Below are 40,788 nucleotides of genomic sequence, written 5' to 3' on the forward strand. Positions count from 1 at the left end.
GATTACATCGCCTACTACAACCAAGACCGCATAAGCCTCAGACTGAATGGCTTGAGTCCAGTACAATTTCGGACCCAGGCACTAAATCAATAGCGTCCCCTGTCCAACTTTCGGGGGGCAGTTCAACAGCGGGTCACTTTTGGAAAAGAGCCCCAAAAGTAACCAAAAGGGCTCTTGCCCCACCACTCGGCACCTCGCTTGGGCTCGGTGTGCCCGTAATCCGCCAGTGATTTGGGGGGCCGCCGCCACGCGCCATCCATGGCGCGGGGCGGCTAAACCGGCATCCCTGCCGGTTTACCCCCCAAATCACTGTCGAATTCCGGCCAGCGTGGTTTAACGGGGCGCCTAAGATCAAAAGCAGATCAAGATCACGAGCGGCTCGCTTCGCATCGTGGTTAGCCATGGTCAGGAGCCGACACTTGTAGCGGGACAGGGCGACTAAAAAGCGGAAACGACTTCCGCATTAAATAAGTGTCAGCCGTTTCCTTAAAGTTTAGTTACACAGAGACAAGCTGTAGTCAGAATTTTCTCCATGCTGTCAGAAGATTTTTTGGCTGTATATATTCTGTAAAAAGACACTTCCATCTTCGCTGTACGAAACTTCTGTTTTATTCAAAAAGGACCGAAAAGTGCCTGGGGTCGCTAAGCTTAGGCGTGTTCAGGTGCTTTTTTTCGCAATCCGAATGGGTATTAGAGCGAGAGAGAGTCGTTCAAGAGAAAGTTGATGGCGGGTAACAAAGGATGGTTAACGGGTTTGTTTCGTCGCGTTTCAAATTAGTCCTTTCAAGCATAAATACAGAATTTCAGGTAGTGGCGTTCAAAGGCAGCGAAGCCCTCGATCAGCCTTACTTTATACAGGTGCAGTTAGTCAGCGAAGATCCTTCCCTTGACCTGGAGGCGTTGCTCCATCAACCCGCCTATCTGGACTTCGATGAAGCGGATCAGGGCCTGCACGGGCAAATCTACGCCATCGGTCGGGATGATCCCGGTACGCGGCTCACCCTTTATCACCTGACGCTCGCACCACGCCTGGCATCCCTTGCCCATCGTTGCGACCAGCGGGTTTTTCAGCAGCGCAGCGTACCGCAGATCATTGCCGCGGTCCTCGAACACCACGGTATCTTTGCCGACGCCTACGCGTTTGAGTTGGGGCCGGTGGTGTATCCGCCGCGCACGTTTTGCGTGCAGTACAGGGAGTCCGACCTGCATTTCATCCAGCGGCTGTGTGAAGAGGAGGGTATTCACTACCATTTTCGCCACAGCGCGGAGAGTCATCTGCTGGTGTTTGGCGATGACCAGACGGTATTTCGCCGGTTGCCGGTGCAGCGTTATTGTTCCTCGGCTGATCCATCGCTTGGGGCCCCGGTTGTCCAGCGTTTCGACCGGCGCCTAATAACGCGCAGCCGGCGCACAGTACGTCGTGATTATGACTTTGAGCACCCTTCGTTTCGCCTGCATGCCCAGGCCGGTAGCGGGCCGGCGGATCCTTTGGAGGACTATGGCTATCCTGCCGGTTTTAATGGCCATGCACGCGGTGCACAACTGGCGCGACGTAGCCTGGAACGTCACCAGCGTGATCGCCATCGGGTACTGGGCAAGAGCGATCAACCGGCGTTGTGCAGTGGTCACTTTCTTGAGCTGTGTGATCACCCGGACCCAGCCTGCAACGACTTATGGCTGCTGACTTCGGTGCGTCATGAGGGTTACCAGCCGCAGGTGTTGGAGGAGTCGATCGTTGATGCCAATGGGTTCCAAGGCTATCGCAACCGGTTCACCGCAACTCCCTGGCGCGCAGTGCATCGACCTGCCCTCAAGCACCCCAAGCCAACGATCAGTGGCAGCCAGACCGCGACGGTAACCGGGCCTGCCGGCGAGGACGTGCACTGCGATGCCTATGGTCGTGTAAAGGTGTGCTTTCACTGGGATCGCGCGGAAAAGGGCGGTGAGACCAGCAGTTGTTGGCTGCGCGTGGCGTCCGGTTGGGCGGGTGATGGGTTTGGCGCCATGGTCATTCCACGGGTCGGCATGGAAGTGCTGGTGAGCTTTCTGGAGGGCGACCCGGACCAACCCCTTGTCACCGGTTGCCTGCCCAATGCATCGCACCTGCCGGCGTACCCTTTGCCGCAGCACAAGACACGCTGCGTTCTGCGCAGCCGCAGTTCGCCGGGCGGCGGGGGCGCCAATGAGTTGTACCTTGAAGACCGATGCGGCGAAGAGCTCATTTACCTGCGCGCCCAGCGTGACCTGGAGCAACGGGTGGGGCATGACAGTCGCCTGGAGGTAGAGGGTGATAGCCTGACTCGCGTAGGCCAAAGCCTGGTGATCGAAGCCGGGCAGCAGGTTCATCTCAAGGCCGGTGGCAGCCTGGTGATAGAGGCTGGTGCACAATTGAGCTTGAAGGCGGGCGGCGAACACCTGGTGATGCAAGCCGGCAGTATTTCCAGCAGCCGGCCCATCACCTTGGGCGGTTCGCCGTCTGCAGGCCGTTCGGTGAGCCCACCATCGGTTGCAGGCGCGCAAATCTCTGCAGCGCAAGGCGTCATCATGGATTTGGCCAAGCAACTGGGCGCGGACTTTTGTCCCCTGTGCGAACGTTGCCGCGAAGGCCTGTGCAATATCGCGGGGAGGGCGGCCTGATGGACAGCTTGCCCCATTGCTGGATGGCCCAACAGCAGCAGAGTGGACGCCAACTGTGCCTGATGCTGGAGGGTAATCACGAGGCTCGCCAATCCCTGCTGGCAGATCGTGCCCCGTCGCAGTATTGCAGCCTCTACAGCGAGACCGCTGCGGCGCAGTTGGCGAATTCAGGCCCGGTCGTACTGCTACTGGAGCAACAGAATGAGCCTGCATTGGCCGACTTGCTGCTACACCCCGAGTCGAACTGGGGTTGGCTCGCCAGCCTGGCTGCTAGCGACCTGGCGGGTATGGCGCGTCATTGGCGTGAGCGATTACTCCTGGGGCCAGAAGGCCAGCAGGCGCTTTATCGCTTTCACGACAACCGCACCCTGGCCCGTGCCTTGGCCCATCTGGCCGAGGAACACTGGCCGGTCTACCTCGGGCCACTGATCAGCGTGTGCTATTGGCATGAAGGCCGTTGGTGCCATCACGAAAACCCTGCACCGGGCGACTACCCGGCGCCTGAACACCCGCCGTGGCTCGACACACCCAACCCACAGGCCGACGCCATCCTGCACGCCAATATCCTGCGCTACCTGCTGGCGGAGTACAGCGAAGACCTGGCGGCATTGGTCGAATTCCAAGACCCGAGGATTTGGCTGGCTCAGGTACTGGAACAAGCGCGCACCTGGCAATGGCGTGAGCCGGAGCAGCTCGAATTTCTGGTGGTACGTCGTTTGGCAGAGGCGACCGGTAGCAGTGTTACTCACTGGCAACCGAGGGCAGGCGAGGCGCCTGGGGAGCATTTTTTTCGAGTGGTGGCACAGTGGCACAGGGAGGTAGGGAGTGGTGAATAGATGGATGGGGTGGGTGTTGCTGGTTGTGGCGGGTGCGGGGCTTTCGGGATGTACGGGAAGGGCGGTGGAGCGTTTTACGTTGGAGGTGGATTTGCCGGCGCATTTCGGCCTTGTGGGCGATGCTTCCTACACCCCCGCGCCGGGTGAAACGTGCAAGTTGCCTCGAAGACATGGCAAGCGACCGGATCTCAAAATATTCAAGGCTGCCAGCAAGCCCGTAGCGAATAGAGTGAGTTTCGAGGTGCCACTGACAGAGCGGGTGGAAGGCTGCTCGCTGATGTTACGTAAACTTGTGTTTGCGATTAACGCAAAGTGGGGGGAGCGTTGGTCGGACGTCGGACGGGATTACGCCGCTGTTTATATCCGAGATAGTTGGGAGACGGAAATGTCTTTGATGTCAGAAAGTTATGTCCGAGAGCTCCCAGGGCAATGTCAATGGTTGTTTCGTACTGTTGGCCCCCAGCATGCCCTTATTAAGGGGCTTAAATGCAATTCGCTGAACACCAGCGGACAGCTTACGAAAGCTCGTGCTGGCGGTTATGTGTCCCGTGCTGGGTTGCGTGGGAAGACGCTGAGAATGGTGCTGGCGTTAACGGAAGAAGAACAACCAGCAGTGCGAGACAACTGGGTAAAGGTTGTCGGTGGCTGGAAGCGTTGCAGGGGAGAAAGCCAGGAAGACCTATTTGCGTTTTGTCGCGGCAATGTCTCTGACTTCAAGGCTTTCAAAATGCCAGATGGGCGTCTATGCAATATTTATCCGACCTGTGATTAATCAGGAGAAACCTCATGGAAGAAGCTGCATGGAAGCAACAGTTTTTCAACGACAGGATGCCTGCTTGCTCATTGAATGGGGGTTGGTTGACCTTCTGCTTAGTCGATGAAACGGGAAATGGAAAAAGTTATGGGGGACTGCCTTACACCCTGCGTGACGTTGCTGGTCAGCAATACAACGGTCGGTTGAACGGGGAGGGTTTTGCCCGAGTGGAGGGCTTTTTCTGTGGACCCGTAATTCTGATGATGGAGGAGCGCTATTCAGGTCGGGAAACGCTCTATCAGTCGCTCATGACACGTTCATTCTATGCATTGCCCATCACTGAGTTGCAAGTGCGTGCCGAGCAAACCCATTTTTTTGATAACCACGATCAGATTGTCGAAAAAAATCCCGCACGCCCAAATGCAGATCATTTTTATCAGGTTGAAGTGAGTGACCTGGTTCGACATAGCGCTCACTTGCCGCCCCTGTCGTCACAGGCTCACCGTCCAATGCGGCATGCACTCAAGATGATGGCAGACCTTGGTTTTGGACCTCCCGAGTCTTCCTTCAAGGGGCTGGTGCTCTTTCCGAAAAAATTCACGATGTTGCAGGTGCGACCTCTAAGAGCATTACGGCCAATTCTTTCTACACAGGATCAATTTTGCGCATTGAACCTGTACCAACTTGCGTTAATGGCAACATTAAGCTATTGCGAGTTTGGCCAAGATCCTTCAGCAGAACCTAAGGATAAAGTCAGCTTTCCTTGGCATCCAAGTATCGGGAATTTGTTTGCCGAACGCTTGTCATGTTACCGGGAGGCGTGGAGGTTTGACTCAGAGCAAGTGCAAAGATTTTATCCATTGTATGAAGATGTAGCTTATTCCCGTCGTTTCGAGATTTTGCCTTTTGATCCAGAGTTGTACGGGCAGAATGCCACTTCGAATGATCTCGAGTATCCGGAGCGGATACACTTTTTTAACGATGTGGAGTTTGGAACAGATACTCAAGCATTCATTTGTCATCACGATGAAGTGGTGCTTATTGCTGTACGCGGCACCGCTAGTGGTGCCGATGTTCTACGCGATGCAAACGCCCATCAAGTCCCATTCATCGAGGGCGTTGGAAAAGCCCATCAAGGTTTTTATCAGGCATTTCAGGCCATGCATAATTTTGTATCAGGTTACCTTTTTCGATATCACAGCGGCCAACGAATTATCATTTGTGGCCATAGTCTTGGGGGGGCTATAGCACTCTTATTGGCAGAGGCCCTACGCCGCACCCCAGATCGAGATTACGACCCACTCCTCTACACCTACGGCGCCCCCCGCGCCGCCGACGCCGAATTCACCGCCGGTGCCTCAACCCTGGTCCACCACCGCATCGTCAACCACAACGACCCCGTCCCCAGTGTCCCGGCGCCCTGGATGAACACCACTGCTAAACTCTGGATTCCCGGAGCCATCACGCTATTCAGCAACCCCGCACCTGGTGGCCTGCTGTTCGCCGCTGGGTTGGTGCGCGTGGGTGGCAACCCCTATCGACATCATGGTGAGCAATATCACTTCATGCCGATCACACTCGCCGATGGCAGCCATTCCTCGGTGTTATGGAAGCCGGGCTGTGAATCGCTCCAAGAGGCGGGTTGCAATCGCGCATTGCAACTGCAGGGCGATATGCCCGACCGCGATAATCTGCTGAGGCAGCTGTTCCAAGCCGACCAGCACTTCATGACCACCAGCTATATCCCCGCGGCCTGGGCGACGTTGCGCCGCTGGCAACACACCCTGGAGAGTGAGGGCCCGCTGGTGACCCAGCGAGAGTTCGAGCTGCTCGACCGGGCCTTTGAAGACATGCGCGAGCAACTGCGGGCCAAGCGGCGTGAACTGGCTCTGCGGCGCCCGGCCAATGATCGTAGCCATGAACCCACCGATGCCTTGAACGCAGAGATCGACCGTTTGCACACCAGCCGCGAGCGCTTGGCAAGCCTGCGCTGGCGTCGCCTGCAAGCCCACGATGTCTACGGCAGCCATGCCCCTTCTGCACATCTGCAATCGAGCCTCAAACGTTGGTTCAGCCACCGCGAGAATCGTGAGCCAGCCCAATTCGCCAGCATACCGCCGCCGTCCCACGACGAACGGGCACGGGTTCAAACGCTGGACATCGACTCAGTCGTCTAAAAACTCCACCTGGGCCGGTTGCCGTTTCATCAGTACCTTGCCGTTGCGGATCGAGTACAACGGCAGGCCCTGGCTACGTATGACTTCATAGTCGCTGTCGGCCGACAGGATCAACAGGTTGGCCGGGCGGCCTGCTTGCAGCCCATAGCGGTTGCCTAGGGCCATGGCCGTGGCGCTGTTGTCGGTGACCAGGTCCAGGGCGTTTTGCAAATTGCGATAACCGAGCATATGGCAGATGTGCAGGCCAGCCTCCAGCACTCGCAAAATGTTGCCGTTACCCAGCGGGTACCAAGGATCGACGATGGAGTCCTGGCCGAAACACACGTTCATCCCGGCCTCAAGCAGTTCGTTGACGCGGGTGACGCCGCGGCGTTTCGGGAAGTTGTCGAAGCGGCCTTGCAGGTGGATGCTTTCGGTGGGGCACGAGACAAAGCTGATACCGGAATGCCCCAGCAGGCGAAACAGCTTGGCGCAGTAAGCATTGTCGTAGGAGCCCATGGCGGTCGTATGGCTGGCGGTCACGCGGGCACCCATGTCGCGGCTGCGGGCTTCTTCGGCGAGGACTTCTAGAAAGCGTGAGTGGGGGTCGTCGGTTTCGTCACAGTGCACGTCCACCAGGCAGCCGGTGCGTTCGGCCAGGTCCATGAGGAACTTCACCGAACTCACGCCTTGGTCGCGGGTGTATTCGAAGTGGGGGATGCCACCGATCACATCGGCACCCAGGCGAATGGCTTCTTCCATCAACTCGCGCCCGTTGCGGAATGACTCGATGCCCTCCTGGGGGAAGGCGACGATTTGCAGGTCGATCAGGTGGGTACTCTCTTCACGTACCTCCAGCATGGCCTTGAGTGCGGTGAGGTCTGGGTCGGTGACGTCGACATGGGTGCGCACATGCTGGATGCCATGGGCGGCGAGGGCCTGTATGGTTTTTTTGGCCCGGGCCTTGGTGTCTTCCTGGGTAATGGTGGCCTTGCGTTCGCCCCAGCATTCGATGCCTTCAAACAGCGTACCGCTCATGTTCCAGCGCGGTTCGCCGGCGGTGAGCGTGGCGTCAAGATGGATGTGGGGTTCGACGAAGGGCGGTATCACCAGGTTGCCGGCGGCGTCCAAGTCGCCGGCCATCAGCGCCGGCACCCCGGTTTGCGCAGTGATGCTGGCGATCCGGCCGTGTTCCAGGTGCAGATCATGCAGGCCTTCACAGTTGCGCAGGCGGGCATTAATGATGTGCATGCTCAAGTTCCTCTTGGCTAAAAACAATCAGGCAGACAGCCGCCAGATCCTCAGGGCGATACCGATGTCCAGGCGGTCATGGCGCGTAGTATGGCGCTGAGCAGCACATAGGTCAGCGACGCGGCAAAAATTCCCACCAACGGCGCGACCCACGGCGAGTTGAACGCCAGCACGGTGCCGACTCCATACGCAATCAGGCCGGGCCAATTGAACGCCGGTAGGCGAGCCTGCGCCAAGCGTGGGTATTGGCCGCGATAACGATAGAAGAAGTCCGCCATGATCACGCCCCCAATCGGCGGGATGACCGTGCCCAGCAGGATCAGGTACGGCACCAGCAGGTCGTACATGCCGAACAAGGCGAGCAGGGTACCGATCACCGCGCCGGCCAGGGTCACGCTTTTGCGCCGTTGGGTGCGCAGCAGGTTGCAACCGGCGACGGCGAAGTTGTAGATGGTGTTGTCCTGGGTGCTCCAGATATTGAGCAGCAACATCGCCATCGCTGCCGTGGCGAAACCTTGCAGCAGCAAGACCTCCACCACATCCGGTTGCTGATAGACGATTGCGCCATAGGCCCCGATCAACACCATCAAGCCGTTGCCGACAAAAAAGCCGATCAGGCTGGCCAGCACCGCAACCTTGGCCGAGCGCGAAAACCGTGTCCAATTGGTGGCCTGGGTTGCACCGCTGACAAAGGTCCCGAACACCAGGGTGATGGCGGTGGACAAGTCCAGTTCAGCGCTGGGCACCACTGCCAGCAGCCCCTCCAGCCCGCCGACTTTCACGGTGGCGACCCACATCGACAGCAGCAACAGGATGCCCATGGCCGGCACGGCGATGTAGGACAAAATTTCCAACCCGCGATACCCCACGTAGGCGGTGGCGCAGAACAATAAGCCAAACACCAGCATCAGCCCCAGCACACTGCCCGGGCTCAACTGGAAATACTTGCCCAATACTACGGCCGCAGTGGCCGTGCCCCAGGCATACCAGCCGATCTGGGTAAAACCGAGGATCAAGTCACTGAGCTTGCTACCCACTTCGCCAAAGCAGAAACGCCCCATCAGCACCGAGTTCAAGCCGCTCTTGAACGCGATGTAACCCAAACCTGCGGCGTAGATACCCAACAACAGGTTACCCAGGGCCACGACGCCAAGCATGTCGATGAAGCTGAACGCCACCCCCAGCTTGCCGCCGGCAAACATGGTCGCGGTAAAAAAGGTGAACCCCAGCAACACCATGGCCGTAGAGGCCAGACCCTTGCGCGCATGCAAGGGGACTTCGCTGAGAGGGTAGTCGTTGCCGGGGTCTTGCTGCGTCATGGGGGCTGCTCCCTGAGTGGTGACCCAGGTCGCGTGCATCCCGCGTGCCAACGCAGGTGTAGGCAGGTATGCGCTGAAGGAGTAAGCCCTTTATAAGGCCGCCCCCTCCCAATCAGCGCAAAAGCAGTGCAGCGGTGAGCCAAACTGGCTCAGTCGAACAGCGTCTGTGTGGGTTTCCCAAATGGATCAGCCCGCCGGCGCTTCGAAAAAAACCACCCGCAGGTGGTTCTTACTCACCGCGATAAATGCAGCCACTGGTGCACGTCTCGTGGATACGGATCGCACTGAGTTCCGGCAGCAGAGGTTTCAACTCCGTCCAGATCCACTTGGCCAGCACTTCGCTGGTAGGGTTTTCCAGGCCGGGAATGTCGTTGAGGTAGTTGTGGTCGAGGCGTTCATACAGTGGCTTGAAAATCGCTTTGATCTCCGAGAAGTCGCGAATCCAGCCAGTATGGGGATCCAGGTCGCCGCTCAGGTGGATGGCCACCTTGAATGAATGCCCATGCAGGCGCCCACATTTGTGGCCTTCCGGTACGTGGGGCAGGCGGTGGGCGGATTCGAAGGTAAACTCTTTGAAGATTTCCACAGTGTTTTCAGCTCGGTCAGGTGTCTGGCAGGCGGCGAGTTTAACAGTTTGATCAACCTCTGCGCATACCGCCCATGCGGTCAAAGGGCCAGCAAACGGTCGCCGAGCTTGCCGTTGTCCGCCAATGCCAAAAACTCATCCCCCAGCCGCTGGCTCTCGCTCATGGCGGTTTGCCAATATTTGTTGCGGCCTGGATCATCGCCCATAAAGCGCTTGAAGTCGCTGCGGTCTGGCAGTTTGCCGTGGGGCAGACGGGCCAGGTAGTCCCTGGACGGCGCCAGCAGTAACACATCCTGCAAGCCTTGCTGGTTGCTGCGTCGCCATGGCAGGCCCTTGTCGAACCAGCCGGGGATGACCCGGTCGGTAAAGTGCGGGTACAGCACGATGTCATCGCCGTGGTAAGGCAAGTCGAGGTGGTAATCCAGCAGGCCGCCGTCGCGGTAGGTGCCGGCTCCGGCCCCGGGCAGGTCGCGCACGCCTTGCATCACCATGGGGATCGAGCCGGACGCGAGCAACGCCTGGCGCAGGTTACCCACGTCCAGGGTGAGGAAGCGCGAGGGGAAATCCTTCAGGGGGTGTACCGGGGGCGCCTGGCGCGGGTCGTGGATGATCAGCCGCTCAAAATGCCGCGACAGCCGTGCGCGGCCCCGCAGGTTATCGGCAATCACCGACGACAGGCCTAGCCCCAGCCGCCCACGGTGGTCATCGGCGAGCAAGCCGTGGCTCTTGACCACCATGATGTTCAACCGATAGTCGGGGTTGTCCAGCACCCGCGCATCACGCCCGGCCAGCAGGTCGTCGAGCATGCGCTGGCAGCTCTGGCTGACTTGCGCCATGGTCACGCCTTTGGCAAAGCGCTGCTCGTTGTACAGGCGGCCCAGGTCGAGCAAGCCTTGCGCCGGGTCGGGCAGGCAGGCGCTGGCGAACCGCCAGGAGCCGATGGACGCGCCGATCAGCGCACGCTCGCGCGGCGCACGGCGTAACCAGTCACCGAACAGCGCCAGGTCGAGCCCTTGGATACCCAGAGCCTTGGGGCCGCCCGCTGCACCGGGAAGGATGCCGACGTCGGCAGGCGCAAGGCCCTGCTCGCGGATGCGGGTGAAGGCGCGTTTGCCGGCCTTGAGGGTCAAGGCCGGGAACTTGATATGGATGGCGGTCATACCGGTCTCTGTTGAGGCGAGCGGGGCAGTATAGGAAATCTCGCAGGCCGTGGGAAAATGGCTTAACCGGAATTGCCATGGTGGCAATTCAGTTTCAGTTAAGTTGCAGCGTGTACCGTGGCCGGCGTAGGAAAACATCATGTAACGGAGACTTATCATGAAGCGCCTCACTGCCCTGGGCGCCGCCGCTATCATCCTCGTTACGGCGACCTCGGCCGCCGCCGTGGACCCCGACAAGCCACTGATCGTGCCGGCCACTGTTACTATTGTCGCTTTCGATCAATTGGACGCCACGGCCCTGGCCCTTCACCCTGGTTCGACGCTGCTGGACACCGACCTGGATGAGGAATACGGCAAGTACGTCTATGAAGTCGAGCTACGAGATACCAACGGCATTGAATGGGATGTTGAATTGAACGCGCTCACCGGGCAGGTTCTCAAGAATCATCAGGATACGTAATGAAGGTAAATTTACGCGTCGGCAGTCGCGTGGCGCTGGTGCTCATGGTGTTTTGTTCCAGCCTGGCGGCCCGCGACCTCAACCAGGACGAAGCCCTGGCCCTGCGCCAGCAAGGCGTGATCCTGCCATTGGAACAGCTGTTGCAGCAGGCCATGGCGCGATACCCCGGCTCGCGGCTGCTGGAAGCCGAACTGGAAAAGAAACACGGGCAATATGCCTATGAAGTGGAACTGGTGACCACCGAGGGCGTGGTGCGCGAGATCAAGCTGGACGCCACCAACGGTAACCTGATCAAAGATGAGGAAGATTGATGCGCCTGCTCCTGGTGGAAGACAACGTCCCCCTGGCCGACGAACTGATGGCCGGCCTGCAGCGCCAGGGTTATGCGGTCGACTGGCTGGCCGATGGCCGCGACGCCGTGTATCAAGGGCGCAGCGAACCCTATGACCTGATCATCCTCGACCTTGGCCTGCCCGGTTTGCCCGGGCTTGAAGTGCTGGCCCAATGGCGCGCCGCCGCGTTGGCCATCCCGGTGCTGATTCTCACCGCCCGCGATTCCTGGGCCGAGCGTATCGAAGGGCTCAAGGCCGGCGCCGATGATTACCTGAGTAAACCCTTTCACCCCGAAGAGCTGTACCTGCGCATCCAGTCGCTGCTGCGCCGCTCCCACGGCCAGACGAACCAGCCCACCCTCCAAGCCGCCGGCCTGCATTTGGATGAAGGGCGCCAGTGCGTGCTACGCGACGGCGCCGAGATCCAACTGACGGCTGCCGAGTTTCGCTTGTTGCGCTATTTCATGCTGCATCCCGAACAAATCCTGTCCAAAAGCCACCTGGCCGAACACTTGTATGACGGTGAGACCGAGCGCGACTCCAATGTACTTGAGGTACACGTCAACCACCTGCGGCGCAAATTGGGCCGCAGCGTGATCGAGACCCGGCGCGGCCAGGGCTACCGTTTCGGCGCCACCCCGGCATGAGGTCAATCCAGCGACGCCTGAGCCTGGGGTTGATCAGCGTGATGGTGATTGTCGGCGTGGTGCTGGCGCAAACCAGCCTGTGGTTGTTCGAGGCGGGTTTGCAGCGCTACCTTGAAGCGGGCTTGCGCAACGACAGCGAAAATCTGCTGGTGGCGCTGGTGCGTGGGCCCAACGGCGTGCAGTTGGATGAGCAACGCCTGTCGCCGGCGTACCAACGGCCATTTTCCGGGCATTACTTTCGTATCGACTTTGCCGATGTGCATTGGCGCTCCCGTTCATTGTGGGACCAGGAACTGCCCCGGCTCCCCACGGCGGGGCTGAAAGGGAACCTGCAACTGGGGCCCGAAGGCCAGCAACTGTTGGTGCTGCGCTCGGACTACAAGCGCTTTGGCCAGTCGATTTCCATCAGCGTGGCTCAGGACTACACGCCCGTGCGCGAGAGCTTTCGCCTGATGCGTCAGGTCGGCCTAGTGATGGGGCTGGCGGCGCTGCTGCTGGTGCTGATCCTGCAACGGGTCACCGTGCGCCGTGCCTTGCGCCCGCTGGAGACCGCACGTAACCAGATCGCCCAATTGCAACAAGGCCAGCGTTCGCAACTCGACACCCAGGTGCCGCTTGAACTGGAGCCCCTGGTGGCGCAGATCAACCACCTGCTGGCGCACACCGAAGACAGCCTCAAGCGCTCCCGCAACGCCCTCGGCAACCTGGGCCATGCGCTTAAAACCCCGCTGGCGGTGTTGTTGAGCGCCGCTTCCAGTGAAGCCCTCAAGGATCATCCGCAGTTGAGCCAGTTGCTGCGCGAACAACTGGAGCAAGTGCAGCAACGCCTCAACCGTGAACTCAACCGTGCACGCCTGGCCGGCGATGCCTTGCCGGGCGCGTTGTTTGACTGTGAACAAGAGCTGCCCGGTTTACTGGCCACCCTGCGCATGATCCACGGCGAACACCTGGACCTCAGCTACCAGGTGGCGCCGGGCCTGCAACTGCCCTGGGACCGTGAAGACCTGCTGGAACTGCTGGGCAATCTGTTGGACAACGCCTGTAAATGGGCAGACGCCGAGGTACGCCTGAGCGTCAGCGAGACGCCCCACGGTTACCAACTGGCGGTGGAAGATGACGGCCCCGGCATTCCCGAGGCCCAGCGCGACCAAGTGTTCAGCCGTGGCGCACGCCTGGATGAACAGAGGGTTGGCCATGGCCTGGGTTTGGGGATCGTGCGCGACATCGTTGAGGTGTGGGGCGGGGTGTTGCAACTGCAGGAGAGTGAGCTGGGTGGGCTCAAGGTATTGATCGAGTTGCCACGCCGCTGACATTCACACCCCAAAGTTCAAAATGTGGGAGCTGGCTTGCCTGCGATAGCATCGACTCGGTTTGCCTGACATACCGAGGTGTCTGCATCGCGGGCAAGCCCGGCTCCCACAGAAAAGCCTTGCTACATTCAGACCCTGAACTGATCCATCAACCCCTGCTGCTGATTCGCCAGGCTGTTCAACGCCTGGCTGACCCGCGCCGATTCATTGGCCTGCTCCGACAACGACTCGGTCACATCGCGAATGGTCGCCACGTTGCTGTTGATCTCTTCGGCCACGGCGCTTTGCTCTTCGGCGGCGCTGGCGATTTGCAGGTTCATGTCGCTGATCACCGTGACCGCATCGCCAATCTGGCGCAAGGCGGTGACGGCCTGGCCGACCTGCTCGACGCTGCCCTGGGCCTGGCGATAGCTGTTGCCCATGGAACCGACCACGTCGCTGGTACCGGTTTGCAATTGTTCGATCACCAGGCGGGTTTCTTCCACCGATTCCTGGGTGCGCCGTGCCAGGTTGCGCACTTCGTCGGCGACCACGGCAAAACCGCGGCCGGCCTCACCGGCGCGAGCGGCTTCGATGGCGGCGTTGAGCGCCAACAGGTTGGTCTGCTCGGCGATGCCGCGAATCACTTCAAGCACCGAGCCGATCTGTTCGCTGTTGGCGGCCAAGCCTTCTACCTGGGCCATGGCAGTGCTCATGTCGGCGGCGAGCTCGCCAATGTTGACGGTGGTGCGGTCGATAACGGTCAAGCCTTGGCGAGTCGCCTGGTCGGCATCCCGTGCGGCTTGGGCCGCTTGGGCGGCGCTGCGGGCCACGTCCTGGGCGGTGGCGCTCATTTCGTGGGACGCGGTGGCCACCTGATCCACCTGGCGGTACTGCTGCTCCATGCCGGCGCTGGTTTGCGTGGCAATGGCTGCGGACTGGTCGGCGGTGCCGCGGGCATCCTGCACCGAGCGTTTGACCTCGGCAATGATCGGCTGCAGCTTGTCGAGAAAACGGTTGAACCAGCCGGCCAATTGGCCCAGTTCATCCTGTTTGGCATAGGCCAGGCGCCGGGTCAGGTCGCCTTCGCCGCTGGCGATATCTTCAAGCATGTGCGCCACGCCAAGGATTGGTCGGGTCACGCTGCGCGCCATCAGCCACACCAGGATCAAGCCGACCACGGCGGCTAGCAGGCCCAGGCCCAGTTCCAGCAAGGTGCCTTTGGCGTTGTCGGCGTCCAGCTGGTTTTTCAGCGCTTCGGCGGGGGCGACCAGGACTTGTTCCGGTACATCCAGCAATACGCCCCAGGCCTTACCGCCGGGAATCGGTGCAAAAGGCGCCAGTACCTTGAGTTGATGGTCGGTGCGCAGGCTGCGGGTCTGGGTACTGCTCGCCAGGGCGCTGATCAACTGCGCGCCGTTGGCCGGGTCGACCTGCTCCAGGCGTTGGCTGAGTTTGCTGGCGTCGGGGCTGTAGCCGGCCAATAAGCCAGTGGCGCTGAGGATGCTGACCTGGGTCTGGCCGTCGTACAGTTTCCCGCTGGCCTGCTGGCTGACCGCCTGCAAGCTGTTGAGGTTGATGTCCACCGACAGCGAGGCGATGACTTTGCCGTTGACCATCAGCGGGAACACGATGCTGGTCATCAGCACGTTCTGGCCGTCGATCACATAAAAGTAAGGTTCGATCACGCAGGGTTTGAGGGTCGTGCGTGGGCAAGTGAACCAGGCGTTGGCCTTTTCGCCGCTGGGGCCGATGGAGGTGTCGGCCATGTCGCTCTCGGGCAGCGCCATCGAGGTGATTTTCCCCGGCGTCGGTTGCGACCAGTACAGGGCGAAACGGCCTTTGTCATTGCTGCCCAGTTCCGCCTGGTTGGCGAACAGTTCGTCCTTGCCGTCCAGCGCATTGGCTTCGAACACCAGGGACAGGCCGAGCAGGTCAGGGTTGGCCTGCAGGGCGGCCTTGACCTGGCGGGTCAGGTCTTCACGGGTGTCGAAGGCATCGAGAAAGCGCTTTTCGGCCTGCTCGCGCAAAAACAGCACCTGGCGGGAAAAACCGTGGCCGTATTGGTAGGCATCCATGAACTGCTGGCGAATGCCCAGCGCCTGCACTTCGCCTTGGGCTTCGATGCGCGACTGGGCGGCTTCGTCGAGCATCTGCATGCTAGACGCCTTGACCTGCTGCGAGCTCTGCGCCATGCGATACAGCGACAGACCCACCAGCAGGGTCACGACCCCCAGCAGGCACAGGCCCGCCAGCAGGGTGATTTTCCATTGAATGGAGAGCTGCCTGAGCGACATCGGGACATCCTTACCTGAAAGCACGTTAGAGACAGCTTATCGGCGGGCGCCTGCAATTCTTTATCTGTTGAGAGAGCGTTCACTCACCACAGTTTTTGACATGGCAGCCCAGCTCCTGCAAAGTGCGCGCCCTCTAATAAGACCTCTTTCAAGCCTGCACGCCGGCAGCTGTTCCCATGGGCCGCGCGCGGGCATGCCTGTCTTTTTTGTTTCTGCTTGAGGTAACCATGATTAACGCAGTCATCGCCGCGGTCGGCACCATGCTGGTACTCAGCCTGTCCCGCGTGCATGTGGTCATCGCCATTATCGTCGGCGCCCTGGTGGGCGGTTTGACCGGTGGCCTGGGTATCGAGGCCACGCTCAAGGCCTTCAACGGCGGGCTGGGCGGCGGCGCAACCGTGGCGTTGTCCTACGCATTGCTCGGGGCTTTCGCCGTGGCGATTGCCAAGTCCGGGCTGGCCCATGCCCTGGCGGACAAAGCCTTGCTGCTGGTGGACCGCCAGGACGCCAGCGGTGGCAACCACGTCAAATGGCTGCTGATCGGCCTGTTGTGGGTGGTGGCGATTGCCTCGCAGAACATCTTGCCGATCCACATTGCGTTTATTCCGCTGCTGGTACCGCCGCTGCTGTACGTACTGACCAAGCTGCAACTGGACCGTCGCCTGATCGCCTGCGTGATGACCTTCGGCCTGATCACCCCGTACATGTTTCTACCGGTAGGCTTTGGCAATATATTCCTCAATCAAATCCTGCTGGCCAACGTCGCCAAGAGCGGGGTGGATATCAGTGGGGTCAACGTCACCCACGCCATGGGCCTGCCGGCGCTGGGCATGGTGGTCGGCCTGCTGGTGGCGGTGCTGATCAGCTACCGCAAAAAGCGTGTGTATGACCTGAAGAAAATCGAACGTGTCGAGCAAGTGGCGGTGCAGTACAACCCGCTGACCCTGCTGGTGGCCGGCCTGGCAATTGCCTCGGCGTTCATCATCCAGCTGTGGTTGGACTCGATGATCATCGGCGCCCTGGCCGGGTTCCTGATCTTCTCGGTGTCGGGCATCGTGCGCTGGCGCGACACCGATGACCTGTTCACCGAAGGCATGAAGATGATGGCGATGATCGGCTTCATCATGATCGCGTCCTCAGGCTTTGCCGAAGTGCTCAAGGCCACCGGTGACGTGAACTCGCTGGTGCAAGCCTCGGCAGCGTTCATCGGCCATAGCCGGGGCGTCGGGGCGTTGTTGATGCTGCTGGTGGGGTTGTTGGTGACCATGGGCATCGGCTCGTCGTTTTCCACGGTGCCGATCCTCGCGGCGATTTTCGTGCCGCTGTGTGTGCAGTTGGGCTTCAGCCCGTTGGCCATCGTGTGCATCGTCGGTACCGCCGGTGCCTTGGGCGACGCCGGTTCGCCCGCCTCGGACTCTACCCTTGGGCCCACCTCCGGCCTGAATATCGACGGCCAGCACCACCACATCTGGGACACCGTGGTGCCGACCTTCCTGCACTACAACCTGCCGCTGCTGGCGTTCGGCTGGCTGGCCGCGATGACGCTCTGACGAGGTTCCTGTAGGAGCGAGCTTGCTCGCGAAAAGCGTCAACGATAACGCGGGCAACCTGGCACCCCGCAGTGCTCTCAGGTTCTTCGCGAGCAAGCTCGCTCCTACAGAAATCGCTCACATGGCCGTTAACCTCTCAAGTCGCCACTAACAAGAGAGAAAAGCCATGCGTCTGAGTTTGAAGGCCAAAGTCCTGGCCCTTGCTGTCGTGCCGGTGTTGGTGTTTGCCGTGGTCATCAGCCTGACCACCGTGTGGATTCTGCAGGGCCAGGCCCGCAACGAAGTGGATGAAACCCGCCAGCGCCTGCTCAACGACGCCAAGGCCACCCTGCAAGGTTATGTCGAGGTGGCCATGACCACCATCAAGCCGCTCTACGACGCAGCAGCCCCCGGCGACAGCGCGGCGCGGGCGCAGGTGGTCAAATTGTTGTCCAATACCAGCTACGGCAAAGACGGCTATTTCTTCGGCTACGACTCCGAGACCATCCGCCTGTTCAAGGGCAACAGCCCGGACGGCGTAGGCAAAAGCTTCAAGGACAACCGCGACCCTAACGGCGTCTACGTCAACCGCGACCTGGTCAAGGTCGGCAAGGACGGCACCCACTACCTGCAATACAGCTCGACCCAGCCCGGCCAGACCGAGCTGGTGCCCAAGCTCGGCTATACCGAGTACCTGCCCAAGTGGGACATGGTGATCGGCACCTCGGTGAACCTCGATGGCATCGACGCCCAAGTGGCAGTGGTGCAGGCTAAAGTCGAGACACGCATGCAAGGCGTGCTGCTGAGCATCCTCGGTGTGGCCGTGGTGGTGTTGCTGGTGATCGCCGCCGTGGGCATGTTGCTAGCCAATACCATCTTGCGTCCGCTGCACCTGATGAAAGCCAACCTCGATGACATCGCGGCGGGTGAAGGCGACCTGACCCGCCGCCTGGCCATCACCAGCCAGGATGAACTCGGCGACCTGGCCGGTGCGTTCAACCGCTTTGTCGATAAAATCCACGGCCTGGTGCGCCAGATCACTGACATGACCGCTCAGCTCACCGGGTTGGTGAGCCAGGTGTCCGACCAGGCCCAGCGCTCCGAGCAGGCCATGGAACGCCAGCGCCACGAGACCGACCAGGTGGCCACCGCGATCAACCAGATGTCCTCGGCCGCCCACGAAGTGGCGCGCAGTGCCCAGGGCGCCGCCGTTGCTGCGCAGCAGACCGACGCCGAAGGCCAGGTAGCCAAGCGTGTAGTGGACGGCAGCATCGCGCAGATCCATGCGCTGGTGAACGACATCCGCAGCAGCGGCGTGTCCCTGGACAGCCTGCAGCAGGATGTGTCGTCTATCGTCAGCGTGCTCGGCGTGATCCGCTCCATCGCCGAACAAACCAACCTGTTGGCGCTCAACGCTGCCATCGAAGCCGCACGGGCCGGGGAGGCCGGGCGTGGCTTTGCCGTGGTCGCCGACGAAGTGCGTGCCCTGGCCAGTCGCACCCAAACCAGCACCCAGGAAATCCAGGGCATGATCGACCGCCTGCAAAAGGGCACCGAGGCGGCCGTGGACGCAATGCGCCGCTCCAGCGATGCCGGCGACGGCACCTCGGCCCAGGCCAACCAAGCCGGCGCGTCCTTGGACACCATGGCGCAGCTGATTGGCACCATCAACTCAATGAACGCCCAGATCGCCAGCGCCGCCGAAGAGCAGACCGCCGTGGCAGAAGAGATCAACCGCAGCGTGCATCAGATTGCCGTGGCGGTGGACAGCGTGGCGGACGAAACCCAGTTGGGCGCTCAGACGTCTCGCAGCCTGGCCGACCTGGGCCAGCGCCTGGGGCAGTTGGTGGGCCAGTTCAGGATCTGATCCTTTCAATTCATGGCAGCATAGGTATCTACACAATTTTGGTGCGACGCTGAACCTGTGGCGAGGGAGCTTGCTCCCGTGACGGCCTGACAGCCGACGCCTATCTCCCTGAGGCACCGCAATCCAAATGTGGGAGCTGGCTTGCCTGCGAAGACGGCCTGACAGTCAACACAGTTGGACAGGGTACATATCCGTTATTTAGGTAACGGCCACTTAGGGTTCCGCCTGACGGCGGCTCACTTTTGAAAAGCGCAAAAGTAAGCAAAACGCTCATGCCCCACCACTCGGCACCTCGCTTGGGCTCGGTGTGCCCGTAATCCGCCAGTGATTTGGGGGGCCGCCGCCACGCGCCATCCATGGCGCGGGGCGGCTAAACCGGCATCCCTGCCGGTTTACCCCCCAAATCCCTGTCGAATTCCGGCCAGCGTGGTTTAACGGGGCGCTTGAGATCAAGATCAAAAGCAGATCAAGAGCGACTCGCTTCGCATCGTGGTTACCGTCCGCTGCTATAGCCCACAAAGTTGTGTAGATACCGATGCCCATGGCAGGGATTAAACGTCGCGCATCAGCAGGCCAAAGCGCAGGTCCATCTGCGCCGGAATCGGTACATACACCGTATGCCCGTCCCCCGGCGCCACCTCAATGCTTTCGCCCTTGGTGTTATGCAGGCTCGCCAAGTCGAAGTGAAAATTGCCAGCGGGCGTCATCAACTCCAGATGATCGCCCAGCGCAAAGCGATTCTTCACCTTCACCTCGGCCAACGCGCCACGCCGCTCGCCGGTCAGTTCTCCGACAAACTGCTGGCGTTCGGAAACCGAGCTGCCGTTCTGGTAGTTCTGGTATTCGTCGTGCACATGGCGGCGCAGAAAACCTTCGGTATAGCCACGCTGGGCCAGGGACTCGAGGTTGGTCATCAAGCCGCGGTCAAACGCCCGGCCAGCCACCGCGTCGTCGATGGCCTGGCGGTACACCTGGGTGGTGCGCGCGCAGTAAAAGTGGGACTTGGTGCGGCCTTCGATCTTCAACGAATGCACGCCCATCTGTGCCAGGCGCTCCACATGCTGCACGGCCCGCAGGTCCTTGGCGTTCATGATGTAGGTGCCGTGTTCGTCTTCGAAGGCGGGCATGGGTTCATCGGGGCGATTGGCTTCCTGTAGCAGGAACACCTGATCGGTGGGCGTGCCGATGCCCAATGTGGGTTGATATTCATGGACGATATCGCCAGTGGCATTCTCCACTGCCGGCGTGGCCTGGTATTTCCAGCGGCAGGCATTGGTGCAACTGCCCTGGTTGGCATCGCGCTTGTTCATATAGCCCGACAGCAGGCACCGCCCGGAATAGGCCATGCACAAGGCGCCATGCACAAACACCTCCAACTCCATCGTCGGCACCTGCTGGCGGATTTCGCCGATCTCTTCCAGAGACAGCTCCCGCGACAGAATCACCCTGCAAATGCCTTGTTGCTGCCAGAACGCCACGCTGGCCCAGTTCACCGTATTGGCCTGTACCGACAGGTGGATCGGCATCTTTGGGAAGTGCTCGCGCACCAGCATGATCAACCCCGGATCAGACATGATCAGCGCATCCGGGCCCATGGCGATCACGGGCGCCAGGTCCTTGAGGAAGGTCTTGAGCTTGGCGTTGTGGGGCGCAATGTTCACCACCACGTAGAAACGCTTGCCCTGGTCATGGGCTTCCTGGATGCCGAGGGCCAGGTTGGCGTGGTCGAACTCGTTGTTGCGCACCCGCAGGCTGTAGCGCGGCTGGCCGGCATAAACCGCATCGGCACCGTAGGCAAAGGCGTAGCGCATGTTTTTCAGGGTGCCGGCAGGGGCGAGCAGTTCGGGGGCAATCATGGAGGGCATGGCTGTAGGTCGCAAAAGGCGCGAGGGTAGTGCAGGGCCGGGCGCCGTGCATTGATCCACGTCTAAACAGGGCGATCTATGCTTGTTCGAAAAACAAGGGCACTCCCAGGTTTGGCTGCGGACTAAGCAACAGGGCCGCGATCGGCCCTGTTTTTCTGACATGGACCGGACATGAATCAAACCAACCTGCAATTCAAAACTCTGTTGCTGCTACTGGCCCTGGTCACCGTGGCCTTTATCTGGATATTGCTGCCGTTTTACGGCGCGGTGTTCTGGGCCGTGATCCTGGGCATTATCTTTGCGCCGATGCAGCGCCGCCTGCAGCAGCGTTTTAGCTGGAACCGCAACCTGACCTCCCTGACCACCTTGATGGTGTGCCTGGTGATCGCGATTCTGCCGGTGATCATCACCAGTGCGTTGCTGGTGCAAGAGGGGGCCACGCTCTACAAAAACATCGAGAGCGGCAAGCTCGACGTGGCGGGTTATATCGAGCAATTCAAGAACGTCCTACCGCCGTATTTTCAGCAATTGCTCGACCGCTTCGGCATGGGCAACCTCGAAGGGCTGCGGGAAAAGGTCGTCAAGGGCGCGATGCAGGGCAGTCAGTTCTTTGCCTCCCAGGCGTTCAGCTTTGGCCAGGGGACGTTTGATTTTCTGGTGAGCTTTTTCATCATGCTGTACCTGCTGTTTTTCCTGTTGCGCGACGGCCCGGAGCTGGTACGCAAAGTGCGCACAGCCGTGCCCTTGGCCGAGCCGCAAAAGCGTCGCCTGCAACTCAAGTTCAACCGCGTGGTGCGCGCCACGGTCAAGGGCAACGTGCTGGTGGCCGTGACCCAGGGTGCGCTGGGTGGCTTGATCTTCTGGTTCCTGGACATCCCCAGTGCCTTGCTCTGGGCCGTGCTGATGGCGTTCCTGTCCCTGCTGCCTGCGGTGGGCGCCGGGCTGGTCTGGGGGCCGGTGGCAGTTTATTTCCTGTTGAGCGGTTCGATCTGGCAGGGCGTGGTACTGGGGCTTTTTGGCGTGTTCGTGATCGGCCTGGTGGACAACGTGCTGCGCCCGATCCTGGTAGGCAAGGACACCAAGATGCCGGACTATCTGATCCTGATCTCGACCTTGGGTGGCCTGTCGGTGTTCGGCCTTAACGGCTTTGTCATCGGGCCGCTGGTGGCAGCGTTGTTCATGTCGTGCTGGGCGTTGTTCGTCGAAACCAAGCCGCGGGTCAAGCTGCCGCTGCCGTAACGCCCAGGCTTCTAGCCTGAAGTCGGTTGCCATCCGGCGTTGTGTTTCGGCATCCGATAACGAGGTGAGCGGGCCGCTGATCGGCTCGCCATCGCGCACCACATACCAGCAGGCGAGCAAGCCCAGTTTGCGCAGAGGGGCGGGGACGGCGCTACCGATGACAGACATGATTTGAACAGTGGGCATAAGTACCTCCAAACGTTATGGAGGTCACCTTACGGTTTGCTGGCGCCTGGGAAAAATCACCTGGCTCGATAGTCGACATCAACGCCAGGCGTTAATCCACCACCTGGTCGAGCATGTTCACCACTTCGTGTTCACTGAGCAGGCCCTTGCGCACCAGGTTTTCGGCCAGCAATGCCAGGAACTTGGCGCTGCGATGGCCTTCCAGGTGCTTGAGTTCAGTCAAGGCGCTGTAGACCTTGCTGGAGGTGCAAAGGCCGGCGGTGCGGTGCGGGTTTTGTGTGGGCATGGTCAATCGTCCTTAATTGTTATTGGCTGGACTGAGTCGATAGTGCGACTGTTTTGTGACGCAAACATGACAGTGCAGCCCGCAATCGATCAAGAGGATATTCGACGCTAATGATGTGGGATTGCTGCTCGTGCGTTGTTCTCACAGCGACATCGGCAGGATAAATCCGGACTTTTCAGGCAAAAAAAGACCCCGCATGTGGGCGAGGCCTGTGGCTGTCAACGGGGTTAAACCTTACCAACCATGGCGGTAGTAACCGTGGGGCGGGCCGTAGTAGCCGCGAGGCGGCCCATAATAACCACGCGGTGGGCCGTAATAGACGGGCGCCGGGCGGTAGTAAACCTGCTGTTGCACATACACCGGTGGCGGTGGCGCGTAGTAGACCGGCGGCGGCGCGGCATACACCGGCTGCGGCTGAACATACACCGGCTGTTGCACGTACACCTCACGCGGCTGGCTGGCAACCACAGAGCCGACTATCGCTGCGCCGACAAGCGCACCGAACACGGCCGGGCCACCCCAACCACCACCGTGGGCGGAAGCTTGGCCGGCCATCGCGAGTGCGCCGATAAGCAAGGCGATCCTGGGAAGTTTACGCATGATGGTCATTCCTCAATTAGCCCCTGCGCTTGTGGTCTGCAATCAATAGACTCAAGGATTGTCGCGGGGATACTTTTAAGACAACGTATTTCGAGAAAACAGCACGGCCAGTGAGTAAAGGTTGTGTAAGGTCTGTACCGATTTGCTTACTTCAAGGAGTTATCCATGCAGATGCACCCCAACAAGGACACCCAACTGTGCATGTCGCTGTCGGCGCGTCCTGGGAACTTTGGCCTGCGGTTTCATAACCACCTGTATGAACAGCTGGGTCTGAATTTTTACTATAAAGCCTTCAGCAGCCAGGACTTGCCCGGCGCGATCGGCGGTATCCGCGCCCTGGGTGTGCGCGGTTGCGGGGTGTCCATGCCGTTCAAGGAGGCCGCCATTGCCTTGGTGGACGAACTCGACGATTCGGTTCAAGCCATTGACTCCCTGAACACCATCGTCAACACCAACGGCCATCTCAAGGCTTACAACACCGACTACATCGCCATCGAGCAATTGCTTAAAAAACACGCGGTGCCCAAAGACTCCAGCTTCGCCCTGCGCGGCAGCGGCGGCATGGCCAAGGCGGTCGCCAGCGCCTTGCGTGACGGGGGGTACGCCAATGGTGTGATCGTGGCGCGCAACGAGGCCGCGGGACAGGCATTGGCCAGGAACCTGGGATACGCGTGGCAGGCGGATCTGGGTAGCCTGCGGCCGCAGATGCTGATCAACGTGACGCCCATCGGCATGACCGGCGGGGCGGAGGCGGATGCGTTGGCTTTTGAGGCCGAGGCAATCGATCAGGCTGAGACCGTCTTCGATGTGGTGGCGATCCCGGCGCAAACGCCGTTGATCGTGCGGGGGCGTGCGCAGGGCAAGCGGGTGATTACCGGGCTGGAAGTGATCGCTATTCAGGCGTTGGAGCAGTTTGTGCTTTATACCGGCGTGCGGCCTACGCAGGAGCAGTTCGAGGCAGCGGTGGCCTTCGCCCGCAGCTAAAGCCTTGCGCCAAATCCAATGTGGGAGTTGGCTTGCCTGCGATGGCGGCCAGTCAGGCGACGCCCATCTACCTGACACCCCACGATCCAACTGTGGGAGCGGGCTTGCCTGCGATGGCGGCCAGTCAGCCGACGCCCATCTACCTGACACCCCACGATCCAACTGTGGGAGCTGGCTTGCCTGCGATGGCGGCCTGCCAGCCGACGCCCATCTACCTGACACCCCACGATCCAACTGTGGGAGCGGGCTTGCTCGCGAAGACGGCCTCACAGTCGACACCGTAATACCGAGTACATATCCATTCCTGCGGTAACGGCCACTTAGGGTTCCGCCCTGACGGCGGCTCACTTTTGAACAGCGCAAAAGTAAGCAAAACGCTCTTGCCCCACCACTCGGCACCTCGCCTAGGCTCGGTGTGCCCGAACACAGGCTTGAATCCGTGGGCCGCCGCCACGCGCCATCCATGGCGCGGGGCGGCTAACCCGGCGTCCTGCCGGGTTACCCACGAATTCAAGCCTGCGTTCGGCCAGCGTGGTTTGACGGGGCGCCTAAGATCAAGATCAAAAGCAGATCAAGAGCGGCTCGCTTCGCATCGTGGTTACTGTTGATCACTTCAGAATTGTGTCGATACCTATGGCTATCGCAGGCAAGCCAGCTCCCACATCTTTATCTGCGTTATGCCTGTTCCAGTTGCGCTAGCCGCTCTTCCAGTGCGGCAATCCGCGCTTCCAGCTCTTCAATCCGCTCCACCGAAACAGCGCCCGCGCTACGCTCCACTGGGTTCCCCCGCGCGGACATAATCGCTTCAATATCCGCCGGGTCCCCAAGGGCATGGGTATATCGGTCTTCCCGCTGGCCCGCCTGACGCGGCACCAGCAGTGCCAGTCCTCGTGCAATCAGGCGTTCGAGTTGATGCACAACCTGTTCGGCATCCTCGAAATCATGCATGCGCCCACTGCGGGTGAGCAACTCGTTGACGGTCTGCGGCCCCCGCAAAAACAGCAACCCGGTCAGGATCACCTGGGCCGGCACCAGTTCCAGGGCCTTGTCCACACGGTGTTCCCAGCGGTCGGCGCGGCTGCCCATTACCAGGCGCGTGAAGCCCTGGCCCTCCAGCGCGCGCAGGCTCTGCCCGACCTGGCCTTGGCTGAGGTTCATCACCGGCTCGCGGCTGGTCTTCTGGTTACAGGCCAGCACCAGGGCGTTGAGGGTGAGGGGGTAGGTTTCCGGGTTGGTCGCCTGTTTTTCGATCAGGCAGCCCAGGACGCGGATTTCCGTGCTGTTCAGGCGCGGCTCAGGGGTGTCGGTGTCGTGCTCGGCGGTCATCGCGCTTTCCCTATGCAGTGAAGCCCCTTAGCCTAAGCTTGAAAAAATAAAAGACAAGCGCCAGGCATGGCTATAATCGCGGCTGGTTCCAACCCCGCCATTACCGTGAGACTGTCATGACTATTTCCCTGTACGCCGCTTCCATCCCGGTCTTCAAGCAAATGCTCAACGCCCTCAGCGATGTGCTGAACAAAGCCGAAGCCCACGCCAGCGCCAAGAACATCGAGCCCAATGCGTTGCTGCAAGCGCGGCTGTTCCCGGACATGTTCCCGTTGGTGCGCCAGGTACAGATCGCTGTGGACTTCGCCAAAGGTGTATCCGCACGCCTGGCCGAGATCGAAGTACCCAAGTACGAAGACAGCGAAGTCACTTTTGCCGACCTGCAGGCGCTGATCGCCAAAGTCCTGGCCTTTGTCGACACCATCAAGCCCGAGCAGATCGACGGCAAGGAAGGCATCGAGATCGTTACCCGCCCCGGCACCCCGAAAGAGAAGCGCTTCAGTGGCCAGTCCTACCTGCTGACCTACGGCCTGCCGCAGTTCTTCTTCCACGTCACCACCACTTATGCACTGCTGCGTCATAACGGCGTGGAAGTGGGCAAGCGCGACTATATGGGCGCGTTCTAAACCCGCAGATACAAAAAAGCCCGGTGCCGTTCTCTGCGAACGGCACCGGGCTTTTTTATGGGGCTGTGTTAAGCGGCCTGTTCTTCCTTGCCCAAACACGCCGCCGCCGTAAACAGCACATCGGTAGACGAGTTGAGTGCGGTTTCCGCCGAGTCCTGCAGCACGCCGATGATGAAACCGACAGCCACTACCTGCATGGCGATTTCACTGGGGATGCCGAACAGGCTGCACGCCAGCGGAATCAGCAGCAGCGAACCACCCGCCACCCCCGATGCACCACAGGCACATACCGCAGCGACCACGCTGAGCAGCACGGCGGTCGGCATGTCCACGGCGATGCCCAGGGTGTGCACGGCAGCCAGGGTCAGCACGGTAATGGTGATGGCGGCGCCGGCCATGTTGATGGTGGCGCCGAGGGGGATCGACACCGAGTAGGTGTCTTCATGCAGGCCCAGGCGTTTGCTCAACGCCAGGTTGACCGGAATGTTCGCCGCCGAGCTGCGGGTGAAGAACGCGGTGATGCCGCTTTCGCGCAGGCACATCAGCACCAGCGGATACGGGTTGCGGCGCAGTTTCCAGAACACGATGGCCGGGTTGATCACCAGCGCCACGAACAACATGCAGCCGATCAGCACGACCAGCAGGTGGGCATAACCGAGCAGGGCGCCGAAACCCGAGGTGGCCAGGGTGGAGGCCACCAGGCCAAAGATGCCCAGCGGGGCGAAGCGGATCACCACGCGCACGATCAGGGTGACGCCGTTGGACAAGTCGTCCAATACCGTACGGGTGGTTTGACCGGCATGGCGAATAGCGATGCCCATGCCAATGGCCCAGGCCAGGATGCCGATAAAGTTAGCGTTCATCAGCGCGCTGACCGGGTTATCCACCACGCTGAGCGCCAGGCTCTGCAACACTTCGCCAATGCCTCCAGGAGCGCTCACCGTGGCGTCATGGGTCGCCAATACCAGGAACGACGGAAACATCATGCTGGCGACCACCGCAACCACGGCGGCGGCAAAGGTGCCGAGCAGGTACAGGAACAGGATCGGGCGGATATGGGTTTCCTGGCCATGCTTATGGTTGGCAATCGAAGCCATGACCAGCACAAACACCAGGATCGGCGCGACAGCCTTCAGCGCCGTAACAAACACCTTGCCGATAAAGCCAGTGGCGCGCGCGGCCTCGGGTAACAGCAGGGCCAGCACGATCCCGGCGATCAGGCCGATGACAATTTGGGTGACCAGGCTGACGCGCATTAAACGTTGCAACAGGGAGGGGGCAGCAGTCATAAAGAGTTGTCTCTAGTTTTTTTAGTAGGGCACAGCATTGCAGGCAGAAAGCACTGTAGGAAGTAGGCGCGAAGTCTAGCATGCTGTGGGAAGCGTCTTGTTTGCTGCGGCATTCCGTCACCCGTTTCAGTCGGACTTGGTCAAATCCAGACATGTTCTGTTAAGATTCACCCCTCTCATCTTTCCTCTCCGTCAGCGGGCCCTTAGGGCTGTCGTTGATGTCGTCGTTTCTGGAGTTTTCATGTTGTTTCCTATCCTGCTGCTGTCAGCCGCCGGTTTTACCGTGCTGACCACAGAATTCGTCATCGTCGGCCTGTTACCGTCGATTGCTCGGGACCTGAACGTCAGCGTGTCCCAGGCCGGGCTGCTGGTGACACTGTTCGCGTTCACCGTGGCCGCGTTCGGCCCGTTCCTCACCGCCTACTGCGCGCGGTTCCCGCGCAAGCGGCTGTTTATCAGTATCCTGATCATGTTCGCGGCGGCCAATACCGTGGCGGCATTGGCACCGAATATCTGGGTGATGGCCGTGGCCCGTTTGATCCCTGCTCTGGGCTTGCCAGTGTTCTGGGCCCTGGCCAGCGAAACGGCGGTAGACATTGTCGGCCCTGAGTTCGCCGGGCGTGCGATTGAAAAAATCGGCTTCGGCATTGTGTGCGCCACCGTGTTTGGTATTCCGGTGGGCACGCTGATTTCCGATATGTTCGGCTGGCGCACCGCGTTTGCGGTGCTCGCGGTGATCGCCCTGGCCAAGGCGTTACTGCTGTATATCTACCTGCCGGCTACCCAGGCCAAGCACCAGCAGGCCAGCTTGCGCTCACAATTCAAGATCCTGCGCAGCCCGGTGATGCAGGGGCATATCCTGCTGTCGATCCTGGTGTTCAGTGGCATGTTCACCGCCTATACCTACCTGGCAGATATTCTTGAGCGCCTGGCCGGCTTCGACGGCACGTTGGTGGGCTGGTGCCTGATGGGCTTTGGCGCGGTCGGGCTGATCGGTAATTCCCTGGGCGGACGTGCCGTGGATCGTCACCCATTGATCGCGTCCATGGTGTTCTGCGGGTTCATGATCGCGGGCATGGTGGCGGTGGTGCCGGCGATTCACTCGACCATCGGCCTGGCTGCGGCGATGGCGGTGTGGGGCGTGACCCAGGCGGCGATGTTCCTGGTCAGCCATGTGCGCTTGATGAAGGCTGCGCCCCATGCGCCAGCGTTTGCGGCGTCGCTGAACATTGCCGGGGCCAACCTCGGCATTGGCCTGGGTGCGATGGTGGGCGGGCATGTCATCGACACCCTCGGCCTGGGCAGCCTGGGCTTTGCCGCTTCGGGGTTTATCCTGGTGTCGATCCTGCTGGCACTGTGGCTGATGACCGCCAAATCCACGGCGCTCAATGCCTGAGTGATCAGGGCAGGGCGGTAAACAACTCCCGCCGGGCACCCTCGGTAATCGCCACAATGCCGGGGTGCTTGACCTTGCGCTCCACCGAGATTGCATAAAACGACTCGGTCACTGCATCGGTCTGGCCGATCAGCGCCACGCCATATTGGCGCACCACCTCATCGGCGATCACGCTGGGCGCGATAAAGATCCCGCTGCCCGATTGCCCAAACGCCTGCATCAAGGCGCTGTCGTCGAACTCGCCGATGATGCGCGGCTGAATCTGCTGTTCGGCAAACCAGCGCTGCAAACGGCTGCGCACCACGGTCTCTGCCCCTGGAATCAACAGCGGCGCACCCTGCAAACACTGTGGGAAATCGCCGCCATATTGGTCAGCCAACGCCTGGGTGGCGAAAAAACTGATGCCGCATTCTCCCAACTTCTGGCTGTAGCCCTTGATGTCCAAGTGCGTGGGCATGGGGCTGTCGGAAATCACCAGGTCCAGGCGCTGGATCGCCAGGTCGGCCAGTAAACGTTCGAGTTTGTCTTCACGGCAGGTGATGCGGATCGGTTCGCTCAACTCCATGGTCGGCGCGATCAACCGGTACACGATGGACTTGGGCACTACATCCGCCACCCCGACCCGGAACGGAATCTGCTGCTCGTCAGGCTGGGCGCGCAGCATCGCCTCCAGTTCATTGCCGGTCTGGAACATCTGCTCGGCGTAGGGCAGCGCCTGGCGCCCGGCTTCGGTCAGTTCAAGCTGGCGCCCGACCCGCTGAAACAGGGCAACACCGTAGGTCTGCTCCAACAGGCTGATCTGCCCGCTGATGGTCTGCGGCGTGAGGTTCAACTGCTCGCAGGCGCGCACGATGCTGCCGGTCTTGGCCACCACCCAGAAGTAATGCAGTTGTCGATAATTGAGCATCGCGACCTACACTTCGTAAAAATCGAAGTATACGCGAGAAAAATACGAATTTTCCTGAACTGTTCGCCTGCATAGAATGCCTCGCTATCGAGGGGCCACTATTTGGGCCCAATGGTTCTAACGAGGAATACATCATGAAACTCAATTCCCTGGGCGCGGCGTCGTTGCTTGCGCTTTCATTGATAGTGGTCAGCGGCTGTGATCAAGTCGAGAAAAGCGCGCAACAGGTGTTGGGCAAAGCCACCGAGTCGGCCAAGCAGGCCATCGACGACACCCACAAGGCCGCCGAGCAGGCATTGAGTGAAGCAACCCAGGGCTTGATCAGCCCTGAGAAGCAGGAAAAAGACGCCGAAAACGACGCTGAATCCGACACCAAAGAAACCTAATTCCCCAGCACTAAAACGTCAGGACTGACCTATGGATTACCTTTTACAACTGGCCGCCAGCCCCACCGCCTGGGTCGCACTGGCGACCTTGATCGTCATGGAAATCGTGCTGGGCATCGATAACCTGATCTTTATCTCGATCCTCACCAACAAATTGCCAGAGAAGCACCGGGCCAAGGCGCGGCGCATTGGTATCAGCATGGCGTTGATCTTGCGTCTGGGCTTGCTGAGCACCATCGCGTTCATCGTGCAATTGACGACACCGGTGTTTGAAGTGTTCGGCCAAGCGTTCTCGTGGAAGGACATGATCCTGATCGCCGGTGGCCTGTTCCTGGTGTGGAAGGCAACCACCGAGATCCATCACAGCATGGACCCGGAGCCTGAAGAGAAGGCCACCGTCAGCAACACCGTGACCATCGGCTTTGCCGCTGCCATCGGCCAGATCCTGATGCTCGACCTGGTGTTCTCCATCGACAGCATCATCACCGCCGTGGGCATGACGGAGCACTTGCCGATCATGATCATTGCCGTGGTGGTCTCGGTGATCGTGATGCTGGTGGCCGCTGAACCGTTGGCCAAGTTCATCAACGACAACCCGACTGTGGTGATGCTGGCCCTGGGCTTCTTGATCATGATCGGCATGACGCTGATCGCCGAAGGCTTCGGCGCCCACGTGCCAAAAGGCTACGTGTATGCGGCCATGGCGTTCTCGGCGGCGATCGAATGCTTGAACATCGCCCGGCGTAACCGGCACGCACGTTTGCTCGCTGCGCGTCAGTAATCGCTGAACAAACAGGCCGGCTGTGCTCACAAGAGCCCAGCCGGCCTTTTGCTGTCTGCTAGAATCGGCCCACTTGATAGCTTGAGGTCCCCCATGAACGAGCCGATTCGCCTTACCCAGTACAGCCACGGTGCGGGTTGCGGTTGCAAGATTTCGCCCCAGGTGCTGGAAGTGATCCTTGCGGGCAGCGGTGCACAGAACCTCGACCCCAACCTGTGGGTGGGCAATGCCTCCCGCGACGATGCGGCGGTGTACGCCATCGACGACGAGCGCGGCGTGGTGTCCACCACGGACTTTTTCATGCCGATTGTCGACGACCCGTTCGACTTCGGCCGCATTGCCGCCACCAATGCCATCAGCGACATCTACGCCATGGGCGGCGACCCCCTGATGGCCATCGCCATTCTCGGTTGGCCGGTCAACGTGCTGGCGCCGGAGATTGCCCGCGAAGTAATTCGCGGCGGTCGGGCGGTGTGCGACGCGGCTGGCATTCCGCTTGCGGGCGGGCATTCCATCGATGCGCCGGAGCCGATCTTCGGCCTGGCCGTGACCGGCATCGTGCAAAAGCGCCATATGAAGCGTAACGACACGGCCACTGCCGGTTGCCGCCTGTACCTGACCAAGCCCTTGGGCATCGGCATCCTCACCACCGCCGAGAAGAAGGGCAAGCTGCGCGAGGCGGATATCGGCCTGGCGCGTGACTGGATGTGCACCCTCAACAAGCCGGGCAGCCGTTTCGGCAAGTTGGCCGGTGTGACGGCCATGACCGATGTCACCGGTTTCGGCCTGCTCGGCCACCTGGTGGAAATGGCCGACGGCAGTGGCCTGACCGCCCGCATCGACTATGCAAAAGTCCCACGCTTGCCGGGGGTTGAGTATTACCTGGACCAGGGCTGTGTGCCGGGTGGCACCTTGCGCAACTTCGAGAGCTACGCCAGCAAGCTGGGGCGCGTGCAGGAGCTGCACAAGCGCGTGCTGTGCGACCCGCAAACCAGCGGTGGCCTGCTGATCGCCGTTACCCCCGAAGGTGATGCCGAGTTCCACGCCGTGGCCGCCGAGCTGGGCCTGGCCCTTGAGCCTATCGGTGAACTGCTGGAGCGACAGACCAACGCGGTTGAGGTGATTTGATGGCGACGGACATCACCGATTACCGCGACATTTTCCTCAATGACCGCCCGATGATGGATACCCGCGCGCCGGTCGAATTCACCAAGGGCGCGTTCCCCGGGGTGATCAACCTGCCGCTGATGACCGACGATGAGCGCCAGCGGGTCGGCACCTGTTACAAGCAGCAAGGCCAGCAAGCGGCGATCGTGCTGGGGCATGAACTGGTGTCCGGGGCAATCAAGGCCGAGCGCATCGCACAGTGGGCGCAGTTTGCCCAGGCCCATCCCGAGGGTTACCTGTACTGCTTTCGGGGCGGCCTGCGTTCGCAGATCGTGCAGCAATGGTTGAAAACCGAAGCGGGCATCGAGTACCCCCGCGTCGGCGGTGGCTACAAGGCCATGCGCACCTTCCTGCTGGAAACCCTGGAGCAGGCGACCGCCCAGTGTGACTTCGTACTGCTGGGCGGCATGACCGGCACCGGCAAGACCGAAGTGCTCGGCCAACTGCGTAATGCTCTGGACCTGGAAGGCCACGCCAACCACCGTGGCTCCAGCTTCGGCAAGCGCGCCACGGCGCAACCCTCCAATATCGACTTCGAAAACCGCCTGGCGGTGGATGTGCTGAAGAAGCGCGCAGGCGGTATCGAGCAGTTTGTGGTCGAGGACGAGAGCCGCATGATCGGCAGTTGTGCGCTGCCATTGCCGCTGCACAAGGGGATGCAGACCTTTCCCATGGTATGGCTGGAAGACAGTGTTGAAGGCCGTGTAGAGCGCATCCTCAAGGATTACGTCGTTGACTTGTGCGCTGAGTTTATTGGCGTTTTTGGTGACGTTGGCCAGGCATTGTTTGCTGAACGTTTGACCCTGAGCATGGCCAATATTCACAAGCGCCTGGGAGGTGAGCGTTTCCAACGGCTGCAGGCGGTGTTACAGGATGCCCTGGCCGAACAGGCACGCAGCGGCGCAGTGGACCTGCACCGGGTATGGATTGAAGGCTTGCTGCGTGAGTATTACGACCCGATGTATGCGTTCCAGCGCGAGAGCAAGGGCGCGCGTATCGAGTTTGCCGGGGCGCAGGGTGAGGTGGTGGAGTATTTGCGTGAGCGTAGTGTACGGCGGGGTTGATCGGTTAATTGCTAGGGCCCCTTCGCGAGCAAGCCCGCTCCCACATTTTGATCCTGTTCACAAATCAAAATGTGGGAGCGGGCTTGCTCGCGAAGAGGCCGTCAGCCTTGGCGCATCACTAAAGAATCACCGCCCCAATCAACCCACACACCACCCCCACCAGCATGGTCAACCCGGCCACCGTCACCAGCACCCGCGCATCGAAATCCTTGCGCAGCATCAACAGCGACGGCAGGCTCACGCTCGGCAGGGTCATCAGCAAGGCCACGGCCGGGCCGGTGCCCATGCCCAGGGCCATCATGGTTTGTACGATGGGAATCTCTGCCGCTGTCGGAATCACAAACAGCGTGCCCACAATCGCCAGCGGCACCAGCCACACCAGGCTGTCGGCCATCGCCCCGTCCACGTGGGGGAACAGCCATACCCGCGCCGCGCCGAGGATCAGCACCGCCAGGATATACACCGGGATAGTGCTCCAGAACAGCTGCCACAGGGTGCGTAACCAGCGGCTCAGGAACGGTTGCGATTCCGCCGTACTGACGTCGGCAACGGCTTCCAGTGCGGCTTCCGGCACTTGGTCCGGGCGCGCAATGCGCTGTGCCACCAAAGACACGCCCACCACCAGCACAATCCCCGCCACCAGCCGCAACGCGGTGAAACCCCAGCCCAGCACAAAGCCCATGAACACCAGGGTGGCCGGGTTCAATACCGGGTTGGCAATCCAGAATGCCAGCGCCGCGCCGACCGACACCTGCTGGCGGCGCATGCCCGCCGCCACCGGGGCCGCGCAGCAGCTGCACATCATCCCCGGCAGGGCGAACAGCCCACCGCGCAGGGTCGAGCCCAGCCCGGCGCGGCCAAACAGGCGCAGCAGCCAGTCGCGGGGGATCAACACTTGCAGCAACGAGCCGAGGATCACCGCCAGTACGGCGGCTTTCCAGATGGCCAGGAAATACACCTGGGCATAAGCCAGCGCCGCCGCCAGGGGCGAGCTTTGCTGGTCATTGAGAATCGAGGCGCCAATGCTGTGGTTATCGGCCGCTACAAACGCCTTGAGGTAGTAGGGCGACCACTTCACATAATAGAGGCCGATGCAGGCCACCAACAGAAATAGGGCAGGTTTGCACCAGAACGCCCAGCCGCGGCTGGGCTGGGTGGAAGCGAGGTTGGGCATGGAGAGGATCCGCAGGTGAGTCGATAGCCTGGCATCATACGCCCCTGCGGCCCAAGCTTCAGATATCTGCGCTGACCTGGGTCGGGTCCGGGCAGTTTTCCCCACCGTTATTCAGCCCTTGCTTATAGTTGCGACTGAGCAGCGAGGCCTTGCCGTTGTGCCAGGTCAGTGTCAGCACATACAAGGAGTCGTAGTCATTGCCAGACCAATCATCGGTAATGGTGTGTTTTTCGCCGGCTGCTTCGCTGGCAACTTTGTTGATCAGTTCCGGCAAGTAACCATGGGACCAGGCCGTATAGATCGTCGCGTTGCGGTACTTGTCCTCGACCAGTTCTTCGGCCAGGGCGCTGGTGTCATTGGCTGAAAATTCGATGTTCACCGGCAGGCCAAGCTTGATCGCGCTGGGGCTGATGGTGATCAAGGGGCGAATGTAGCTGTAGGAGTTATCCAGTTCGCCTTCCTCGACATTGCGCGTCGGGTTGGCAGCGAACACATAGTTGGCTTTGCCAAACTTTTCCGGCAACAGGGTCGCCAGGTTCATGGCGCGGTTCAGGCCCTGGCAATTGAGTTGGCCCAGGCCACCGGCCGGTTTTTCGCCATGGCGCAGGAATACCAGGGTTTGCACGCCATCGACCGGTTGCGCGCGGCTTTCACGGGCGTCCAGGGCGGTGACGATGGCGGCGCTGACCAGCAGCAGCGGCAATACCATATAGGAATAACGTTTGAGTTGTGGCACAAGGCGCAGAGGCTTGATCTTCATGATAGGTTCGAGTCTTCGTGCGTCGGGTTAAGGCGGACAAGCCCGGCCCCAGTGACGCATCAGCGTCCTGCGGTGTTCCCTGTCGATAAAGCAAAGCGCCTCCTTTCATTCTTCGGGCGCTCTTTAAGAGTGCATTCGGGCGCTTTGGTTCGCCCACGCGGGATTCTAGCCGGCAAATGTTGCGCAACGATGACCCATGCACGACGGCAGGCAGATGACTATCATGGGGACTTTCCGTCCAGGGGGTTCTCGATGAACGCACTCGCCGCTTTCCCGATCAACAGCAAATGGCCCGCCCAGCACCCGGAACGCCTGCAGCTGTATTCGTTGCCCACGCCCAACGGCGTCAAGGTGTCGATCATGCTCGAAGAGCTGGGCCTGCCTTATGAGGCGCACAAGGTCAGCTTCGACACCCAGGACCAGTTGTCACCCGAGTTCCTGTCCCTGAACCCCAACAACAAGATCCCCGCGATCATCGACCCCAACGGCCCGAGCGGGCAGCCGTTGGCGCTGTTCGAATCCGGCGCGATCCTTGTTTACCTGGCGGAAAAAACCAGCCAGTTGCTCTCCGAAGACCCGGCCACCCGCTATGAAACCCTGCAATGGTTGATGTTCCAGATGGGCGGCATCGGCCCGATGTTTGGCCAACTGGGGTTCTTCAACAAATTCGCCGGCAAGGCGTATGAAGACAAGCGTCCGCGTGATCGATACGCCGCCGAATCGCGGCGCTTGCTGGGCGTGCTGGAAAAGCGCCTGTTGGGCCGCACCTGGATCATGGGCGACGAGTACAGCATCGCCGACATTGCGATCTTTCCGTGGGTTCGCAACCTGATTGGGTTCTACGAGTCCGGTGACCTGGTGGGCATTACCGATTTCCCTAACGTACTGCGCGCGTTGGACGGCTTTGTCGCACGTCCGGCGGTGATCCGTGGCCTGAACATTCCGAGCTGAAGCATGCCGACTTTCGATTTTCAACAACTGGATGTCTTCAGCAGCGTACCGCTCAAAGGCAACCCCTTGGCCGTTGTGTTGGGCGCCGATAGCTTCACCGACCAACAGATGGCGGACTTCGCCAATTGGACCAACCTCAGCGAAACCACGTTTTTACTGACGCCGCGCGACCCTCGTGCTGACTATCGGGTAAGAATCTTCACCACCCTCAAGGAGCTGCCGTTCGCCGGGCACCCGACTTTGGGCAGTTGCCACGCCTGGTTGCAGGCTGGCGGCGTGCCACGTGGGGAGGAGATTATCCAGGAGTGCGAAATCGGCTTGGTGCGTATTCGCCGTCAGGGCGATGAACTGGCGTTTATCGCGCCGCCATTGCTGCGTGCCGGCCCGGTGGAGGCGCCGTTGCTGGAGCGCGTGCGCCTGGCATTAGGCCTGGCGCCCGAGGCTATCTTGCGCAGCCAATGGGTTGACAATGGTGCGGGTTGGCTGGCGGTGATGTTGGCTGATCGTGAGGCGGTGCTTGCGTTGCAACCGGACTATTCGCAAATCCAGGGTCTGGCCGTAGGGGTGATCGCCCCCTGCGACCCCACGCGTGACGCGGTGGACGCGCAATTTGAAGTGCGCGCTTTTGTCGCTGGCGATGGCGCCGCCGAAGACCCGGCCACCGGCAGCTTGAATGCCGGCGTGGCCCAATGGCTCCTCGCTGAAGGCCTGGCGCCCAACCGTTACGTGGTCAGCCAAGGCACGGCGATAGGGCGAGCAGGGCGTATTTATATCGAGCGCCAGGGCGATGAAATCTGGGTGGGCGGCGCGGTGGCGTTGTGTATCGAGGGGCGTCTACAGCTGTAGATCAATGAATTGTTACGCGCCTGGCAATACACTATTGGCCCCTCGGCGTTTGTGTTGCCAGGACTTGGGGGCATAAGCTTTCGCCCCAAAGTGTTCAGCCATTTTTCAGGATTGCCATGACCAGCCAGTTCCCCCAAGCCCGCCCACGTCGCCTGCGCCGCTCCCCGGAGCTGCGTGGCCTGTTCCAGGAAAGCGAATTCACCCTCAACGACCTGGTACTGCCGATTTTTGTCGAAGAAGAAATCGACGATTTCGTGCCCATCGCCAGCATGCCGGGTGTGTTGCGCATTCCCGAGAAAAAACTCGCCGGTGAGATCGAGCGTTACGCTCGCGCCGGCATCAAGTCGGTGATGACCTTCGGCGTGTCCCACCACCTTGACGCCAGCGGCAGCGACACCTGGAAAGAACGCGGCCTGGTTTCGCGCATGTCCTCGATCATCAAGGACGCCGTGCCGGAAATGATCGTGATGTCCGACACCTGTTTCTGCGAATACACCGACCACGGCCACTGCGGCGTGATGCACGGCGCCCATGTCGACAACGACGCGACCCTGGTCAACCTCGGCAAACAAGCCGTGGCCGCCGCCCGCGCTGGCGCCGACGTGATCGCCCCGTCAGCCGCGATGGACGGCCAGGTCCAGGCCATCCGCCGCGCCCTGGATGACGCCGGCTTCACCCACATCCCGATCATGGCCTACTCCACCAAATTCGCCTCGGCCCTCTACGGCCCCTTCCGCGAAGCCGGCGGCAGCGCGCTCAAGGGCGACCGCAAAAGCTACCAGATGAACCCGATGAACCGCCGCGAAGCCGTGCGCGAATCGCTGCTGGACGAACAGGAAGGCGCCGACGCGCTGATGGTCAAGCCAGCCGGGGCCTACCTCGACATCATCCGCGACATCCGCGAAGCCTCGCGCCTGCCGGTGGCCGCGTACCAGGTGAGCGGTGAGTACGCGATGATCAAGTTCGGCGCACAGGCTGGGGCGATTGATGAGGACCGAGTGGTGCGCGAGACGTTGGGGTCGATCAAGCGGGCGGGGGCGGATTTGATATTTACGTATTTTGCGATGGATTTGGCGTTGGCGGGGATTTAAGGACATCGTTTCTCCCCTGTGGTGAGCGGGCTTATCACAGGGGTAGGAGCACTCATAACTTAGTTAAATTTTTCGTAATCTTGCGCACCTAGTGACACCAACCATTTCCTGAAGAAATCAATTTGTTCCTGTGGGTCGTTTGTTAGGTTCTCCTCTTCGTAGTCAAACAAATGGACTATGTCGTCGTTGGTAGCTTGCTGACCTAAAGTCATTTCGTATGCGACGAGCCCCGCGCTCATCTGAGAAGCCATTCTTGATGGTTTAACGTTTATTTTTGCCCCTTTGCATAAAAAAGTTATATGCGGGAAGTCTGCTCTGATTTTTGCGAGACAAATATATAAGTCATGCCCTTCATAGACTTTTTTAAAGTTGTCGGCCTCTGAAAATGTCATGATGAGCTTCCTTGGGTCATATTTTACGGTGACCTCCTTGTGCTCGTTTTTGATTATTACCTTTATATTCTTAGTTTTCATTTTATTTCCTGTTGGGATTTGGTATGGAATATCCAATGTAAGTTCCATCAGACTTTACTGGGGTGGCGCCTAATATGTCCTCTGTGTCGATTTTGTTATGGATAGCGAATTCTAGCTCCTTCGGGTATGGCGCCTGCTTGCCTAGTTCTGTATTTATATCATGCCCCTCAATACTCTTAAGTGTATACAAGTAGCCCTTTTTATCTCCGTAGCTGGTAGCAAAAGTGATCCCGACTGCTCGAGATGGCGATGTGCTTATGAAGTTGCTGGGAGGGTCATTACTGTCAATGGCGTGTAGGTACAAATCTTCGCTATCGCCTTTGCTTTTAAAGCCATTTTTGAATACCTCGTTTGGAGGGGTTTTGTCTCCGCGAAAAAGATACTCTTCGTCATTATGAGGAGTCGGAAGGTTGGGTTCTGATTTCTTACTTGATGCTGGAGTTGAAGGATCTTCAGCGCCTAAGGATGGTTCGCATCCTACCGTACCTGGGCATCTGTTCAGTCCGAGCGGGTCTGCCCAACCTGTCGGATTGGGCACATACCGGTATCCATTGATCCCCCCCGCCAACTTCACCGGGTCCGGTGTCAGGTAGCGACCAATATCCGGATTGTAGTAGCGATGGCGGTTGTAGTGCAGGCCGCTTTCCGGATCGAAATACTGACCCTGAAAGCGCAGCGGGTTGTCGATTTTGCCCGCGTCGAGCCGGGCGATCTGGCCGTAGGCGCGGTAGTGGGCGGACCAGACGATTTCGCCCTCGGGGCTGGTGAGTTCCTGCGGGGTGCCGAGGTGGTCGAGTTGGTAGTGGTAGGGCGTTGTGGCTTGGGGGCCGAAGCCTTCCAGTAGCGCCAGTGGGCGGAAGCTGTCTGGTTCGTAGAGGTAGCTTCGATGGCGTTCTGCGTGGTGTTCGGCAATCAGCTTGTCGCCTTGCCAGAAAAACTCGGTGGTCTTGCCGTCGACGGTTTTGCTGATACGCCGCCCAAATGGGTCGTAGCGATAGCTGGCGGTTTGGCCGTTTGGTTGGGTGATGCCGATCAGCCGATGCTGGCAGTCGTAGCGGTATTCGGTGATGAGTTGCTGGCCTTTACCGCGCCGTTCGCGGATGAGGTTGCCGAAGGCGTCGTAGTCGTAATGGCGGTCGCCCTGGATCATCAGGCGGTTGGCCGCGACGATGTCCGGGCCGGGGCGGTCTTGCATCAGCAGGTTGCCGGCGGGGTTGTGGCCGAAGCGTTCCTGTACGTCTTGGGAGTGGTCGGCGCGGGTCAGGCGGGCGAGGGGGTCGTAGTGGTAGCGGTGTTCGCCTTTGCGGGTGTCGAGCAGGCGGGTGAGGTTGCCGGCTTTGTCGTAGTCGTATTGGCGTTGGTAGAGGTGGTTCTGTTGCTGGGTCACCGCATGGGCATGCAGGCGGTGTTGATCGTCGTAGTGGTAGTGGCTGAGCAGTTGGCCTTGCTGGCGCTGGTGTTCGCGGCCGCTGTTGAATAGATGGGAGGTGAGCACTTCTCCGTTGAGTTCGACGGTGGCGAGTTGGTCGCCTTTGTCGTGGTTGAAAGTGACGCGGTTGTTGTCTGGCAGGCACAGGTTTTTCAGCTGGCCGCAGGCGTCGTAGCCGTAGCGCAGGGTGCCCCAGCCTTGGTGCTCGGCGGTGAGGCGGTTTTGGCGGTCGTATTCGTAGGCCAGCGCCCAGTGACCGTCTTCGACGCTGAGGAGGTTGCCTTGGCGGTCGTAGGCATAATCGATAGTGCTGTTATCGGGCAGGGTTTTTCTTACGAGGCGCCCGGCGTAATCGCGCTGGTAGCGGGTGATGAGCTGACTGTCATCGTCGCCGTATTCGGTTTTTTCCAGCAGGTTGCCGTTGAGGTCGTAGGCATACGCGGTGCGTTGGCCGTCGAAGCCGGTTTCCTGGCGGATCAGGCCATTGAGGTGGTAGTCGAGTTGGTAGGTTTCGCCGGCTTCGTTTTCGATCTCGGTGAGGAGCAGCCGGGCGCTGTCGTAGCGGTACTTGACCTGGGTGCCGTCGGCGTTGAGGCGGCGGCTGATCAGGTGCAGGCCATCGGCGTATTCGTAGCGGGTGACGTGGCCGAGTTCATCGCGTTCGGCGATGATTTTGCCGTAGGGGTTGTAGCTGAATTCCCTGCAAGCACCACTGGGCTGGATCAGTTTCAGCAAGCGTCCTGCGGCGTCCCACTGATACTGGATTAGTGCGCCATGCTCATCCTCACGGGCAACCTGTCGCCCCAAGTCGTCATAGCGATAACGCTTGATCCCACCATGGG

37 protein-coding genes and 3 pseudogenes are annotated in these 40,788 nt (G+C 60.3%); 23 read left to right on the forward strand and 17 right to left on the reverse strand.

The window, feature by feature from the left end:
* The 5 genes from MF6394_RS30375 to MF6394_RS30395 all read left to right on the forward strand — a co-directional run.
* Positions 1-93: IS3 family transposase (locus tag MF6394_RS30375; protein ID WP_143501162.1), on the forward strand; the 93-nt coding region annotated here is incomplete at its 5' end.
* 648 nt (positions 94-741) lie between these two features.
* Complete coding sequence (locus MF6394_RS30380; RefSeq protein WP_078468148.1) at positions 742-2,637, forward strand: type VI secretion system Vgr family protein; 1,896 nt, start codon at positions 742-744, stop codon at positions 2,635-2,637.
* Positions 2,637-3,473: a DUF4123 domain-containing protein gene (locus tag MF6394_RS30385; protein ID WP_078468149.1), complete on the forward strand. Its 837-nt coding sequence runs from the start codon at positions 2,637-2,639 to the stop codon at positions 3,471-3,473. Before MF6394_RS30380 ends, MF6394_RS30385 begins: the two co-directional genes overlap by 1 nt.
* Positions 3,474-3,477: 4 nt before the next feature.
* Entirely contained in the window at positions 3,478-4,245 is a 768-nt protein-coding gene (locus MF6394_RS30390) for a hypothetical protein (protein ID WP_376753097.1), read from the forward strand.
* 14 nt (positions 4,246-4,259) lie between these two features.
* Positions 4,260-6,404 (forward strand): lipase family protein, encoded by a 2,145-nt coding sequence (locus tag MF6394_RS30395; protein WP_078468150.1) that lies wholly within the window; start codon positions 4,260-4,262, stop codon positions 6,402-6,404.
* Here MF6394_RS30395 and codA read toward each other — a convergent pair.
* From codA to MF6394_RS30415, 4 genes are all read right to left on the reverse strand, one after another.
* Complete coding sequence (gene codA, locus MF6394_RS30400) at positions 6,393-7,634, reverse strand: cytosine deaminase (protein ID WP_078468151.1); 1,242 nt, start codon at positions 7,632-7,634, stop codon at positions 6,393-6,395. The two genes, MF6394_RS30395 and codA, sit on opposite strands and share 12 nt — an antisense overlap.
* 50 nt (positions 7,635-7,684) lie before the next feature.
* Complete coding sequence (codB, locus tag MF6394_RS30405) at positions 7,685-8,953, reverse strand: cytosine permease (protein WP_047710502.1); 1,269 nt, start codon at positions 8,951-8,953, stop codon at positions 7,685-7,687.
* Positions 8,954-9,182: 229 nt separating this feature from the next.
* The gene (queD, locus tag MF6394_RS30410) at positions 9,183-9,539 is read right to left on the reverse strand and encodes a 6-carboxytetrahydropterin synthase QueD (protein WP_003237990.1); all 357 of its coding nucleotides are present in this window, start codon (positions 9,537-9,539) and stop codon (positions 9,183-9,185) included.
* Between the two features lie 80 nt (positions 9,540-9,619).
* Complete coding sequence (locus MF6394_RS30415) at positions 9,620-10,699, reverse strand: hypothetical protein (protein ID WP_078468152.1); 1,080 nt, start codon at positions 10,697-10,699, stop codon at positions 9,620-9,622.
* A 157-nt stretch (positions 10,700-10,856) separates the two neighbouring features.
* Between MF6394_RS30415 and MF6394_RS30420 the strand changes: the two genes are divergently transcribed.
* Genes MF6394_RS30420 through MF6394_RS30435 form a run of 4 tightly spaced genes read left to right on the forward strand, consistent with a single transcriptional unit; the run spans position 10,857 to position 13,448 of the window.
* Complete coding sequence (locus MF6394_RS30420) at positions 10,857-11,159, forward strand: PepSY domain-containing protein (RefSeq protein ID WP_044273607.1); 303 nt, start codon at positions 10,857-10,859, stop codon at positions 11,157-11,159.
* Positions 11,159-11,470 carry a PepSY domain-containing protein gene (locus tag MF6394_RS30425; protein ID WP_044273608.1) on the forward strand — a complete coding sequence of 104 codons (312 nt, stop codon included), beginning with the start codon at positions 11,159-11,161 and terminating at the stop codon, positions 11,468-11,470. The genes MF6394_RS30420 and MF6394_RS30425 overlap by 1 nt, the downstream gene beginning before the upstream one ends.
* Positions 11,470-12,138 carry a response regulator transcription factor gene (locus tag MF6394_RS30430; RefSeq protein ID WP_034135263.1) on the forward strand — a complete coding sequence of 223 codons (669 nt, stop codon included), beginning with the start codon at positions 11,470-11,472 and terminating at the stop codon, positions 12,136-12,138. Before MF6394_RS30425 ends, MF6394_RS30430 begins: the two co-directional genes overlap by 1 nt.
* The gene (locus MF6394_RS30435) at positions 12,135-13,448 is read left to right on the forward strand and encodes a sensor histidine kinase (RefSeq protein ID WP_047710505.1); all 1,314 of its coding nucleotides are present in this window, start codon (positions 12,135-12,137) and stop codon (positions 13,446-13,448) included. The genes MF6394_RS30430 and MF6394_RS30435 overlap by 4 nt, the downstream gene beginning before the upstream one ends.
* 128 nt (positions 13,449-13,576) lie before the next feature.
* On the opposite strand, the gene MF6394_RS35285 is transcribed toward MF6394_RS30435, so the two are convergent.
* Both MF6394_RS35285 and MF6394_RS35290 read right to left on the reverse strand, forming a co-directional pair.
* Positions 13,577-14,332: a methyl-accepting chemotaxis protein gene (locus MF6394_RS35285; protein ID WP_371914724.1), complete on the reverse strand. Its 756-nt coding sequence runs from the start codon at positions 14,330-14,332 to the stop codon at positions 13,577-13,579.
* Between the two features lie 102 nt (positions 14,333-14,434).
* Positions 14,435-15,724, reverse strand: a pseudogene (locus MF6394_RS35290) (HAMP domain-containing protein); the annotation flags it as partial.
* Between the two features lie 230 nt (positions 15,725-15,954).
* On the opposite strand from MF6394_RS35290, the gene MF6394_RS30445 reads away from it, so the two are divergent.
* The 3 genes and pseudogenes from MF6394_RS30445 (at position 15,955) to MF6394_RS35300 (ending at position 19,120) form a co-directional block, all read left to right on the forward strand.
* Complete coding sequence (locus MF6394_RS30445) at positions 15,955-17,274, forward strand: Na+/H+ antiporter family protein (RefSeq protein ID WP_161794324.1); 1,320 nt, start codon at positions 15,955-15,957, stop codon at positions 17,272-17,274.
* 166 nt (positions 17,275-17,440) lie between these two features.
* Positions 17,441-18,262, forward strand: a pseudogene (locus tag MF6394_RS35295) (cache domain-containing protein); the annotation flags it as partial.
* Between the two features lie 102 nt (positions 18,263-18,364).
* Entirely contained in the window at positions 18,365-19,120 is a 756-nt protein-coding gene (locus MF6394_RS35300; RefSeq protein ID WP_443217265.1) for a methyl-accepting chemotaxis protein, read from the forward strand.
* Between the two features lie 551 nt (positions 19,121-19,671).
* Here MF6394_RS35300 and trhP read toward each other — a convergent pair.
* Positions 19,672-20,985, reverse strand: a complete 1,314-nt coding sequence (trhP, locus tag MF6394_RS30465) for a prephenate-dependent tRNA uridine(34) hydroxylase TrhP (RefSeq protein WP_078468157.1) — start codon at positions 20,983-20,985, stop codon at positions 19,672-19,674.
* Positions 20,986-21,156: 171 nt separating this feature from the next.
* On the opposite strand from trhP, the gene MF6394_RS30470 reads away from it, so the two are divergent.
* Positions 21,157-22,224: an AI-2E family transporter gene (locus tag MF6394_RS30470; protein WP_019818663.1), complete on the forward strand. Its 1,068-nt coding sequence runs from the start codon at positions 21,157-21,159 to the stop codon at positions 22,222-22,224.
* Positions 22,225-22,230: 6 nt separating this feature from the next.
* On the opposite strand, the pseudogene MF6394_RS34875 reads toward MF6394_RS30470, so the two are convergent.
* From MF6394_RS34875 to MF6394_RS30485, 3 genes and pseudogenes are all read right to left on the reverse strand, one after another.
* A pseudogene (locus tag MF6394_RS34875) lies at positions 22,231-22,410 on the reverse strand (hypothetical protein); the annotation flags it as partial.
* A 91-nt stretch (positions 22,411-22,501) separates the two neighbouring features.
* Positions 22,502-22,696, reverse strand: a complete 195-nt coding sequence (locus MF6394_RS30480) for a hypothetical protein (RefSeq protein ID WP_003190284.1) — start codon at positions 22,694-22,696, stop codon at positions 22,502-22,504.
* 234 nt (positions 22,697-22,930) lie between these two features.
* Entirely contained in the window at positions 22,931-23,305 is a 375-nt protein-coding gene (locus MF6394_RS30485) for a hypothetical protein (protein ID WP_078468158.1), read from the reverse strand.
* Positions 23,306-23,461: 156 nt separating this feature from the next.
* On the opposite strand from MF6394_RS30485, the gene MF6394_RS30490 reads away from it, so the two are divergent.
* Positions 23,462-24,280 carry a shikimate 5-dehydrogenase gene (locus tag MF6394_RS30490; protein ID WP_078468159.1) on the forward strand — a complete coding sequence of 273 codons (819 nt, stop codon included), beginning with the start codon at positions 23,462-23,464 and terminating at the stop codon, positions 24,278-24,280.
* 675 nt (positions 24,281-24,955) lie between these two features.
* On the opposite strand, the gene MF6394_RS30510 is transcribed toward MF6394_RS30490, so the two are convergent.
* Entirely contained in the window at positions 24,956-25,606 is a 651-nt protein-coding gene (locus MF6394_RS30510) for a YceH family protein (protein WP_047710510.1), read from the reverse strand.
* A gap of 116 nt (positions 25,607-25,722) precedes the next feature.
* Between MF6394_RS30510 and MF6394_RS30515 the strand changes: the two genes are divergently transcribed.
* Complete coding sequence (locus tag MF6394_RS30515; RefSeq protein WP_044273114.1) at positions 25,723-26,232, forward strand: DUF1993 domain-containing protein; 510 nt, start codon at positions 25,723-25,725, stop codon at positions 26,230-26,232.
* Positions 26,233-26,300: 68 nt separating this feature from the next.
* Here MF6394_RS30515 and sstT read toward each other — a convergent pair whose 3' ends face one another.
* Positions 26,301-27,521: a serine/threonine transporter SstT gene (gene sstT / locus MF6394_RS30520; protein WP_047710512.1), complete on the reverse strand. Its 1,221-nt coding sequence runs from the start codon at positions 27,519-27,521 to the stop codon at positions 26,301-26,303.
* Positions 27,522-27,762: 241 nt separating this feature from the next.
* On the opposite strand from sstT, the gene MF6394_RS30525 reads away from it, so the two are divergent.
* Complete coding sequence (locus MF6394_RS30525; protein WP_044273118.1) at positions 27,763-28,917, forward strand: MFS transporter; 1,155 nt, start codon at positions 27,763-27,765, stop codon at positions 28,915-28,917.
* Positions 28,918-28,921: 4 nt separating this feature from the next.
* On the opposite strand, the gene nhaR is transcribed toward MF6394_RS30525, so the two are convergent.
* On the reverse strand, positions 28,922-29,824 hold the full coding sequence (nhaR, locus tag MF6394_RS30530) for a transcriptional activator NhaR (protein WP_047710513.1): 903 nt from the start codon (positions 29,822-29,824) through the stop codon (positions 28,922-28,924).
* A 134-nt stretch (positions 29,825-29,958) separates the two neighbouring features.
* On the opposite strand from nhaR, the gene MF6394_RS30535 reads away from it, so the two are divergent.
* From MF6394_RS30535 to mnmH, 4 genes are all read left to right on the forward strand, one after another.
* Positions 29,959-30,210, forward strand: a complete 252-nt coding sequence (locus tag MF6394_RS30535; protein ID WP_032892480.1) for a hypothetical protein — start codon at positions 29,959-29,961, stop codon at positions 30,208-30,210.
* Positions 30,211-30,241: 31 nt separating this feature from the next.
* A complete protein-coding gene (locus MF6394_RS30540; protein ID WP_014717958.1) occupies positions 30,242-30,991 on the forward strand; it encodes a TerC family protein in 750 nt (249 codons plus the stop codon).
* A gap of 93 nt (positions 30,992-31,084) precedes the next feature.
* The gene (gene selD, locus MF6394_RS30545; protein ID WP_020302053.1) at positions 31,085-32,119 is read left to right on the forward strand and encodes a selenide, water dikinase SelD; all 1,035 of its coding nucleotides are present in this window, start codon (positions 31,085-31,087) and stop codon (positions 32,117-32,119) included.
* Complete coding sequence (mnmH, locus tag MF6394_RS30550) at positions 32,119-33,222, forward strand: tRNA 2-selenouridine(34) synthase MnmH (RefSeq protein ID WP_078468162.1); 1,104 nt, start codon at positions 32,119-32,121, stop codon at positions 33,220-33,222. The genes selD and mnmH overlap by 1 nt, the downstream gene beginning before the upstream one ends.
* 118 nt (positions 33,223-33,340) lie before the next feature.
* Here mnmH and MF6394_RS30555 read toward each other — a convergent pair whose 3' ends face one another.
* Positions 33,341-34,396, reverse strand: a complete 1,056-nt coding sequence (locus tag MF6394_RS30555) for a permease (RefSeq protein WP_044273121.1) — start codon at positions 34,394-34,396, stop codon at positions 33,341-33,343.
* Between the two features lie 58 nt (positions 34,397-34,454).
* Positions 34,455-35,156, reverse strand: a complete 702-nt coding sequence (locus tag MF6394_RS30560) for a hypothetical protein (RefSeq protein ID WP_034125794.1) — start codon at positions 35,154-35,156, stop codon at positions 34,455-34,457.
* A 252-nt stretch (positions 35,157-35,408) separates the two neighbouring features.
* On the opposite strand from MF6394_RS30560, the gene MF6394_RS30565 reads away from it, so the two are divergent.
* From MF6394_RS30565 to hemB, 3 genes are all read left to right on the forward strand, one after another.
* Positions 35,409-36,107, forward strand: a complete 699-nt coding sequence (locus tag MF6394_RS30565; RefSeq protein ID WP_003190312.1) for a glutathione S-transferase N-terminal domain-containing protein — start codon at positions 35,409-35,411, stop codon at positions 36,105-36,107.
* Between the two features lie 3 nt (positions 36,108-36,110).
* Entirely contained in the window at positions 36,111-36,953 is an 843-nt protein-coding gene (locus MF6394_RS30570; protein ID WP_078468163.1) for a PhzF family phenazine biosynthesis protein, read from the forward strand.
* Positions 36,954-37,069: 116 nt separating this feature from the next.
* Positions 37,070-38,044, forward strand: a complete 975-nt coding sequence (gene hemB / locus MF6394_RS30575; protein ID WP_078468164.1) for a porphobilinogen synthase — start codon at positions 37,070-37,072, stop codon at positions 38,042-38,044.
* Between the two features lie 59 nt (positions 38,045-38,103).
* Here the strand turns inward: hemB and MF6394_RS30580 are convergent, their stop codons facing one another.
* Complete coding sequence (locus MF6394_RS30580) at positions 38,104-38,517, reverse strand: hypothetical protein (protein ID WP_034125790.1); 414 nt, start codon at positions 38,515-38,517, stop codon at positions 38,104-38,106.
* A gap of 1 nt (position 38,518) precedes the next feature.
* The coding region (locus tag MF6394_RS30585; protein ID WP_177345163.1) for an RHS repeat-associated core domain-containing protein at positions 38,519-40,788 on the reverse strand (2,270 nt) is incomplete at its 5' end.

It is taken from the genome of Pseudomonas sp. MF6394 (genome assembly GCF_002018845.1).
GTDB classification, from domain to species: Bacteria; Pseudomonadota; Gammaproteobacteria; order Pseudomonadales; family Pseudomonadaceae; genus Aquipseudomonas; species Aquipseudomonas lactis.

Bases quoted from the DNA above. Each gene is read 5' to 3' on its own strand.
- MF6394_RS30380 (WP_078468148.1), top strand. From the start codon at position 742: ATGGTTAACGGGTTTGTTTCGTCGCGTTTCAAATTAGTCCTTTCAAGC.
- MF6394_RS30385 (WP_078468149.1), top strand. From the start codon at position 2,637: ATGGACAGCTTGCCCCATTGCTGGATGGCCCAACAGCAGCAGAGTGGA.
- MF6394_RS30390 (WP_376753097.1), top strand. From the start codon at position 3,478: ATGGGGTGGGTGTTGCTGGTTGTGGCGGGTGCGGGGCTTTCGGGATGT.
- MF6394_RS30395 (WP_078468150.1), top strand. From the start codon at position 4,260: ATGGAAGAAGCTGCATGGAAGCAACAGTTTTTCAACGACAGGATGCCT.
- codA (WP_078468151.1), bottom strand. From the start codon at position 7,634: ATGCACATCATTAATGCCCGCCTGCGCAACTGTGAAGGCCTGCATGAT.
- codB (WP_047710502.1), bottom strand. From the start codon at position 8,953: ATGACGCAGCAAGACCCCGGCAACGACTACCCTCTCAGCGAAGTCCCC.
- MF6394_RS30415 (WP_078468152.1), bottom strand. From the start codon at position 10,699: ATGACCGCCATCCATATCAAGTTCCCGGCCTTGACCCTCAAGGCCGGC.
- MF6394_RS30420 (WP_044273607.1), top strand. From the start codon at position 10,857: ATGAAGCGCCTCACTGCCCTGGGCGCCGCCGCTATCATCCTCGTTACG.
- MF6394_RS30425 (WP_044273608.1), top strand. From the start codon at position 11,159: ATGAAGGTAAATTTACGCGTCGGCAGTCGCGTGGCGCTGGTGCTCATG.
- MF6394_RS30430 (WP_034135263.1), top strand. From the start codon at position 11,470: ATGCGCCTGCTCCTGGTGGAAGACAACGTCCCCCTGGCCGACGAACTG.
- MF6394_RS30435 (WP_047710505.1), top strand. From the start codon at position 12,135: ATGAGGTCAATCCAGCGACGCCTGAGCCTGGGGTTGATCAGCGTGATG.
- MF6394_RS35285 (WP_371914724.1), bottom strand. From the start codon at position 14,332: ATGGAGCAGCAGTACCGCCAGGTGGATCAGGTGGCCACCGCGTCCCAC.
- MF6394_RS35300 (WP_443217265.1), top strand. From the start codon at position 18,365: ATGGAACGCCAGCGCCACGAGACCGACCAGGTGGCCACCGCGATCAAC.
- trhP (WP_078468157.1), bottom strand. From the start codon at position 20,985: ATGCCCTCCATGATTGCCCCCGAACTGCTCGCCCCTGCCGGCACCCTG.
- MF6394_RS30470 (WP_019818663.1), top strand. From the start codon at position 21,157: ATGAATCAAACCAACCTGCAATTCAAAACTCTGTTGCTGCTACTGGCC.
- MF6394_RS30480 (WP_003190284.1), bottom strand. From the start codon at position 22,696: ATGCCCACACAAAACCCGCACCGCACCGCCGGCCTTTGCACCTCCAGC.
- MF6394_RS30485 (WP_078468158.1), bottom strand. From the start codon at position 23,305: ATGACCATCATGCGTAAACTTCCCAGGATCGCCTTGCTTATCGGCGCA.
- MF6394_RS30490 (WP_078468159.1), top strand. From the start codon at position 23,462: ATGCAGATGCACCCCAACAAGGACACCCAACTGTGCATGTCGCTGTCG.
- MF6394_RS30510 (WP_047710510.1), bottom strand. From the start codon at position 25,606: ATGACCGCCGAGCACGACACCGACACCCCTGAGCCGCGCCTGAACAGC.
- MF6394_RS30515 (WP_044273114.1), top strand. From the start codon at position 25,723: ATGACTATTTCCCTGTACGCCGCTTCCATCCCGGTCTTCAAGCAAATG.
- sstT (WP_047710512.1), bottom strand. From the start codon at position 27,521: ATGACTGCTGCCCCCTCCCTGTTGCAACGTTTAATGCGCGTCAGCCTG.
- MF6394_RS30525 (WP_044273118.1), top strand. From the start codon at position 27,763: ATGTTGTTTCCTATCCTGCTGCTGTCAGCCGCCGGTTTTACCGTGCTG.
- nhaR (WP_047710513.1), bottom strand. From the start codon at position 29,824: ATGCTCAATTATCGACAACTGCATTACTTCTGGGTGGTGGCCAAGACC.
- MF6394_RS30535 (WP_032892480.1), top strand. From the start codon at position 29,959: ATGAAACTCAATTCCCTGGGCGCGGCGTCGTTGCTTGCGCTTTCATTG.
- MF6394_RS30540 (WP_014717958.1), top strand. From the start codon at position 30,242: ATGGATTACCTTTTACAACTGGCCGCCAGCCCCACCGCCTGGGTCGCA.
- selD (WP_020302053.1), top strand. From the start codon at position 31,085: ATGAACGAGCCGATTCGCCTTACCCAGTACAGCCACGGTGCGGGTTGC.
- mnmH (WP_078468162.1), top strand. From the start codon at position 32,119: ATGGCGACGGACATCACCGATTACCGCGACATTTTCCTCAATGACCGC.
- MF6394_RS30555 (WP_044273121.1), bottom strand. From the start codon at position 34,396: ATGCCCAACCTCGCTTCCACCCAGCCCAGCCGCGGCTGGGCGTTCTGG.
- MF6394_RS30560 (WP_034125794.1), bottom strand. From the start codon at position 35,156: ATGAAGATCAAGCCTCTGCGCCTTGTGCCACAACTCAAACGTTATTCC.
- MF6394_RS30565 (WP_003190312.1), top strand. From the start codon at position 35,409: ATGAACGCACTCGCCGCTTTCCCGATCAACAGCAAATGGCCCGCCCAG.
- MF6394_RS30570 (WP_078468163.1), top strand. From the start codon at position 36,111: ATGCCGACTTTCGATTTTCAACAACTGGATGTCTTCAGCAGCGTACCG.
- hemB (WP_078468164.1), top strand. From the start codon at position 37,070: ATGACCAGCCAGTTCCCCCAAGCCCGCCCACGTCGCCTGCGCCGCTCC.
- MF6394_RS30580 (WP_034125790.1), bottom strand. From the start codon at position 38,517: ATGAAAACTAAGAATATAAAGGTAATAATCAAAAACGAGCACAAGGAG.